Annotated in this window: 55 protein-coding genes and 1 pseudogene (2 of these 56 cut by a window edge); 42 read left to right on the forward strand and 14 right to left on the reverse strand. The window is 68.7% G+C overall.

Going from position 1 to position 57671, the window contains the following annotated elements; translation table 11 throughout:
* The 3 genes in view from IG98_RS0122480 to IG98_RS0122490 are tightly spaced (each overlapping or abutting the next) and all read left to right on the forward strand, a layout consistent with a single transcriptional unit that may run on beyond the window.
* Positions 1–658, forward strand: the 3' portion of a protein-coding gene (locus IG98_RS0122480; protein ID WP_030915388.1) for a branched-chain amino acid ABC transporter permease. 200 nt of this gene lie to the left of the window's left edge; the window shows 658 of its 858 coding nt (coding positions 201–858); its start codon lies off the left edge, out of view; it ends in the stop codon at positions 656–658.
* Entirely contained in the window at positions 655–2508 is a 1854-nt protein-coding gene (locus IG98_RS0122485) for a branched-chain amino acid ABC transporter ATP-binding protein/permease (protein ID WP_211264054.1), read from the forward strand. The genes IG98_RS0122480 and IG98_RS0122485 overlap by 4 nt, the downstream gene beginning before the upstream one ends.
* Positions 2505–3224, forward strand: a complete 720-nt coding sequence (locus IG98_RS0122490) for an ABC transporter ATP-binding protein (RefSeq protein WP_030915396.1) — start codon at positions 2505–2507, stop codon at positions 3222–3224. The genes IG98_RS0122485 and IG98_RS0122490 overlap by 4 nt, the downstream gene beginning before the upstream one ends.
* Positions 3225–3310: 86 nt before the next feature.
* Here IG98_RS0122490 and IG98_RS0122495 read toward each other — a convergent pair whose 3' ends face one another.
* The 3 genes from IG98_RS0122495 to IG98_RS0122505 form a co-directional block, all read right to left on the reverse strand.
* Positions 3311–3868: a flavin reductase family protein gene (locus IG98_RS0122495; RefSeq protein WP_063766261.1), complete on the reverse strand. Its 558-nt coding sequence runs from the start codon at positions 3866–3868 to the stop codon at positions 3311–3313.
* A gap of 2 nt (positions 3869–3870) precedes the next feature.
* The gene (locus IG98_RS0122500) at positions 3871–5121 is read right to left on the reverse strand and encodes an acyl-CoA dehydrogenase family protein (RefSeq protein ID WP_051752636.1); all 1251 of its coding nucleotides are present in this window, start codon (positions 5119–5121) and stop codon (positions 3871–3873) included.
* 102 nt (positions 5122–5223) lie between these two features.
* On the reverse strand, positions 5224–6168 hold the full coding sequence (locus IG98_RS0122505) for an alpha/beta hydrolase (RefSeq protein WP_030915409.1): 945 nt from the start codon (positions 6166–6168) through the stop codon (positions 5224–5226).
* Positions 6169–6276: 108 nt separating this feature from the next.
* Here IG98_RS0122505 and IG98_RS0122510 point away from each other — a divergent pair, with 108 nt between their 5' ends.
* The 5 genes from IG98_RS0122510 (at position 6277) to IG98_RS0122530 (ending at position 11265) form a co-directional block, all read left to right on the forward strand.
* Positions 6277–7422, forward strand: a complete 1146-nt coding sequence (locus IG98_RS0122510) for an acyl-CoA dehydrogenase family protein (RefSeq protein WP_030915413.1) — start codon at positions 6277–6279, stop codon at positions 7420–7422.
* Positions 7419–8162: a 3-oxoacyl-ACP reductase FabG gene (gene fabG, locus IG98_RS0122515; RefSeq protein ID WP_211264055.1), complete on the forward strand. Its 744-nt coding sequence runs from the start codon at positions 7419–7421 to the stop codon at positions 8160–8162. The genes IG98_RS0122510 and fabG overlap by 4 nt, the downstream gene beginning before the upstream one ends.
* A 54-nt stretch (positions 8163–8216) precedes the next feature.
* Positions 8217–9428 (forward strand): acetyl-CoA C-acetyltransferase, encoded by a 1212-nt coding sequence (locus IG98_RS0122520; RefSeq protein ID WP_030915419.1) that lies wholly within the window; start codon positions 8217–8219, stop codon positions 9426–9428.
* A gap of 8 nt (positions 9429–9436) precedes the next feature.
* Positions 9437–10471, forward strand: coding sequence for an LLM class F420-dependent oxidoreductase (locus tag IG98_RS0122525; RefSeq protein ID WP_030915422.1), 1035 nt, complete (start codon positions 9437–9439; stop codon positions 10469–10471).
* 128 nt (positions 10472–10599) lie between these two features.
* A complete protein-coding gene (locus tag IG98_RS0122530; protein ID WP_211264056.1) occupies positions 10600–11265 on the forward strand; it encodes an NIPSNAP family protein in 666 nt (221 codons plus the stop codon).
* A gap of 183 nt (positions 11266–11448) precedes the next feature.
* On the opposite strand, the gene IG98_RS0122535 is transcribed toward IG98_RS0122530, so the two are convergent.
* A complete protein-coding gene (locus IG98_RS0122535; RefSeq protein WP_030915428.1) occupies positions 11449–13581 on the reverse strand; it encodes an acetate--CoA ligase family protein in 2133 nt (710 codons plus the stop codon).
* Between the two features lie 70 nt (positions 13582–13651).
* Between IG98_RS0122535 and IG98_RS0122540 the strand changes: the two genes are divergently transcribed.
* From IG98_RS0122540 to IG98_RS47160, 3 genes are read left to right on the forward strand one after another with little or no spacing between them, the layout of a single operon-like run.
* Positions 13652–14494, forward strand: a complete 843-nt coding sequence (locus IG98_RS0122540) for an SDR family NAD(P)-dependent oxidoreductase (RefSeq protein ID WP_030915431.1) — start codon at positions 13652–13654, stop codon at positions 14492–14494.
* Complete coding sequence (locus IG98_RS0122545; protein ID WP_030915434.1) at positions 14491–16578, forward strand: hydantoinase/oxoprolinase family protein; 2088 nt, start codon at positions 14491–14493, stop codon at positions 16576–16578. Before IG98_RS0122540 ends, IG98_RS0122545 begins: the two co-directional genes overlap by 4 nt.
* A 15-nt stretch (positions 16579–16593) precedes the next feature.
* Positions 16594–18774: a hydantoinase B/oxoprolinase family protein gene (locus tag IG98_RS47160; protein WP_030915439.1), complete on the forward strand. Its 2181-nt coding sequence runs from the start codon at positions 16594–16596 to the stop codon at positions 18772–18774.
* Between the two features lie 158 nt (positions 18775–18932).
* Here IG98_RS47160 and IG98_RS0122555 read toward each other — a convergent pair whose 3' ends face one another.
* Positions 18933–20159 (reverse strand): CaiB/BaiF CoA transferase family protein, encoded by a 1227-nt coding sequence (locus IG98_RS0122555; RefSeq protein ID WP_030915443.1) that lies wholly within the window; start codon positions 20157–20159, stop codon positions 18933–18935.
* A gap of 191 nt (positions 20160–20350) precedes the next feature.
* Here IG98_RS0122555 and IG98_RS0122560 point away from each other — a divergent pair, with 191 nt between their 5' ends.
* From IG98_RS0122560 to IG98_RS0122620, 10 genes and pseudogenes are all read left to right on the forward strand, one after another.
* Complete coding sequence (locus IG98_RS0122560; RefSeq protein WP_245651668.1) at positions 20351–21115, forward strand: ABC transporter ATP-binding protein; 765 nt, start codon at positions 20351–20353, stop codon at positions 21113–21115.
* A complete protein-coding gene (locus IG98_RS0122565) occupies positions 21112–21951 on the forward strand; it encodes an ABC transporter permease (protein WP_063766262.1) in 840 nt (279 codons plus the stop codon). Before IG98_RS0122560 ends, IG98_RS0122565 begins: the two co-directional genes overlap by 4 nt.
* A 52-nt stretch (positions 21952–22003) precedes the next feature.
* Entirely contained in the window at positions 22004–23167 is a 1164-nt protein-coding gene (locus tag IG98_RS0122570; protein WP_030915452.1) for an ABC transporter substrate-binding protein, read from the forward strand.
* Positions 23168–23309: 142 nt separating this feature from the next.
* Entirely contained in the window at positions 23310–24254 is a 945-nt protein-coding gene (locus IG98_RS0122575) for an ABC transporter permease (RefSeq protein WP_030915456.1), read from the forward strand.
* An 86-nt stretch (positions 24255–24340) separates the two neighbouring features.
* Positions 24341–24451, forward strand: a pseudogene (locus IG98_RS54885) (hypothetical protein); the annotation flags it as partial.
* A 132-nt stretch (positions 24452–24583) separates the two neighbouring features.
* Positions 24584–26251 (forward strand): dipeptide/oligopeptide/nickel ABC transporter permease/ATP-binding protein, encoded by a 1668-nt coding sequence (locus IG98_RS52605; protein WP_245651669.1) that lies wholly within the window; start codon positions 24584–24586, stop codon positions 26249–26251.
* A gap of 38 nt (positions 26252–26289) precedes the next feature.
* Positions 26290–27126, forward strand: coding sequence for an ATP-binding cassette domain-containing protein (locus tag IG98_RS48935; RefSeq protein ID WP_211264058.1), 837 nt, complete (start codon positions 26290–26292; stop codon positions 27124–27126).
* Positions 27065–28693: an ABC transporter substrate-binding protein gene (locus IG98_RS0122590; protein WP_169750164.1), complete on the forward strand. Its 1629-nt coding sequence runs from the start codon at positions 27065–27067 to the stop codon at positions 28691–28693. The genes IG98_RS48935 and IG98_RS0122590 overlap by 62 nt, the downstream gene beginning before the upstream one ends.
* Positions 28690–30897: an acetate--CoA ligase family protein gene (locus IG98_RS47170; RefSeq protein WP_051752646.1), complete on the forward strand. Its 2208-nt coding sequence runs from the start codon at positions 28690–28692 to the stop codon at positions 30895–30897. The genes IG98_RS0122590 and IG98_RS47170 overlap by 4 nt, the downstream gene beginning before the upstream one ends.
* A complete protein-coding gene (locus tag IG98_RS0122620) occupies positions 30884–31642 on the forward strand; it encodes an enoyl-CoA hydratase-related protein (protein ID WP_051752648.1) in 759 nt (252 codons plus the stop codon). The genes IG98_RS47170 and IG98_RS0122620 overlap by 14 nt, the downstream gene beginning before the upstream one ends.
* 136 nt (positions 31643–31778) lie before the next feature.
* On the opposite strand, the gene IG98_RS0122625 is transcribed toward IG98_RS0122620, so the two are convergent.
* Genes IG98_RS0122625 through IG98_RS0122635 form a run of 3 tightly spaced genes read right to left on the reverse strand, consistent with a single transcriptional unit; the run spans position 31779 to position 35256 of the window.
* The gene (locus IG98_RS0122625; RefSeq protein ID WP_051752651.1) at positions 31779–33335 is read right to left on the reverse strand and encodes a class I adenylate-forming enzyme family protein; all 1557 of its coding nucleotides are present in this window, start codon (positions 33333–33335) and stop codon (positions 31779–31781) included.
* A 36-nt stretch (positions 33336–33371) separates the two neighbouring features.
* Positions 33372–34280 (reverse strand): alpha/beta fold hydrolase, encoded by a 909-nt coding sequence (locus tag IG98_RS0122630; protein WP_051752654.1) that lies wholly within the window; start codon positions 34278–34280, stop codon positions 33372–33374.
* A gap of 19 nt (positions 34281–34299) precedes the next feature.
* Positions 34300–35256, reverse strand: coding sequence for a D-2-hydroxyacid dehydrogenase (locus IG98_RS0122635; protein WP_157594460.1), 957 nt, complete (start codon positions 35254–35256; stop codon positions 34300–34302).
* 483 nt (positions 35257–35739) lie between these two features.
* Between IG98_RS0122635 and IG98_RS0122645 the strand changes: the two genes are divergently transcribed.
* The 6 genes from IG98_RS0122645 (at position 35740) to efeB (ending at position 41195) form a co-directional block, all read left to right on the forward strand.
* On the forward strand, positions 35740–36045 hold the full coding sequence (locus IG98_RS0122645) for a hypothetical protein (protein ID WP_051752657.1): 306 nt from the start codon (positions 35740–35742) through the stop codon (positions 36043–36045).
* Positions 36046–36283: 238 nt separating this feature from the next.
* Positions 36284–37069 (forward strand): SDR family NAD(P)-dependent oxidoreductase, encoded by a 786-nt coding sequence (locus IG98_RS0122650; RefSeq protein ID WP_030915505.1) that lies wholly within the window; start codon positions 36284–36286, stop codon positions 37067–37069.
* Positions 37059–37712, forward strand: a complete 654-nt coding sequence (locus tag IG98_RS0122655) for a TetR/AcrR family transcriptional regulator (RefSeq protein ID WP_030915508.1) — start codon at positions 37059–37061, stop codon at positions 37710–37712. The genes IG98_RS0122650 and IG98_RS0122655 overlap by 11 nt, the downstream gene beginning before the upstream one ends.
* 182 nt (positions 37713–37894) lie before the next feature.
* Positions 37895–38746: an iron uptake transporter permease EfeU gene (gene efeU, locus IG98_RS0122660; protein ID WP_037970981.1), complete on the forward strand. Its 852-nt coding sequence runs from the start codon at positions 37895–37897 to the stop codon at positions 38744–38746.
* Between the two features lie 21 nt (positions 38747–38767).
* A complete protein-coding gene (gene efeO, locus IG98_RS0122665; RefSeq protein WP_030915515.1) occupies positions 38768–39913 on the forward strand; it encodes an iron uptake system protein EfeO in 1146 nt (381 codons plus the stop codon).
* 28 nt (positions 39914–39941) lie between these two features.
* Positions 39942–41195: an iron uptake transporter deferrochelatase/peroxidase subunit gene (gene efeB / locus IG98_RS0122670; protein ID WP_030915518.1), complete on the forward strand. Its 1254-nt coding sequence runs from the start codon at positions 39942–39944 to the stop codon at positions 41193–41195.
* A gap of 12 nt (positions 41196–41207) precedes the next feature.
* Here efeB and IG98_RS0122675 read toward each other — a convergent pair whose 3' ends face one another.
* Positions 41208–41819, reverse strand: a complete 612-nt coding sequence (locus IG98_RS0122675) for a TetR/AcrR family transcriptional regulator (RefSeq protein WP_030915521.1) — start codon at positions 41817–41819, stop codon at positions 41208–41210.
* On the reverse strand, positions 41820–43472 hold the full coding sequence (locus IG98_RS0122680; RefSeq protein WP_030915524.1) for an MFS transporter: 1653 nt from the start codon (positions 43470–43472) through the stop codon (positions 41820–41822).
* A gap of 394 nt (positions 43473–43866) precedes the next feature.
* Here IG98_RS0122680 and aspS point away from each other — a divergent pair, with 394 nt between their 5' ends.
* Positions 43867–45171, forward strand: coding sequence for an aspartate--tRNA(Asn) ligase (gene aspS / locus IG98_RS0122685; protein WP_030915527.1), 1305 nt, complete (start codon positions 43867–43869; stop codon positions 45169–45171).
* Positions 45172–45365: 194 nt separating this feature from the next.
* Here the strand turns inward: aspS and IG98_RS0122690 are convergent, their stop codons facing one another.
* Both IG98_RS0122690 and IG98_RS0122695 read right to left on the reverse strand, forming a co-directional pair.
* On the reverse strand, positions 45366–45776 hold the full coding sequence (locus IG98_RS0122690) for an ATP-binding protein (protein ID WP_051752661.1): 411 nt from the start codon (positions 45774–45776) through the stop codon (positions 45366–45368).
* Positions 45773–46024, reverse strand: coding sequence for a hypothetical protein (locus IG98_RS0122695; RefSeq protein WP_030915533.1), 252 nt, complete (start codon positions 46022–46024; stop codon positions 45773–45775). Before IG98_RS0122695 ends, IG98_RS0122690 begins: the two co-directional genes overlap by 4 nt.
* Positions 46025–46318: 294 nt before the next feature.
* Here IG98_RS0122695 and IG98_RS48940 point away from each other — a divergent pair, with 294 nt between their 5' ends.
* The 14 genes from IG98_RS48940 (at position 46319) to IG98_RS50720 (ending at position 57064) form a co-directional block, all read left to right on the forward strand.
* On the forward strand, positions 46319–47155 hold the full coding sequence (locus IG98_RS48940; RefSeq protein WP_084195564.1) for a helix-turn-helix domain-containing protein: 837 nt from the start codon (positions 46319–46321) through the stop codon (positions 47153–47155).
* Complete coding sequence (locus IG98_RS0122705; protein WP_030915540.1) at positions 47137–47361, forward strand: DUF397 domain-containing protein; 225 nt, start codon at positions 47137–47139, stop codon at positions 47359–47361. Before IG98_RS48940 ends, IG98_RS0122705 begins: the two co-directional genes overlap by 19 nt.
* Positions 47362–47488: 127 nt before the next feature.
* Positions 47489–47794, forward strand: a complete 306-nt coding sequence (locus tag IG98_RS0122710; protein ID WP_157594461.1) for a hypothetical protein — start codon at positions 47489–47491, stop codon at positions 47792–47794.
* A 177-nt stretch (positions 47795–47971) separates the two neighbouring features.
* Positions 47972–48103 carry a hypothetical protein gene (locus tag IG98_RS54330; protein ID WP_281178506.1) on the forward strand — a complete coding sequence of 44 codons (132 nt, stop codon included), beginning with the start codon at positions 47972–47974 and terminating at the stop codon, positions 48101–48103.
* A 5-nt stretch (positions 48104–48108) separates the two neighbouring features.
* Positions 48109–49959 (forward strand): ATP-binding protein, encoded by a 1851-nt coding sequence (locus IG98_RS0122720; protein WP_030915545.1) that lies wholly within the window; start codon positions 48109–48111, stop codon positions 49957–49959.
* Entirely contained in the window at positions 49956–50624 is a 669-nt protein-coding gene (locus IG98_RS0122725; protein ID WP_030915548.1) for a response regulator, read from the forward strand. The genes IG98_RS0122720 and IG98_RS0122725 overlap by 4 nt, the downstream gene beginning before the upstream one ends.
* Positions 50625–50666: 42 nt before the next feature.
* Positions 50667–51812 (forward strand): alpha/beta fold hydrolase, encoded by a 1146-nt coding sequence (locus tag IG98_RS0122730; RefSeq protein WP_030915551.1) that lies wholly within the window; start codon positions 50667–50669, stop codon positions 51810–51812.
* Positions 51813–52204: 392 nt separating this feature from the next.
* The gene (locus IG98_RS0122735) at positions 52205–53401 is read left to right on the forward strand and encodes a cytochrome P450 (RefSeq protein WP_030915554.1); all 1197 of its coding nucleotides are present in this window, start codon (positions 52205–52207) and stop codon (positions 53399–53401) included.
* A 2-nt stretch (positions 53402–53403) separates the two neighbouring features.
* On the forward strand, positions 53404–54054 hold the full coding sequence (locus IG98_RS0122740) for a TetR/AcrR family transcriptional regulator (RefSeq protein WP_037971032.1): 651 nt from the start codon (positions 53404–53406) through the stop codon (positions 54052–54054).
* A gap of 49 nt (positions 54055–54103) precedes the next feature.
* On the forward strand, positions 54104–54304 hold the full coding sequence (locus IG98_RS0122745; RefSeq protein ID WP_030915560.1) for a ferredoxin: 201 nt from the start codon (positions 54104–54106) through the stop codon (positions 54302–54304).
* Entirely contained in the window at positions 54301–54432 is a 132-nt protein-coding gene (locus IG98_RS54335; protein WP_281178508.1) for a hypothetical protein, read from the forward strand. Before IG98_RS0122745 ends, IG98_RS54335 begins: the two co-directional genes overlap by 4 nt.
* Positions 54433–54590: 158 nt before the next feature.
* A complete protein-coding gene (locus IG98_RS0122755; protein ID WP_030915563.1) occupies positions 54591–55817 on the forward strand; it encodes a cytochrome P450 in 1227 nt (408 codons plus the stop codon).
* A 31-nt stretch (positions 55818–55848) separates the two neighbouring features.
* A complete protein-coding gene (locus IG98_RS0122760) occupies positions 55849–56043 on the forward strand; it encodes a ferredoxin (RefSeq protein WP_030915565.1) in 195 nt (64 codons plus the stop codon).
* Positions 56044–56629: 586 nt separating this feature from the next.
* Positions 56630–57064 carry a hypothetical protein gene (locus IG98_RS50720; protein ID WP_157594462.1) on the forward strand — a complete coding sequence of 145 codons (435 nt, stop codon included), beginning with the start codon at positions 56630–56632 and terminating at the stop codon, positions 57062–57064.
* 100 nt (positions 57065–57164) lie between these two features.
* On the opposite strand, the gene IG98_RS52610 is transcribed toward IG98_RS50720, so the two are convergent.
* Both IG98_RS52610 and IG98_RS50730 read right to left on the reverse strand, forming a co-directional pair.
* A complete protein-coding gene (locus IG98_RS52610) occupies positions 57165–57431 on the reverse strand; it encodes an MFS transporter (RefSeq protein ID WP_051752664.1) in 267 nt (88 codons plus the stop codon).
* 233 nt (positions 57432–57664) lie between these two features.
* Positions 57665–57671: the 3' end of an MFS transporter gene (locus tag IG98_RS50730; protein WP_051752666.1), read on the reverse strand. Its footprint extends 368 nt past the window's final position; only the last 7 of its 375 coding nucleotides appear in the window; its start codon lies off the right edge, out of view — the gene reads right to left on this strand; the stop codon is at positions 57665–57667.

Below are 57671 nucleotides of genomic sequence, written 5' to 3' on the forward strand. Positions count from 1 at the left end.
GGTCATGCTCATCGCCTCGATCGAGGAGAGGATCGCGGTCCGCCCGGTCGCGGACCACCAGACGCAGCTGATCACGACGCTGGGCTTCGGCACCATGCTCACGGGCATCGCCCAGCTCGTCTGGGGGTCGCAGCCCCTGGACGTCCCGTTCGTCGGCGCCAAGGGAGCGATAACGCTCCTTGGCGGCCGCCTGTACACCTTCGAGCTCGGTTTGATCGTGCTCGCCATCGTGCTCGTCGTCGTCATCCACCTGTACAACCGCAGGATGATGAGCGGTCTGGCCCTCGTCGCCATGTCGCAGGACGACGAGGCGGCACTGCTGCGGGGGATCAATGTGCGCAAGCTCGCGTTCGCGGCCTTCGCGGTCACCGGCCTGCTCGCGGGGCTGATGGGCTTTTTCATCGGCCCCAAGACATTCGCCGTGGCGACACTCGGATCGGCGCTCGCGCTCAAGGGGTTTGTGGCCCTCGCCATAGGCGGGTTCGGCAGCTTCTACGGCGGCCTGGCCGGCGGCTTCGCGGTCGGCCTCGTCGAAGCGCACGCCGCGCGTTACCTCGGCTCTGAGTTCAGCAACCTGAGTGTCTTCCTGATCCTCATCCTGGTGCTGATGATTCGCCCGACGGGCTTGTTCGGCCAGCTCCAGGAACGGACGGTGTGACAACTGTGAAATGGTGGAAGACGCTCAGGGCGGTGCCGTCGTGGGCGTACGCCGCGATGCTGGGAGTGTTCCTCCTGGTGCTTCCCGCCCTGCAACCGGGCTATTCGGTGACCAGGCAGGTGCAGCTGACGCTCATCCTCGCGCTCGTCGTCAGCGGGCTCAACCTCTCGCTCGGATACGCCGGGCAGCTCGCGATCGGCCAGGTGGCCATGTACGCGGCGGGCGCCTACACCGCGGGCATCATCTCGGTCGCGGGCGTGACGGACCTCCTCGTCCAGCTGCTCGCCGCGGGGACGGCCGCGCTGGTTGTCGGGATCATCACCGGGATACCCGGCCTGCGGCTCGGTTCCTGGTCACTGGCCATGACATCGTTCTTTCTCGTGCTGCTCGTGCCGGACGTCGTGTCGATCTTCGAAGAGCACACGGGCGGCCAGCTGGGGCTTACGGGTATCCAAGGCGCGACCCTGTTCGGGTACCAGCTCACGCCGACCGACTTCTACCTGAGCGTCGTGGTCGTGGCGATCCTGTGGTTCGCCGCGTTCCGCAACATCATCGTGTCCCGCCACGGGATCGCGTTCCAGATGCTCAAGCACAGCCCGGTGCTGGCGTCCTCGGTCGGCATGTCCGTCTTTCGCGTCAAGCTCACCGGCTACGCGACCGGCGCCATCCCCGCCGGGCTCGCCGGCGCCCTCTTCGCCAACCTGGACCTGTTCGTGTCGCTCGACGCGTTCGGCTTCACTGTCGCCACCGGCGCGCTGGCGGCCTCCATCCTCGGGGGCTCGGTCAGCGTCTACGGCGCACTTCTCGGTGCGGCGGTCGTGGAGTTCGCCAGCTCCCGGTCGGACAGCTTCCAGGAGTACTCGCTGGTTTTCTTCGGGCTGTTCCTCCTCGTTGGAGGCGTACTGCTCAGCGGTGGAGTCGCGGGCGCGGTGCGCCCGCTCGTCGCCCGCCTCGACAGGGCCGCCGGCCTCATCGGTGCCGATCGCAGGTCATCGGGCGCGGGGGAGGGCGAGGCGGTCCACCGCATCGACGGCGGCCTGCTCGAGGTCACCGGAGTGTCCAAGGCATTCGGCGGGAACCGGGTGCTCACCGGCGTGTCGCTGCGTGCGGAACCCGGCCGCGTCACCGCGCTGATCGGCCCCAACGGGTCCGGCAAGACGACAATGCTTAACCTCATCTGTGGTTACTACCGCCGGGACGTGGGCGAGATCACCATGGACGGGAAGCCGATCAAGACGGCCGCGACCCATCTCATCGCGAGGCTGGGGGTGGCACGGACGTTCCAGACGCCGCTGATCCCGCGGTCCGTCACGGTCCGGGACGTCGTGGCCTCGGGACGCTACACAGTGGAGCGCGCGTCGTTCGCAGGGGCGATCCTGAGGACCCCCCGGTTCCGGGCGGTCCGACGGCGGGACCGGCAGCGAGCCGACGAGATACTCGGGCTCGTCGGCCTCGGCCACCTGGCCGGCACCGAGGCGGCCACGCTGCCGCTCGGCATGCGGAGGATGCTGGAGGTCGCGCGGGGACTGGCGGCCGAGCCCAAGGTCCTGCTCCTCGACGAGGCGGCGTCCGGCCTGGACGAGGCCGAGGTGGAGACCCTGGCCGAGGTGATCCGCCGGATCCGCGACGCGGGGTGCACCATCATCCTGGTCGAGCACAACTTCGGTCTGGTGCTGTCGCTCGCGGACGAGATAGTCGTCCTGGCGCGCGGGTCCGTGCTGGCGGTCGGCCCCCCGTCCAAGATCGCAAATGATCCACGGGTGCGCGACGAATACCTGGGCACGAGTGACGAGGGTGCTCGGCCGGACGAACCGGTCATCACGGCGGCCGGACAGGAGAGCACATCGTGACCGACCCCCTGCTCACAGTGGAGCACCTGGCGACCGGTTACGGCGATCTCCGTGCCGTATGGGACGTCTCGTTCCGGGTGTGGTCCGGTCGCATCACCGCTCTTCTCGGCCGTAACGGCTCGGGTAAGACCACCTCACTGCGGGCCGTCGCGGGGCTCAACCCGGTGCACGGCGGCACGATGACCTACGACGGCCGGCCGCTGGAGAGCGTCGCCGCCCACCGCCGGGTGGCTCTGGGCGTCAGCTACGTCCAGGAGGGCAAGCGGGTCTTCCGCGCACAGTCCGTACGGGAGAACCTGCTCCTCGGCGGCTACAGCCTGAAGCTGCGCCGCAAAGCGCTGGAAAGCGAGCTCGCGAGGATCTACGACCTCTTCCCGATCCTGCACGCCAAGCGCGACGATCCGGCAGGGTCGCTGTCCGGCGGCCAACAGCAGATGGTGGCCATCGGCCAGGCCCTGATGGCGAAGCCGCGCTTGCTCATGCTCGACGAGCCGTCGGGCGGCCTCGCGCCGTCGGTCGTCGCCGAGGTCATGGCGCGCGTTTCGGAGCTCAAGGAGTCGGGCCTGGCCATCCTGCTGGTCGAGCAGGCCGTCGAGGCGGCGATGGACGTCGCCGACCATGTGACGGTGATCGACATCGGCAAGGTCGTGGTGAACTCACCGGTCCACGAGATCGACGACCTCGAAAAGATCAAGGACGCCTGCATAGGCAGGTGATCCCTGGGCCTGTCTTTCCGCATGTCGGCTGGTTGTGACCCGCTCGCCCGTCCGCCGGCCACACGACCGGCGGACGGGCGAGCGGGTCACTGCCACTCGGTGAGAGGCCACCATTCGGCGTGCGCGAGCGGTTCACGCGAGAGGCTGCGGAACCTTGAGCCGTGGAATACGACAGGCTCGGCCTCGGCGCACGCTTGCGCCCGCTCGATCAGGAGGAACACGATCTCGTGGTCACCGGCGGGTGCGGTCCCGGCGATGGAGCAGGTCATCGTCACGGCCGCACCCACCACGAACACCTCGCCCGAGGCCTCGGCCGACAGGTCGATTCCGGTGAACTTGTCCGGCGCGTGCGACGCCAGCCGCCGCGCGATGTGGCTCTGGGCGCGTTCGAGGACGCTGATCCCGAGCCGTCCGCAGCCGCGCAGTCGCGCCCACGTCGTCGACCCGGTCCGAACGCACACACTCACCAGCGGCGGATCGAGCGAGACGGGAACGAACGAGCTGGCGACGAAGGACACGTTCTCGCCGTCGACGGTCGCGCAGAGGGCGGCCACCGGCGCGGGCACGCCGGCGAAGATCCTCTTCAGCTCAGCGGCGGATCCGAGTGGTCGCGTCCAGGTCAGGTGGTCGCTGTCGTCGGCCACGGTCAGTCCATCAGGGGCGGCGCGAAGGTGTACGTCATGACCTCGCTGTGCAGCGGCGTCAGCCCCGGCGTGCCAAGGTAGATCCGCCCGGCGTCGACGTAGGTGTGCTCGGCGGTGAACAGGTGCTGGCTCGCCGCGTGGGCGTCGCGGAAGCAGCGCTGGATGATGTGACCGTTACGCAGCCCCTCGCTGCCGGAGGCGAGGTAGACGTCGCGGGTCACCTCGGCGGCCATGTAGACGGCGTGGGTGGCGGCCACGCGGCAGTCCGCCTGCATCTCGGGCGTGCGCCGTCCGCCGTCCCGCGTGGCCCGGTAGAGCCGGGTGAACGCGTCGTGGGCGAACGCGCGGGCCGCCTTGTACCGCGCGGTCCACTGGGCGACGTCGCGCTGCACGGCGACGTTCTTGTTCAGCACGCCCGACGGTGGCCGTTTTTTCTGCGCGGCCAGCGCGGCGAACTCCTCCAGCGCGCGCTGGGCCACGCCGAGCGCGAAGGCGGCGTGGCCCACACCCGGAAGGGACTTCAGGCCCATGGTGTAGAGAGGACCGCCCCGCAGCGCGTCCATCCCGTCGACCCGCAGGAACTTCTCCTCGACGAACTGCGGCTTGACCTCGTAGTCGTAGCTGCCGGTGGCGACGAGCCCCATGACGTCCCAGCAACCGAGCAACTCGACGCCGCCGCGTGGGACGACGCCGATCGCGGTCGAGGGCCGACCGGTGGCGTCGAGCACCGGTTCGCCCGACTCGTCGAGGATCCGGTAGCCCCCGAGGAACCAGCCGGCGTGCGCCGATCCGCTCGCGAACGAGAACAGGCCCCGCACCTCGAACCCGCCCGGGACGCGGCGTGCGGTCCCCGTCGGGGGAGCCTGGCCGGCACATGTCGGGTCCGGGCTTTCGGCGATCGCGCGGGCGCCGCCTTCGGGCAGGAGGGTGAGCATCGTGCCGGTGCCGCTCATGCAGGCCATGATCGCCCAGCCGGTGGAGCCGTCGGCTCTGGAGAGCTCCTGGATGACGTCGATGAGGACGGACGGCTCGGCCTCGGCGCCGCCGTACTTCCGCGGTGCCATGAGCATCATCGTGCCCGCGGCGACGAGCCGGTTCATGACCTCGTCGTCGACACGGATGTCCCGCTCGGCCTGGTCGGCGCGCTCGATCACGAGCGGCACGATCTTCCGTACCGCATCGAGCGGGCCGCCGGGATGTTCGGCGGCCGGCACTGTGCCGGCTAGGGTGGCGGTCGGTTGTGACGCGGTCATCGCTGCTCCTTCTGAACGTCGACTTCTGAACGTCGACTTCTGAACGTCGACTTCTGAACGTCGACTTCTGAACGTCGGCCGGAATGGTCGGCCCGGTTCGTGTCACGCTGCGCCCAGCAGCCGATGCGCCGCCGCCAGGAAGTCCGCGCGAGCGCGCCTGGTGACGGCCGTGTCCGGGAACGTGCTGACCGCGCCGTGGAAGGTGCCCGGGTAGAGCCGCAGCTCGGTGGGGACTCCGGCGTCCGTGAGACTCTGCGCGTAGGCGATGCCCTCGTCGCGCAGCGGGTCCCGCGCGCACACCGAGATGTACGCCGGTGGAAGCCCGGAGAGGTCCACGGCCCGAGCGGGCGCGGCGTAGGACGGAACCGCCTCGGCCTCCGGGAGGTCGCGAAGGTAGTGGCGCCAACTGTCGAGCACGTTCGCGCGATTCCACAGCGGGCTGTCCTCCAGCCGGGATGACGGCGTGATCGCCCGATCGTCCAGCACGGGGATGTCGAGCAGTTGTGCGGCGATCCGCGGACCTCCCGCATCGCGAGCTCGCAGGGCGAGGGCGGCGGCGACACAGGCGCCCGCACTCGCCCCCGCCACGGCGACGCGTGCCGGGTCCACGCCGAGGGGCGCCGCGTGATCGAACACCCATCGCAGTACGGCCCAGCCGTCGTCCACCGCCGCCGGGTACGGGTGTTCGGGGGCGAGCCGGTAGTCGACCGACAGTACGAAGGCACCGGCGGCCCCGGCTAGCTGCGCCGGCAGTACCGGGTCGCCGTCGGCGTCACCCATGACGAATCCGCCGCCATGCAGGTAGACGATCACCGGCTTCGCCGCGATCTCGACTGCCGGCCGGAACGTCAGGCAGCGGACCGGGAGGCACCGCCCGCTCGCCGGCACCGTCAGGTCATCCCGGACCAGTCCGGGGGGTGTCACGAACTCCGGGCGCGTGGCACGGGTCCGGGCGAGTCGTTCGCGTGCCGCGACCGGATCGCCGACATCGGCCGGGACCAGTGACCGGACGAGTTCCGTGAGTTCGGGATCGAGGTAGCGATACATGCTCTGTCCCACCTGCAGGTTCCGGCGGCCACTTCGAGGCCCGAAATCTTGTTTATGCTATGATTACTATTATTACCTATAAGGGACGTCGCAGGGAAGGGTGTCTGGATGGACAGCGGGGACTTCGCCTCCGTTCTCAACACAGTCCGGAGCTTCGTGCGTGAGGTCGTCGTGCCCGCGGAGGATCTCATCGAGGAGACCGATGAGATTCCCGAGGCGATCCGGCGGAGCGCCGCGGAGATGGGGCTGTTCGGCTACGCGCTACCGCAGGAGTACGGCGGTCTGGGGTTCAGCGCGCTGGAGGACGCGAGGCTGGCGCTGGAGGTCGGCTACACGACCCCGGCCTTCCGGTCGATGTTCGGCACGAACAACGGCATCGCGGGACAGGTCCTGGTCAACTTCGGCACCGAACGCCAGAAGCGGGAGTTCCTGCCGCGCATGGCGGAAGGCGAGTGTGTCGCGGCCTTCGCGCTCACCGAGTCCGAGGCCGGGTCCGACCCCAGCGGCCTGCGCACCCGTGCCGTCGCCGAGGGCGGCGACTACGTCATCAACGGCCAGAAGCGCTTCATCACCAACGCGAACTGGTCGGACATCCTCCTGGTCTTCGCCCGTACCGGCGGACCCGGCGCCGAGGGCATCTCCGTCTTCGTGGTGGACACCGACACGCCAGGTGTGACCGTGGGACCGCGGGACAAGAAGATGGGTCAGCGCGGCTCGACCACGGCCGAGATCTTCTTCGAGGATGTCCGGGTGCCGGCCTCCCGCCTCGTCGGCGAGATCGAGAACGAGGGCTTCGCCGCCGCGATGCGCTCACTCGCCAAGGGGCGGCTGCACATCGCGGCCTGCTGTGTCGGCATGGCGCAGCGGCTCGTCGACGAGAGTGTGTCCTATGCCGCCACGGCGAAGCAAGGCGGTACCACCATCGGTGACTTCCAGCAGGTCCAGGCCATGCTCGCGGAGTCGCAGACCGATCTGCTGGCAGGTCGGGCCCTCGTCCTCGCGGCGGCCAGGGCCTACGACGACGAGACCGACCGTCGGATCGCGCCGTCCAGCGCGAAGCTCTTCTGTAGCGAGATGGTGGGGCGCGTCGCCGACCGGGCGGTGCAGATCCACGGTGGCAGCGGCTACGTCCACGGAGTACCGGCTGAGCGCTTCTACCGCGACGCCCGCCTGTACCGCATCTACGAGGGCACCAGCGAGGTTCAGAAGGCGATCATCGCCAGGCAGCTCCTCCGCGCCGCGGCGCAGCGGTGACGGGCCTGCTCGGCGGGCGCACCGCCGTCGTCACGGGCGGGGCCCAGGGGATCGGGCTGGCCATCGCGAGGATGTTCGTGTCGCACGGGGCCAGGGTCGTCGTCGGTGACCTCGACGAGGCACGCCTCGACGCCGCGGTCGAGGAGCTGGGCGGGTCGTCCGTCGCCCGCGCGGCGGTCTGCGACGTCCGCAGGGGCGAGCAGGTCGAGCGACTCCTGAGGTGCGCCCTCGACGCCTTCGGCGCCGTGGATGTGCTGGTGAACAACGCGGGGATCACCCGCGACGCCACCCTGCGGACGATGACCGAACAGCAGTTCGACGACGTCATCGACGTTCACCTCAAAGGCTGCTGGAACGGGCTGCGCGCGGCGGTCCCGATCATGCGGGAACAGGGGCGCGGGTCGATCGTCAACATGTCGTCCCTGTCGGCGAAGGTCGGCAACATCGGCCAGACCAACTATTCGGCGGCCAAGGCGGGCATCGTCGGCATGACCAAGGCGGCCGCCAAGGAGCTCGCGCCGCGCGGTGTGCGCGTCAACGCCGTACAGCCGGGGCTCATCCGCACGGCGATGACCGAGGCCATGCCGCAACGTGTCTGGGACGCCAAGATGAGCGAGATCCCGCTGGGCCGTGCGGGCGAGCCGGAGGAGGTCGCCGCGGTTGTGCTTTTCCTCGCCTCCGACCTGGCGAGCTACCTCACCGGCACGGTGATCGAGGTGACCGGCGGGCGATCGATGTGATCGCCATGTCTCCGTCGTCCACGCCGCGTGGACCACATCAAGCAGGAGTACATCGTGCGTGACGCTGTGATCTGTGAGCCCGTACGGACGCCGATCGGACGCTACGGGGGATCGCTCAGGGGGCTGTCCGTGGCGGAGCTCGGCGCCCAGGCGATGCGCGGGCTGCTCGACCGCACGGGCATCGAACCGGACGCGATCGACGACGTGGTTCTCGGGCACTGTTATCCGACGAGTGAGGCACCGGCCATCGGACGCGTGGTGGCGCTGGACGCCGGTCTGCCGGTCACGGTGCCCGGCCTCACCATAGATCGGCGCTGCGGATCCGGTCTCCAGTCCATCCTGTACGCCGCACAGCAGGTCATGGCCGGTGACGCCCGGCTGGTGATCGCCGGCGGCGTGGAGAGCATGAGCAACGCCGCACATTTCTCCGGCGACATGCGGTGGGGCGCCCGCCAGGGCGGGGTCGTGTTCCACGACAGCCTGGAGCGCGGCCGGGTCACCGCCGGCGGCCACCGCCACCCCGTTCCCGGTGGCATGCTGGAGACTGCGGAGAACCTCCGCCGCGAGTATGCGATCCCGCGCTCGGAGCAGGACGCTCTCGCGGTCCTGTCCCATGCGCGGGCCGTCGAGGCGCAGCGCAGTGGCGCGTCCGCGGAGGAGATCGTTCCTGTGACCGTTCCCGCCAAGGGCGGCGACGTGATCGTCGGCCACGACGAGCATCCTCGCGCCGACACCACGATGGAAGCGCTCGCCCGCCTCCGTCCGATGCGGGCGGCGATCGATCCCGAGTCGACGGTGACCGCCGGCAACGCGAGTGGCCAGAACGACGCCGCGGCCCTGTGCGTCGTCACGACGACGCGGCGGGCCGAGGAACTCGGGCTGCGGCCGCTGGTACGGCTGGTTTCGACGGGCCTCGCGGCCGTCGAGCCGCACCGCATGGGCATCGGCCCCGTCCCGGCCACCGAGATCGCCCTCGCACGCGCCGGAATCACGTTGTCGGACGTCGACGTCATCGAACTGAACGAGGCCTTCGCGGCACAGGCCATCGCGGTGATGCGCGAGTGGGGCTTCGGCCAGAAGGATCTCGAACGCACCAATCCGCGCGGGTCCGGGATCTCGCTCGGCCATCCGGTCGGCGCCACCGGGACGCGCATGGTCGGCGCCCTCGCCCGCGAACTGCAACGCCGTGAACAGCGGTACGGCCTGGCCACGTTGTGCATCGGCGGTGGCCAGGGCATCGCGGCGGTCTTCGAGCGGGTCGGCTGAGCGCCGCCATGAGCGATCTCAAGCTTGGACTCGCGCTGGGCTACTGGGGAGCAGGGCCGCCGCCCGGACTCGCCGAGCTGGTCACGGCCGCCGAGCGACTCGGGTACGACTCGATGTGGGCCGCCGAGGCGTACGGTTCGGACGCGCTCACACCGCTCGCCTGGCTGGGCGGCCGGACCGGGCGGATGAGGCTCGGCACGTCCATCATGCAGATGTCCGCGCGGACGCCGGTGGCCACGGCGATGGCGGCGATGACGCTTGATCACCTGTCGGGAGGCAGGTTCGTACTCGGGCTCGGTGCCTCCGGTCCGCAGGTCGTCGAGGGCTGGTACGGCCAGCCGTACTCCAAGCCGCTCGCGCGCGCGCGGGAGTACGTCGCGATCCTGCGCCAGGTGATGGCGCGCGAGAAGATGGCCTTCGACGGTGAGCACTATCGCCTGCCGTATCCGGGCGGCAGCGGGCTCGGAAAGCCGCTGCGCTCGACCGTCCATCCGCTCCGCGCCGACCTGCCGATCCTCCTCGCCGCAGAGGGGCCGAAGAACGTGGCTCTCGCGGCCGAGATCGCCGATGGTTGGCTGGCGATGTTCTATTCCCCCTACGACGACGCGCACTACCGGGCGTCCCTTGATGAGGGGTTCGCCCGACGGGAGGCGCGCAGTATCCGGGAGACGTTCGAGGTGACGTGCCGGGTGAACGTCGAGATCGACGACGACGTCGAAGCCGCGGCCGATCGCGTCCGGCCGATGCTCGCACTCTACGTCGGAGGCATGGGCGCCAGGGGCGCCAACTTCCACTTCGAGGCCTTCGCGCGCATGGGCTTCGAGGCGGAGTGCGCCCGGGTCCAGGAGCTCTACCTGGAGGGACACAAGGAAGCGGCCGCGGCCGCGATACCGCTGGCGATGGTGGAGAAGGTCGCGCTGGTCGGGCCGCGATCGAAGATCGCCGAGGAACTCGACGTCTGGCGGTCGTCGCTGGTCACGACGATGTTGGTCTCCGGTGACCCCACGCGGCTGGCCGCGATCGCCGAGCTCGTCCACGGCTGAGCCGCCGGCCGCCCGGCTGCGGTGCGCCGGCCCCTACGAGATCTGGAGGCACGTCCATCAACGACAAGATCTACATCCACGAGTTCATCACCATCACCAAGCAGAGCCGGGCGCGGTACATGCAGCACATGACCGCGAACTTCAGCCCGATCGCGCAGGAGGAGCGCGACCAGCTCTGCTACGGCGTCTGGGGGATCGTGGGGTCCACGGCGTGGTGGCCCGGCGTGGTGAACATCTGGGAGGAGAACGGGTTCACCGGGCTCGCGTCCTCGTTCCGCCACGAACTCGGCCATCCCACTCTGCAGGACCCCAAGCTGGCGGATTGGTGGGCGGCGGCCGCGGACCTGCGCTCCGGCGGCGTCGACCGGCTGATGCTGCCGGCGCCGTGGACGCGCACGATCGAGGAACTGTGCGCGGACGGTGTCAGCGGCGAGGTGTACGCGCACGAGCAGGTCACGGTGCCGCCGGGGCAAGCGGCCGACTTCCTGGAACGGGTCCGCGAGCAGGCGGTCCCGTACTACGAGCGGTTCGGCTGGGTGCTGGTCGGCGCCTGGCGGACCGCGCTCGGCGGCGACTCGGAGTGCGTCCTGCTCTGGGCGATGCCCAGCTACGAACGGTGGGCCGAGTTCGAGATGGCCTGGGACGCGGACCGGACCGCCGGCGGGTGGCGGTCCCGGCTGCGGGAGTCTGCCCGGTCGTTCCAGCGGATCCTGCTGGTCGACGCCCCGTTGTCCCCGATGCGGATCGGCCGCCAGCCCAGCCGGACGGACCGCACCGAGGACTGGCAGGACTGACGCGCTCCCCGGCCGACGGCCGGAGGGCGTCACCCATGAGGCACGCCGAAGCCGGCATGTCGAAGCCGGCATGTCGAAGCCGGTTCGCCGTCACGGCGAACCGGCTTCGACATGCCGCGAGGGGAGGGGCCGCTTCCACCCCGGGCCTACGGGCCGCGACACCACGGGACTTCGGTGGTGCGGTCAGGCGGTGACCACCAGGGCGTCGACCGCCACCACGCCGCTTCCGCGCGGGCGTACCAGCAGCGGGTTGACGTCCAGCTCCAGCACCGCGTCACCAAGCTCCAAGGCCAGCGTCTGCAGCCGCATCACCGTGTCGACGAGCGCGTCGAGGTCACCCGCCGGTCGGCCGCGGACGCCGCCGAGCACGGTCATCGCCCGGGTCTCCCCGATCATGCACAGCGCCTCGGACCGGGAGAACGGCGGCACCCGAAACGATACGTCCCGCATCACCTCGGTGAACACCCCGCCCAGCCCGAAGGTGATGGTCGGGCCGAAGGGCGGCTGGTGGCTGACGCCGAGGATGACCTCGGCCACCGCGTCGGTGATCTGCGGCTGGACCACGACGCCGGTCAACCGCAGCCCGGGGGCGCCGGCCGTGATCCGCCGGTAGGCCTCGCGGACCTGGGCCGGATCGCCGAGCCCGACATGCACCAGCCCGAGGTCCGACTTGTGGACGAGGTCGTCGGCGAGCGCCTTGAGCACCACCGGGTAGCCGAACCGATCCGCCGCCGCGACCGCCTCGTCCGCGGAGCCGGCAACGACCTCCGGCACCACCGGGATGCCGTACTCGCCCAGGAACCGCTTGGCGGCCACCTCGTCCAGAGTGGACCCGGCGGTGAGATGTCCGCGCGCGGCCGCGGCGGCAGGGGACGGCACCCGCGGCACGTCGGCGAACGGGCTGCGGTAGGCGCGGTGCAGCGCCCAGAAGTCCGCCATCGCCCGGATGCCGCGCACCGCGGTGCGGAAGGAGTGGAAGACCGGGATACCGGCCTCGCAGAGCGCCCGGTGGTCCGCGTCGCGGATCGGCGACGTCCAGGCGACCACGATCGGCTTGCCGCCCTGGGCGTGCAGCGCGATGAGGTCCCTGGTGATGGCGTCGCTCATCCCGGGGAAAACCCCGGTGATCGGGCAGAGCAGGATGTCGGTGTTGGCGTCCTCCATCAGCGCCTCGAGCACCTTACGGCCCTCGGGGCGGGCCGTCGCGACGCCGCCGGTGTCGACGGGGTTGTCGACGTGCAGGTACCCCGGCAGCAGTTCTCGCAGCCGGGCGAGGGTGTGCTCCTCCAGTCGAGGCAGTGGCACGCCGGCCATCCCGCACAGGTCCGCGACGTGCGAGCCCGTCCCGCCGGACATGACGCACAGTGCCACCCGGTCGCCCGCGACCGGCGGGGTGTGGCAGAACGCCCCGGAGATCTCGATGGCCTCGTCGATGTCGTCCACGCGGATAACGCCGGACTGGCGGAACACTGCGTCCTGCACGGCGTCCGAGCCGGTGAGGTGTCCGGTGTGCGCCTTGGCCATCGCCTGGCCCTGGTCGGAACGTCCGACCTTGATGCACACGATCGGCACGCCGGCCCGCACGGCCTCGCCGGCCGCCAGGCGCATGGTTCGGCCGTCGACGAAACCCTCGACGTACGACGCGATCGCGCCGACGCCCGGTGTGTTGGCGAAGTGCGCGACGAAGTCGGCGAACTCCAGGTCCACCTCGTTGCCGAGCGTCGCCCAGGCGTGGATGCCGATGCCGAGTTCCTCGCCTTGCACGATCGGGCGGCCCTGGTTTCCGGATTGGGTGACCACGGCCAGCTTGCGCCCGGGCTGTCCCTCCCGCCAGGGTTCGAGGAGGTTGAGGTTGGTGTTCGGCCCGATGATGCGCATCTCGCCCTTCGCGAGCTCCTCAAGTCGCTGTTGCGCGAGCCGACCCTCGGCCGTGCCCAGCTCGGCGAAGCCTGCCGCGAAGACGATCGCGAAGCGCACACCCTTGGCGGCGCACTCCTCGAGCACCGGCAACGGATCGCGGACGAGCACGATGGCCACGTCGATGTCCTCGGGGATGTCCAGCACAGTGCGGTATGTGGGGACCCCGTCGATGGCCGGCTTGCCGGGATGCACGGGATGAACGGCCCGTACCCCCCGGGACAGCAGGCGTTCACGGGCCTGGCGCCACTGTGCCCGCTGGGGACTGCCCTCGGTATCGGTGGCCCCGATGACCGCGACGGCGTTCGGGGTGAACAGAGTTTGCCAGTCGATGCTCCGCAGGGCTAGTGGGCGCCCGCTGACGTCGACTTCCGCCTCGCTGCGATCGGGTGAGCTCATGACCGGAGCCTAGCTCAAAGAATATAATCATGACTAAGATTGCTAAGAAAAGATTAAGCCTGGAGGTGTGATGGACCTGAGCTCCAAGGCGGTGCTGGTGGTCGGAGCGGCCCGCCCGCCCGGAATCGGCCGAGCCACCGCGGTACGGCTGGCCAGAGCCGGCGCGCGGCTGGTTCTGGCCGACGCGGTCGCGCCCGCCGACGGCGGCGGGGCCGACGGCGGGACGGGCCGGGCCGACGGCGCCGCGCTGCGCGCGGTCGCCGACGAGGTCGCGGCGGCCGGTGGACGCCCCGTCCCGGTGTACGACGTCGACCCGACTGATCCGGCGTCGGTGGCCGAGCTGGTGGCCTCGGCCGAGCGGGAACTGGGCCGCCTGGACGCCTGCTGCAACCTCGTCGGCGCCACCGGGGCCGCGCTGGGCGACGGGCTGCTGGCCGAGGTGGACCCGAGCGCCTGGCAGCGCGGCCTGGACTGGAACCTGACCACCGCGTGGCTGATCGCCCGCGCCTGCGTGCCCGCGCTCACCTCGGCCGGCGGGGGCTCCATCGTGACGCTCTCCTCCTACGCGGGCATGACCCCGGTCATCGGCTCCGGGGTGGTCGGCGTGGCACGGGCCGCGGTCAACCACCTCACCACGGTGCTCGCCCGCGAACTGGGCCCGCTCGGCATCCGCTGCAATACCGTCTGCCCACTGGGCGTGCACCCCGGCGACCCGAGGTTTCCGAATCCGGGCCTGGTGAAGATCGCCGAACGCGAGGGCACCCCGCTGAGCGACTGGCTGGCCAGGACCATCCCGCTGGGGCGCGGCCAGTCCGCGGACGAGGTCGCCGCCGTTGTGCAGTTCCTCGTCTCCGACGCGGCCTCCTTCGTCAGCGGAGTGAACGTGCCGGTGGCCGGCGGAGCGCCGGTGTGACCGCCGGCGGCCCACGGGCCCTCATCGGCGTGGACACCGGTGGCACCTTCACCGACACCGTCGTCACCCTCGCCGACGGCCGGCTCGGCCTTGGTAAGGCGCTGAGCACGCCCGGCCGGGTCGAGCAGGGCGTGCTCGACTCCATCGGCCGCGCCGCCGCGGGGCTCGGCCTCACGCTGCCGGAGCTGCTCCGCCACACCGTGATCCTCACCCACGGCACCACGGTCGGGCTGAACGCGTTGCTGACCGGCACCGGCGCCCGGGTCGGCCTGCTCACCACGGCTGGCTTCGAGTCGACGCTGCCGATCGCCAAGGCCAACAAGACCCACGGCCTGGACGAGTTGGACCTGACGATGCCGACCCGCTGGCGTAAGCCGGACCCGCTGGTCGCCCGGTCCGACATCGCCGGGGTCAGCGAACGCGTCGACGTGACCGGCACGGTGGTCCGGCCGCTCGATGAGGCCCAGGCCCGCACGGCGATCCGCCGCCTCGCCGCCCGCGGCGTCGACGCCGTGGCCGTCTCCCTGCTGTGGTCACCGGTGAACCCCGAGCACGAGCGGAGACTGGCCGCCCTGGTGGCGGAGGAGATGCCAGGCGTGCACGTGTCCTCCTCGGCCGCCATCGCCCCGGTGGTGGGCGAGTACGAGCGCACCTCCACCGTGGTGCTCGACGCCTACGTGGCGCCGAAAGTCACCGCATACCTGCACGCGCTGCAGGAGCGGCTGCGCGAGCACGGCTTCGGTGGCGTGCTGATGATCCTGCGCACCGGCGGCGGCGCGGAGCCCGTGGTACAGACGCTGCGCGCGCCGGTGAACACGCTGCGCTCCGGGCCGGTGGCCGGACTCGCCGCGACGGCGGCCCTGGCCGCGAAGCTCGGGCACGCCAACGTCATAGCCACGGACGTGGGCGGCACGAGCTTCGACGTCGGGCTGGTCATCGGCGGCGCCATGCAGCGCGCGGGCACGCCGATGGTGCACCGCCACGCCCTGGCGATCCCGGTTGTGGAGGTGGAGTCGATCGGCACAGGAGGCGGCAGCCTGGCCTGGCTGGACCACGGCCTGGGCGCGCTGCGGGTCGGCCCGCGCAGCGCCGGCGCCGAGCCGGGGCCGGCCTGCTACGGCAGGGGCGGCACCCGGCCGACGCTCACCGACGCGTCCGCGGTGCTGGGCTACCTGAACCGGCTGGGGGACGTGGTGGAACTGGACGTGGAGGCCGCCCGGGCGGCCATCCGCACGCACATCGCCGAACCGCTCGGGATCAGCGTGGTGGCGGCCGCCGAGGGCATCGTCCGGATCGCCACCGACCAGATGCGCGATCTGATCCGCCGCACGACGATCCAGCGTGGCCACGATCCGTCGGCGTTCGCGCTGGTCGCCTTCGGCGGGGCCGGTCCGCAGTACGCGAGCTGGTACTCCCAGGGACTCGGCGCGGTGGATGTGGTGATCCCGGATCTGGCCGCCGAACTCTCCGCCTACGGTGCGGTGGCCAGCGACCTGAACATCGGCGCGGAGCGCGGGCTCGTCCCCACACCCGTGCCCGAGGCGGGTACCGCCGTCACCGCCGCGCTGGCGGAGCTGACCGAGCGGATCGAGGCCGGGCTGCCCGGCGCGGTGGACGACGTCGTGGCGGCGTCCGGCAGGAGCCGGGTCCTGCACCGCAGCGTGGCACTGCGCTTCTACCGCCAGCAGCGCCGCATCGAGCTGCCGGTGTCCCTCCCGGTCGGCGCCGTGGAACTCGCCAGGCTGGAGGCGGAATTCCGCGAGCGGTATGAGCGAATCGTCGGAGTGGGCGCCGCCTCGAAGGAGACACCGGTTGAGGTGGTGAGCGTTCGGGTCGACCTCATGGTCGCGGTGCCGGTGCCGTCCCCGGTCGTCCGGGCGCCTGGCGTCGCCGAACCGGCCGGCACGCGGATGGCGTGGTTCGACGGCGTCGGGCACCGCTGCGCCGTCTACGACTGGGGGCGACTGCCCGCCGATCTTGATATCAACGGACCGGCGTTCGTCGAGTCCGAGCAGACGACCGTGGTGCTGCCGCCGCTGCGCACGGCGCGCATGGACACCAGTGGCCATCTCCACCTGGGCTGACAGGAAAGGATCGCGATGATCGACGAGATCACCTTCGAAGTGCTCCGGCACCGGCTCGACGCCATCAACGACGACGCCGCCCTGGTGCTGGCCCGGCTCTCCGGCTCCCAGCTGGCGGCCGAGGCCCGGGACCTGAACACCGTGATCATGGCGCCGGACGGGCGGGTCGTCTGCTGTGGCCGGTACGTGCTCGCCCAGGTTGTCTCGATGCACCTGGTCGTGCGCGACATCCTGGAGAACTACTCCGACAACCCGGGCTTCGGGCCCGGGGACCAGTTCATCACCAACGACCCGTACATCGGGACGCTACATCAGCCCGACGTCGTCGTGGTGGCGCCGATCTTCGTGGACGGTCGGCTCATGGGCTGGTGCGGCTCCACCGCGCACCAGCCCGACGTGGGCGGCCCCAACCCGGGTGGCATCACCTACGACGCCAGGTCCATCTTCGACGAGGCGGTGCCGATGCCGCCGGTGCGGATCGTCGAGGGCGGCCGGCTGCGCCGGGACATCGAACGGGAGTACCTGATCCGGTCCCGGACCGCGGAGTTGAACCGGCTGGACCTGCTCGGCCAGGTGGTGGCGAACCGCAGCGTCGTCGAGCAGGTGACCGGGCTGTGCGCCCAGTACGGGGCCGGCACCGTCGGCGCGGTGCTGGACCGCCTGCTGGAGCGGACCGAGGCGCTGTTGCGCGAGCGGCTGCGCGTACTGCCGGACGGGCGCTGGCGGCACGTGAGCTACGTGGAGTACCGGCCCTACGGCAGTACTGCGGAAGAGCCCGAGACCGTCTACGCCGTCCGGCTGACCATGACCAAGCGGGACGACGACCTGGAACTGGACTTCACCGACAGCGACCCGCAGGCGCCCGGTGCCATCAACGCGGCCTACCCGGCGCTGGCCAACTTCGCCATCGGCAGTGTGCTGATCTACCTGTGCGGCGGGCTGCCCTGGGTGCCCGGTGGCGTGTGGCCGGTGGTGCGGATCCTCAGCCGGGAGGGCACGGTGGTGCACGCCCGGTGGCCCGCCGGCGTGGCGATGAGCACGGCCGCCACCTGCCAGGCGATCCGGGTGTCGGTCAACGCCTGCGTCGTCCGGATGCTGGAGGTGGCCGAGGAGTTGGCGCCGCTGGTGATGGCCAGCTGCCAGGCCGCCGGCGGCGGTGGCGGGACGGTGCACGGCCTGCGCGCCGACGGCTCCGCCTACGCCACCATGACCCTGGACGAGATAAGTGGCGGCGGCGGGGCGACCTGGGCAGGCGATGGCGCCGACTCCTCGGGGTACACCACGTCACCCGGGGCGTCCTGCGTCAACGTGGAGGTCAACGAGGCGTACCTGCCGCTGCTGTACGAGCGGCGCGCGGAGCTGGCGGACACCGGCGGACCCGGGCGACACCGCGGCGGGGTCGGCACGCTGCACGCGCTGACCACACACGGTACCGAAACCCCGATGACCATGATGTCGTTCGGGCAGGGGCTGCAGCATCCGCTCGCCACAGGTGTCTGCGGTGGGGGGTTCGGCGGGCAGAGCGTGATAGCGGTGCTGCCCCGAGCCGATCTGCCCGTGATGGAAGGCCCGCCGCCGGAGGAGGGCCGGCTCCTGCCGATGCCGGCGGCCAGGTTCCCGATCGGAGCGGGTGACGTGCTGGTCTCGGTGTCCCAGGGAGGCGGGGGACTCGGCGACCCGATCGAGCGCGAGCCGTCGGCGGTGCTGGACGACGTGCGGAACGGGCTGGTCTCGCCGGACGGAGCCCGCCGGGACTACGGCGTTGTCATCGTCGGCGACCTGGGAGAGCCGGCGGAGCCGCGGGTCGACGAGGCGGCCACCGCACGGCTGCGGGACGAGCGGCGGCGGGACAGGATCGGCCGGTCCCCGGTGCCCCCGGCGGCCGGCGGCCGCCGGGGGCGGCGGTTGTCGGCGGCGCTGGACCTGGTCCCCGCGGCGGAGGGAAGCCAGGAGCGGGACGGTGCCGTGGCCTGCGCACGGTGCGCCACCGCGCTGTGCGCCGCCCGCGAGAACGTGTACGAGCACCTGGTCGTTCGCGACGAGTCTCCCGCGGGCCGCAGCCCGCTCGGAGCCCTCTACCCCGGCGGTGAGCGCTTCGTGCTGCGGCACTTCCACTGCCCCGGGTGCGCCGCGCAGATCGACGTTCAGGTCTGCCGGGCCGGCGACCCGGTGCTCGCCGCGGTCGAGGTGCTCTGAGCCGTGGCCCGGCCGGCCAGGCGAGGCCGACCGGGCTACGGCCCGTCGCTAGCCCCGTTTTCCGCACACGCCACATCGTCGCAGGTCAGCAGCTATGTCTGATCCAGTGCCGTGGGTAATCACCCCAGGTCAACCGGGGTCACGTGCGAAATACAGGACTAGCCGAGCACGCCGGCCTCGCGGAGGGCGGTCAGTTCGCCGGCGCTCACGCCCAGTCCGCGGAGCACCTCGTCGGTGTGCTGTCCCGGCGTGGCGGCCGGCGCGGGCCTCGTCAGCTCCTCGTCCACCAGGTGCACCGGCAGCGGCAGCAGGTCGGCGCCGTACTCCTCGGCGGGCAGCCACGACGTCCGGGCGGCGAAGTGCGGGTCTTCGGGCAGTGTCGCGGGCGAGTTGACCGGGGCGATGGGCACGTCGGCGCGGAGGCCGATCTCAACCCAGGCCGCGGTGGAGCGGGTCAGGAAGACCTTGGTGAGTTCGCCACGCAGCTCGCGGTCACCGAGGGCATGGTCGGCGACCTCCCCGCCCTCCTGGTCACCGAGCAGGTCGGACCGGTCGATCGCCAGGCAGAACCGCTCCCAGAACTTACGCTCGGTCGCCATGAACAGCACGTGACCGTCCGTGCTGCGGTAGACCTGGTACCGCACACTGTCGCCCATCCCGGCCGTGCCGGGTCCCCGGCGCACGCCGCCGTCGGACGGGTTGCCGGTCACCTCGGTCTCGGGACGCAGGTGCGCCCGGTGTCCCTCGATGGTGAGCCAGTCCACCGCGGCGGCGCCCTCGCACTGCGCGATGTCGATCGCGCAGCCCTGCCCGGTTCGCCGGGCGCGCAGTGTCGCCGCCAGGATCGTCGCGGCGGCCAGCAGCGGTGTCACCCGGGTGCCGAGTGGCACGCTCAGCTCGGCCGAGGAGAAGCCCTCGTCGGTGGTGCCGAGCCGCAGCCCGCCGGCCCATGCGTCGAACGCCAAGCCGTGTGCGGCGAGTTCGGTGTACGGCCCGGTCCTGCCGTAGCCGGACACCGTGCACCAGACCAGTGCGGGGTGCCGCTCGCGCATCGTGGCGCTGCCGAGCCCGCGCCGGGTGAGGACTCCAGGGCGCATCCCCTCGATCACGATGTCGCTCGCCCCGATGACGCGCTCGGCCAGCCGTGCGCCTTCCGGCTTCTGGATGTCGATGGCGACGCTGCGCTTCCCCCGGCCGAGGTGGTGGTGCATGAGGGACACGCCATGCACGAAAGGCCAGCCGACCCGGCGGATGTAGTCGCCCTCGCCGGGACGCTCCACCTTCACCACGTCGGCGCCCAGGTCGGCGAGGACGGTGCCGACACCACCCGCTTCCAGCAGGGCGAACTCCACCACGCGAACACCCTCGAGCAACCGCACCGTCACGTTGACTCCTGATCGTTGACTTGTGCATCCAAGATTACTATCTTGTAAATAATAGCAATGTATCGGTATTAAGTCGCCTTTCGTCGCTGCCATACCTGTCAGGGAGAGACATGGATCACGCTGGCCATCCGGCTTCTCCGGGCGCCACCGACGGGGGACCGCCGGCGGCTCCGCGTATCACCGTTCGGGAGGTGACTCGATCCTTCGTGACGAACGGCCGCTCGGCCGTCCACGCTCTGGGGCCGCTCGACCTGTCCATCGGGGACGCCGAGTTCCTCTGCGTGGTGGGGCCGTCCGGGTGCGGGAAGTCGACCCTGCTGAAAATCATCGCCGGCCTGCTCGCGCCCTCCTCGGGAGAGGTGGCGATCGACGTGTCCGGCGATCATCGGATCCCGATCGCCATGGTCTTCCAGGACTACGGCATCTATCCCTGGAAGACGGTGCGGGCGAACGTGGAGCTCGGGCTCCGGCTCAGCGGCCGCCCACCCACTGAGCGGCGCGAGATCGCGGACGACTGGCTGTCCCGCCTTGGCCTGGCCGACTTCGCGGACGTCTATCCCGGAGCGCTCTCCGGCGGCATGCGCCAGCGGGTCTCCATCGCCCGCGCGCTCGCCATCGATCCCGAGGTCCTGCTCATGGACGAACCGTTCGCGGCACTCGACGCCCAGTTGCGTGAGGTGTTGCAGGAGGAACTGCTGACCATCTGGCAGGCCCGCCGGCGCACGGTGGTGTTCGTGACGCACAGCCTGGAGGAGGCGCTGCTGCTCGGCGACCGCGTCGTCGTGATGAGCGCGCGCCCCGGCAGGATCATCGCCGATATCACCGTGCCGTTCGAACGCCCTCGCTCCAGCGAGGTGCGTACCGACCCCCTCTTCGCCAAGCTGCGCGGCGAGCTGTGGACGGGCCTGCATTCCGAGGTCGTCGCCCAGTTCGACGCGGGAAAGGACCGGCGATGACCACTATGCTGATCCGCCGTCCCGGGGTGGCCGAGTTGCACCCGGTGCGCACCCGGCGCCGGTGGACCGTGACCAAGGTCGCGCTCGGCGTCTCCGTCCCGGTGCTGTTCGTACTGGCATGGCAGCTCAGTGCCGTGTTCGAGTGGGTCGACCCGTACCTCTATCCGCCGCCGAGCCGGCTCGGGCCGGCCCTCGTCACCCTGTGGGAGGAGGGCAAGCTGGTCGACGCGACCGTCACCAGCGTGCGCCGCATCATCCTCGGATACCTGCTGGGCGCCGGTGCCGGAGTGGTGGTCGGTTTCCTGATGGGCATGTCCCGGGCGCTGCGCGCGGCGCTCGAACCGTTCTCCTGGGCCTGGTACACGGTGCCCAAGTTGGCGCTGCTCCCGATCTTCCTGACCATCTTCGGCTTCGGCGACACCTCCGTGGTCGTCCTCATCGCGGTGACGGTGTACTTCTTCGTGTGGATCTCCGTCATGTCGGCGGTCATGGCGGTGCCGGCCGGCTACCGTGAGGCGGCCCTGATGCTGCGCGCCAACAGCTGGGAGATGTTCCGCCAAGTGCTGCTCCCGGCGGCGCTGCCGGAGATCTTCGTCGGCCTGCGGATCGCCGCGGGCGTCTCCGTCCTCATACTCGTCGGCATCGAGTTCGTGATCAGCGACCAGGGCCTCGGCTACCTCATCGAGCAGGGGCGGACCCTGCTGCTGCTGGAGCAGAGCTACGTCGGCATCCTGCTCGTCGCCCTTGTCGGTTACCTCTTCGCGCTCCTGGTGAAATTCATCGGGCGCCTGTTCATCCGGTGGACGGACGAGGACAACGCGATCATTCCTTCCTGACCGGTGACATCCCCTGCTCCCGACCTTCACCTGCCCTCTCACTGGAGGAACCATGTCCAGATTCCGTGTCCTGGCCGCAGCGGTGGCAGCCGGAATACTGCTGATGTCGACGGCATGCGCCGGTGACGATGAACCGGCCCGGACCGGCGGCGACCTGGGGGCGGTGACGCCCGTCGCCGGCTGCGGGGCGGGCTCGTACATCGACCCGGCCGACCTGAGCCCGGGCCGCAAGATCGCGCGGTGCGAGCCGAACGCGCCCGCCGCGCAGCCGTTGAAGGAGCGCACCACCATCCGGATGACGGCGGCGTCGAGGTCGAGCAGCCTCGCGCCGCTCTTCGTCGGGATGGATCTCGGCGAGTTCGACAAGGAGAACTTGAAGATCGAGTTCTCGGTGCTGCCGTTCGCCGACGCGATGCCGCAACTGGCCGCGGGCCGGGTCGACATCTCCTACGGAGGCACCGAGGCCGGCCTGTTCAACGCGGTGAATCAGGGCATGGACATCAAGTGGGTGCTGGGCAACTTCGTGGAGCCGAAGGCATCCGACCTGTCGCAGCCGCAGACCGGGATGTGGGCCCGCAGGGACATCTTCGCCGATCCGCAGAACCCGCAGCTCAAGGAGCTCAAGGGGAAGACCCTCGGCTCCACCGTGGGCGCCGCTTCCGCCATCGCCTACCCGATGAACAAAGCGCTCACCCCGTCGGGCATCGCGTTGCACGACATGCAGATCAAGCAGCTTCCATCGGCGGACCTGATGACCGCGCTGGCCAACAAGGCCATCGACACCGCGTGGCTGCTCGATCCCTACTGGCTGACCGCCGCGGAGAGCCCGGACAAGTACGTGCTGGTGGGCGGCCAGTCGCCCGGTGAGCCGCTCGGCGGCTTCTACGCCGGCAAGTCGATGCTCAAGGAACGGCCGGAGGTGCTCCAGGCCTTCGTCCGCGCGTACATCCGCACCGTCAGCACCCACCTCGACGGCGACTACACCAAGGACGAGAAGGTCCTCGCCGCGCTCGTGGCCGGTACCCAGCAGCCCCGCGAGTCGCTGACCCGTACCCCCGCGATCACCTTCGATTGGGAGGTCCGCAAGGGTACGGGCGAGGAGGAGCAGAAGGTGTTCATCGCCTTCAAGACGGTGAGGTACGCCGAGGTCCTGCCCGAGGACCGCTACGTGGACCGTTCGTTCTACGCCCGAGCCGTGGGACATGCCGACTCCTGACCGACTCTGGGCCGAGCGGGGTGACGTTCACCTTCTGCCTCACCCCGCCTGCCCGGTCACCCACCTGTCTCCATCATGTTGACGATCAGGCCAGGCGCGGGACGGCCTGTCCCGTGCGCCGCTGGAACGAAAAGGACGGGCGATGTGGCGGTTGATGGTGACCAGGCTGTGCATAGCCGTACCGATGCTGGTGCTCGTCTCGACGGCCACCTTCTTCCTCGGCATCCTGTCGCCGATCGATCCCGCCGAGTTTGTGCTCGGACCGGATCCGAGCCAGGAGCAGGTCGACCTGGTGCGAAAAGAGATGGGGCTGGACCGGCCTGTGCTGACCCAGTTCCAGGACTGGGCGTCCGGTGCCTTACACGGCGACCTGGGGCGCTCGCTGTTCACAGACGAACCGGTGGCACGGCTGCTCGTACAGGCGCTGCCGGTGACCTTGAGCCTGACCTTGGGAGGGTTGGTGGTCTCGCTTCTCGTCGGAATCCCCGCGGGTGTCTGGTCGGGGATCCGGGCGGGACGCGCCGGTGACAGGGTGGTGACCGGTCTGGTGACGATTGGCCAGGCCGTTCCGCACTTCTGGCTGGCGCTGCTGCTGATCCTCGCGTTCGCAGTGCACATCAAGATCTTTCCGGCGGTGGGTTATGTGTCGATTTCTCGCGGAACAGGACAGTGGCTGAACAGCATCGCGCTGCCCTCCATCGCGCTGGGAACGGCCGGTGGAGCGGTTCTCGCCCGGCAGACCCGTTCGGCCGTCATCGGTGTCCTCCAGCAGGAGTACATCAGGACCGCGCTGGCGCAGGGACTGCCGCGGCGACGTGTGGTGTTCAAGTTCGCCCTGAAGAACGCGGCCATCCCCATCGTGACCGTGATCGCCTTCGAGGTCGCGGGTTTGTTCAGCGGCTCCATAGTCATCGAGCGGATGTTCTCGATGCAGGGCATCGGGTCGCTCACTGTCGACGCCGTCCTCAGACGTGACCCCGACGTGATCCAGGGAGTCATCGTCGTCGCCGCCACCATCATGATCCTCATCCAGTTGGCGCTCGACCTGTCGTATGCATGGCTGAATCCGAAGGTGCGTCCGATATGACGGTTTCACCGGATGCGACGGTGCCGGCCACGAGCCGTCCGGATGCCGGCCCCGATCGTGACTTCCCGGGCAAACGCTCCCGAAAGATGCTGGCCAGGTTTCTGGAGCAGAAATCGGCACCGACCGCCGGGCTCTTCCTGCTGGCGATCGTCGCAGTCGCCGTCTTCGCCCCCTACCTCGCTCCCCATCCACAGGACGCGGGGGATCTGCTCCGGCCTTCCGAGATGCCGTCGGTCGATCATTGGCTCGGTACCGACTCCCTCGGACGAGATGTCCTCAGCAGGCTGATGTTCGGAGCGAGGGCGGCGCTCCTGGCCGCACTCGTCGCCGTGAGCATCGCCGTCGCAGTGGGGCTTCCTCTCGGCCTGGTACTCGGCTACCGCGGGGGCTGGGCGGATCGCCTCGTCATGCGGCTGGCCGAAGGCGTCAACGCCATGCCGTTCCTCTTGGTGGCGATCACGTTGATCGCGGTGCTCGGGCCCGGTCTGACCAAGTCCATGGTGATCGTCGGTGTCATCTACGCCGTCATGGTGCTGCGTCTGGTGCGCGGTGAGGTACTGGCCGCACGTGAGGAACTCTACGTGACCGGCGCCCTCGTGGTCGGAGTCGGAACCACGCGGCTGCTCTGGCGGCATGTGCTCCCGAATATCGCGCCGTCCTTGATCGTGCAGGTCACGACGATGTTCGCGACGAGCATCATCGTCGAGGCGACGCTGTCCTTTCTCGGGTTGGGCACCCAGCCGCCACAGGCGAGCTGGGGAAACATGTTGGCGGACGCACAGGCGTCGGCCTTCGACCATTGGTTCCTCGCTCTTCCCGCAGGCTTCGCCATCATGATCACGGTGCTCGCCTTCAACCTCTTCGGAGACGGGCTGCGGGACCTGTTCTCGCGTGAGTCGGCTGGAAGCGTGCTCAACGCCAATGCGGCGCGGCCGCTCGTCGAGGGGGTCGTCGAGCGCGAGCACAGCGCCGGCAGTGTGGGTGGCGACGGGGATCCGCTGATGTCCGTGCGCCGGCTGAGCGTCTCATTCCCCGCAAGGCCAAGCTCCGACGAGCGAATCGACGTGGTGACCGAGGTGTCCTTCGACATCGGGCGGCGACGAGTGATCGCGCTGGTCGGTGAATCCGGGAGTGGCAAGAGCGTCACGGCGATGGCTCTGCTGGGGCTCGTCCCCGATCCCGGGCGGGTAACCGCCGAGACCATCGGCTTCGACGGGAGGGAACTCACAGGGGCGAATGAACGTGAGCTTCGGGCGATTCGTGCCCGTGAGATCGGCGTCATCTTTCAGGACCCGCTGAAAGCGCTCAATCCCGCGTTCACCATCGGCACTCAGATGACCGAGTCCATGAGGGTCGTCGAAGGTATGTCGAAGCGGGACGCGCGCATCCGGGCGGCCGAACTGCTGGACATGGTTCGCATCGACCGGGCGGCGGACCGGCTTGACGACTATCCGCACCAGTTCTCCGGCGGAATGGCACAGCGTGTCATGATCGCGATGGCTCTGTCGTCCTCGCCGAAACTGCTCGTCGCCGACGAGCCGACCACCGCGCTGGACGTCACGGTTCAGAGCGACATCCTGGACCTGCTGCGGGATCTGCAGGCAGAGACCGGAATGTCGATGCTCATCATCACCCACGATCAGGGTGTGGTCGCCGACATCGCCGACGATCTCATGGTGATGTACGCCGGCGAACTCGTCGAGGTCGGCACGGTCGAGAAGGTGTTCGAGGAGCCACGTCATCCGTACACGGCAGGGCTGTTGGCATCCGTCCCGCGGAATCGCCGACGCGAGGGAACGTTGCCGTCCATCCCCGGAACCGTGCCCGCGCTCGACGAACTGGGCCCTGGTTGCCGTTTCGGCGCCCGATGTCCCTTCGTCGTCGATCGGTGCCGAGAACCGGTGGACCTGGTCGGTCTCGGCGATGGCGCGGTGCGATGCGTGCGCGCCCCGGAACGGCTCGCACTCGGCGATGCCGACATCTGGAGTGGAAGATGACCCGACGGCCACCCCTGCTCGAGGTACAAGATCTCAGTGTGCGATATCCGGCCGCCAGGCGCTTTCCTTGGTGGAAGAGCCGAAGCAATGCCGCGGTCGACCATGTGTCGTTCGATATAGCACCGGGTGAGACACTTGGTCTCGTCGGTGAATCCGGATCGGGGAAATCGACGGTCGGGAGAGCGATCCTCGGTCTCCAGCGAATCAGCGCCGGAACGATCCGATGCGACGACGTGCACATCACCGATGCCGGTCGCAAGGTTCCCCGGTCATATCGGCGTCGCGTTCAGGCGGTCTTCCAGGATCCGTACGGATCGCTGAATCCCACGATGATCGTCGCTGATCTCGTCGGCGAACCGTTGGCGCTCCATACAGACCTTCCGCGTAGCACCCGTACGGAACGGGTGGTCGAACTCCTGGAAATGGTCGGGCTGCGGTCACGGCATCTGAGCCGCCACCCCTACCAGTTCTCGGGTGGACAGCAGCAGCGCATCGCCATCGCCCGAGCTCTGGCGCTGGAGCCGGCGCTCATCATCCTGGACGAACCGGTCAGTTCGCTTGATGTGTCCATCCAGAGCCAGGTCATCAACGTGCTTGAGCAGGTGCAGGCGAAGACCGGTGTCTCGTACCTGTTCATCGCACATGATCTCGCCGTCGTGCGCCATATAAGTGCCCGTATCGCCGTGATGTATCGCGGCCGGATCGTGGAGGAGGGAGAAGCCGACCGAGTCTGCGAGAAGCCCGAGCATCCGTATTCGCAGTTGCTCCTTTCCTCCATTCTGAACGTCGATCTGCGGGATCAGGCGCAGAGGCGTGCGTATCGGCACGAGCTGGCGGCTTCCTTCCGTAGGCAAGAGCCGACCGTTGACCAATGAAGGGCGTTGTTCTGGAATGCGCAAGACATCACGGCCGAAGTCCAGCGTCTTGCTGGGGATACTGGTGGCATTCGCGACGTTCGTAGCAGGATGTGGCCAGTCCGGCTCGGATGAGGAGAACAAGGCGGTCCTGCGCTTCGGAGTCTTCTCAGGCACCGATTCGCTCGATCCGTACCTGACGATACAGGCGGTCGCAGCGATCCTGTATCCCGAGTACGACACCCTGACGCTGATGGACGACAGGTTCGAACTCAAGCCGTCACTGGCGACGTCGTGGACACGGCCGGATCCGAGAACATGGCGCCTGGAGCTCCGCGACGACGTGGTCTTCCATGACGGGTCGAAGTTCGACGCGGAGACGGTCAAGCTGAACTTCGAACGAGGCCGGTCCCTTCAGGCCTCCCCGTATATCGCCTTGTACTCGGCGATGAGTGAGATCAAGGTCGTCGACGCCGATACGGTCGACATCACTTTCGCCGAACCGTATCCCGCGTTCCCTGCGGAGGCGGCGACGATCGCCGGTGCCATGGTCAGTCCGAAGGCGATCAAGGAAAAGGGCGACCTGACCAGTACGATGGCGGGCAGTGGGGGCTGGATTTTCGACGCGCGGACCTTCGACCGCAAATCCGCGCTCGCGTTCGACGCGAACCCGAACTACTGGAACGCCGGCCAGGTCAAGGTCGACCGGCTGGAATACAACATCATCACCGATGACAACGCGCGCTTCAACGCCCTGCAAGGCGGCCAGATCGACATCATGGGTCACCTGCAGCCGGGGCAGGTCGCGACGGCGAAATCCGGCAACAAAGCGATCTTCGAGATACCGGTGGAATGCGGTGCGATCATCGTCGTCGATCGGGTAGGCAAGATCGTTCCGGCGCTGAAGGACCAGCGGGTCCGGCAGGCGATAGGCCTTTTGATCGACCGCACGGCCATGAACAGATCCGCTTACGCCGACGGCGGCAGTCCCGAGTTCGGCGGTTTCATGCCGCCTGGCTCGTACTGGCACAACGCGGAACTGGACCGGGTCCATGAAACCCCCGATGTGAACAGGGCCAGGCGGCTTCTCGCCGACGCGGGATATCCCAACGGGTTCTCATTCGAGATCGCCAGCGTGGACCTGGTCAAGCAGCGCCTGACCGCCCTATCCCAGATGCTTCGTGCCGGCGGTATCGACATGAAGCTCAAGGCGGTCCCCCCGAACAGCCTGGCCAAGGGGAATCGGGCGGGCAACTTCCCGGTGATCACGGTCACATCCCGGCATGTCGTGCCGGGCAGTTGGTACAGTGCATACGTTTCCGAGTCCGGCCCGTACAACGCCGCGTTCAAAGCCACGGACATGACGGATCTCGACGCGAAGGCCGTCGCCGCCGACAGCGCGGCGGACGAGTCCAAGAGCAAGGCGATCTGGGATGAGATCCAGGGGGAAGTCCTCAATCGGGGGTTCATGTTCCCGATCATGTGGACGTCGCAGCGAGCCGCGGTGTCAGCCGGAGTGGCCGGTGAGGCCGTCCTGAGGCCAGCCGAGGCGACCCCGCGTCCGTACGGCCTCTCGGTGAAGTCATGACCGCTTTCGCGGAGGGCCGGAGCGAGGCCGGGAACGGCCACGAAGGGACCGTGAGCCAGGGGCAGGGTTCACCCGCGACTGCCGGACTGCACGCGCTGCTCGAACCGCGATCCGTAGCGGTCGTCGGGGCCTCCGACGCGGTGGAGCGCATCGGAGGCCGCGTCCTTGACCACCTGCGGAGAGAGTTCACCGGGGCGATCTTTCCGATCAACCCCCGCCGCGACACGGTGCAGGGCCTGCGGGCTTACGGCGACATCGGTCAGGTCGACGGTGAGATCGACCTCGCGGTCCTCGCGGTCGCCAGTGAACTGGTGCCCGATGCCGTGCGGAGGTGCGCGGACCACGGGGTGAAGGCGGCGATCGTCATCTCATCCGGCTTCGCCGAGGTCGGCGATGACACGGGGAGGGCACTGCAGGAGGAACTGCACTCGATCCGGCAGCGCACCGGGATAAGGATTCTCGGACCCAACTCGATGGGGAGCATCAACCTTTCGGCGGGGCTGTACGCGACCTTCGCGGGGCTGAGGGGTTTCCCGATCGCGCCCGGTAACGTGGCGGTCGTCAGTCAGAGCGGAGCCTTCGGTATCCGGATCTTCGAAGGAGCTCAGAGCGAAGGTCTCGGCATCTCGCAGATGTGCCTCACCGGCAACGAGGTCGATGTCACGATAGGCGAGCTGGCGGGACACCTTCTCGAACGCGACGACGTCGCGGTCCTCACACTGTTCGCCGAAGGGATCCGAAACCCTGAGCTCCTGCTCGACGCGGGCCGGCGTGGCGCCGAACTCGGCAAGCCGATCATCTTCCTCAAGGCCGGTGTGTCGCACACCGGGGGCCGTGCCGCGCTCAGCCACACAGGCTCGATGATGGTGGGATCCCGCGCGTTCGAGGCGGCGATGGAATCGGTAGGCATCATGGTCGTCCCGACGCTGCGGCACCTGCTCAGCCAGACGAAAGCGTTCTCGCCCGGTCGGATCCCGCGCGGACGGCGGACATGCATCCTGACGGGCAGCGGCGGCTCCGGAATCCTGCTGGCCGATCACCTGGAGTCCGCGGGTCTGGAGGTGCCGCCGACCGGCCCGCGGCTGAGGGCCGAGATAGAGTCCCTCATCCCGAGCTTCGGATCGGCCGTGAACCCGATCGACTACACAGGCCAGATTTTGAACGACGCGTCCGCCCTGCCCGCGCTCCTGGAGCATGTGTGCACCTCGTCCGAGTACGACATCGTCTGCCTGACCGGTGTCAATCGCTCGCAACCGCCGGAGGTGCTGACCGCGATCATCGAGGCATGCCGTCGTTCGGGCAAGCCCTTCTTCACATGGGCGCCGCAGGTCGATGTCGCCTACGAGATGACACGCCAGGGAGCACCGGGCTTCCTGGATCCGCAGGCGATGGCCGAAGCGGCCGCGGGTGTCATCCGGTACGGCGGCCTGCGCGAACGGGCGTTGTCACGGACGAGGCCGACCACGACGAAGCAGGGGCTGGTCGCTCCGGGCGGCGGGTCCCTGACCGAGAGCGACGCGAAGCGGATCCTGCGGGCATACGGCATACCGGTGACGCGAGAAGGGATCGCGGCTTCGGCGCACGACGCTGTCGCGCTGGCCTCGGACATCGGCTTTCCAGTCGTGATGAAGCTGTCATCGCGGTGGCTGGTCCACAAGTCGGACGAGAACGCCGTATGCCTGAACCTGCGGAATGCCGCCGAGGTCGGCGAGGCCTTCCACGACCTCGTGGCGGTAGGGAAGCGGCTCCTGCCCGCCGGCGAAACGCACGCCGACGTCCTGGTCCAAGAGCAGGTGCCTGCGGGGATCGAAATTCTCTGCGGGATGGTCAGGGACCCGCTGTTCGGCCCGATCATCACCGTGGGTGCCGGTGGCGTACTGGCGGAGGTCATGAACGAGCGGCATGACACGCTGCCTCCGGTCACGCGGCAGCAGGCCAGAGAGCTGGTGGGCCGAATATGGGACGGCCGCTTGGTGAGCCATCGTCGTGGCCTGGGGGCGGCGGCGATCGAGGAACTGGCCGGAGCGATCGAACGCTTCAGCTGGCTCGCGTTGTCCGAAACGGCCATCCAGGAGATCGACATCAATCCGTTCATCGCCACCGGGGATGCTGTCATCGCCGTCGACGCGTTGATCGTCACAGCGGCCGCGGCCGATGGCGATGCGGTCGCGTCCCTCCGGGAGGTGGGGCGTGACGTCCACTGAGCCCAAGTTCGTCCGGTATGAGATCGACGAGGGTGTGGCGGTCATCACCCTCGATCGCCCGGACAGGCTGAACGCCCTCATCCCGCCGATGACCCGCGAGCTGATCGGTCTGCTGGACCGAGCCGATCTCGACGATGCGGTGCGGGCTGTGGTGCTCACCGGAGCCGGACGAGGATTCTGCGGTGGTGCGGACTTCGAACGCCTGCGCACCGTCGAGGCGTCAGGTGTCGTGGAAACGCATCGAGCACTGCGACGGGACCGGGCCATGCGGCTCAGGAAGCCTCTGATCGCCGCTGTCAACGGTGCTGTCGGTGGAGCCGGTCTCGCGCACGCGCTGATGGCCGATATCCGGTTCGCGGCCGCCGGCGCGAAATGGACGACCGCCTTCGCTCGCTACGGCCTGGTGGCGGAGATGGGCACCTCCTGGTTGCTGACCAGGCTCGTCGGCATGGCGCGGGCCAAGGACCTGCTCTTCTCCGGCCGAGTCTTCTCCAGCGAGGAAGCCTACGAGTATGGGCTCGTGCAGTTCGTGCACCCCGCGGACGAGGTGCTGGAACGCTCGGTGCGGTACGCACGGGAGTTGGCAGCGGTCTCGCCGTACTCCATCTCGCAGATGCGCGAACAGATCCACGCCGATCTCGAACGAGATTGGGACACGGCGTACTGGGATTCAGTCGAACGGACGCAGAACAGCATCGGCTGGGACACCTTCCGCCGCTCGGTGCCTGGCTCTCAGCCGAGTTGATCGCCCCGGGAGCGGCTCGATGACGAGTCGCTCCCGTTCCTTCCGGCGATCCACCGGCACGCCGGAAGGAACGGGCCCTTCCACTTCGCGGTTCGTCCCTTTCAGGGAGCCGTAGGTTCGCAGACGGTGACCGGGCTCAGCCGGCCGGAACGCCCGCCGTACCGAATTCGGCGATGAGCAGGGCTTTCACCTGTTCCTGGCTCACCTTGAGCGAGGGTGTTCGAGGAAGGGCCGCCACGGCGACGAACGCGGTCGGCACCTGGTATGGGAGCAGCCTGCCGCGGACCCAGTCGGTCAAGACCCGAGCGTCGAAGGCAGTTCCCCGCGCGGTTTCGATCAGCGCGACGGGAACCTCGCCCAGCCGCTGATCCGGCATGCCGACGACCGCGGCGTCGCGCACCGACGGGTGCTCCTTGATGACCTCGGCGACCGCTCCGGCCGACACCTTGAACCCTCCGCGGATGATGACATCGTCCGTCCGGCCGACGATCCAGATGAATCCGTCCCCGTCGACGCGCGCGAGGTCGGTTGTCTCCTGCCACACGTCCGGATCGGACGCGGACTGTGGAGAGCGGACGTCCAGCTGTCCGACCTCGCCGGCCGGAACGATCTCATTGGTTCCCGGGACCCGGACGCGTACCTCGACGCCGGGGTGCACCCGTCCCACGCTGCCACGCTTGCTGCGGCGGAACGTCCGCCGGTCCGCCAACGTCCACCCGGCGATCCCGCCGGCGAACTCGGTCGCCCCGTACATCACCAGTACGGAGAGGTCGTACGTCTCCTCGAACCGTTCGGCGACCTCGGGCTTTAGCGGCGCGGTTCCGCAGACAACGGCGCGGACGTGTGTGAAGACCTCGGGGCTGACGTCCGCGTCGAGAATCATCTGCAGTGATGTCGGGGTGAGGGCGAGCACTTGGGAGTCATACGCGGATACCAACCGGACCAGTCCGTCGACCGTGAATTTCTCCAGCATCGCCACCCTGCGGCCGTCGATGAGATTGAGTAGCAGCCGGAACAGTCCGCTGGTGTGCAGGATAGGGGCGACGAGGATCGCCACGCCGGAACGGAGCCGTGCCTGCCAGGGCCGTCCCGACTCGTAGTGCGCGGCACCCGTGAAGCTGGCTTCGAGATTCTTGAAGCTCACCGGGACACGTTTGGGAGGACCTGTCGTTCCGCTGGTCAACATGCTCACGGCGATTCCGGGCAACGATCGCGTGGCGATCACGTCAGGAGACAACGCACACGCGGTGACCGGCGCGACCTGACGTGGATCACGTGTCGCCACCGAGAGCCCCAGGATGCCGGCTGATCGTGCCGAGGCGGCGAAACCCTCGACCCGCCAGTCGTCTTCGTCGGCGATCACGGCCACCAGGTCGAGAGCACCGACGTCATGGGCAAGAGCGTTCTCGGGCTGCATGTGGCTGAGCGAGACGATGCTGTACCGCGACGTCAACGCGCCCATCATCGCTCCGACGACGCCGGGTCGATTGCGCATCACAATGCCCACCTTGGCGCCGTCGGGGGCCCCGATGGCCCTTAGGTGGGATTCGATCGCGGCAGCCCCCGCAGCGAGATCACCCCACGTGCACCACCGGCCGTCCAGCTCAAGCGCCGGAGCAGTGGGATCGACCTCCAGAACGGCCCTCAGGCGTGCCGGTAAGTCGAAGCCCGTCACGTTGTCTCCAGTGGACATGCGTCCTCCTTTCGGCTAGGTGGTTGAGGTGTGTTGTCATCGGGATCGTTCACGATCGTGCGGATCGGTCCGGGGTTTTTCCCAGCCCCAGCTCGCGAATACCGAGCGCAACACGGCGACGAGGGGAAGCGGCTGGTCGAGCATGACGTGATGTCCGGAATCGGCGATCTCAATGATCGGTAGCGAGCTGCCCAGCAGTCTGTGCATCAGGTCGAACGTTTCCACAGTCGGCAAGCCGTACTGAGCGCGGATGAGAGCGATCTGGCAGGGCGGAGTGAACAGTTGATCGGGTGTGAGAGAGCTTTGGCCGAAAAGGCGGGGATCGAACTTCCAGGTCCACCCTCCTTCGGCCGCCCGGATGGACGTCTCGGCGAGGTGGTCGACGATGTATCGATGGGCTCGCCCGACCTCGGGAATGGGGTGGAACCGCGCTATCGCCGCCTCGCGCGTCGGGTAGAGACGGGGTCGCCGTAAGGCATGTTGGCGTCGCGCGATCATTTCTTCAACCGCGACGTCGCGCACCGCGCCGTCGACGCAAACGGCGCCGATGAGCTGCTCACCGAAGGAGAGCGCCGTACGCAACGAGACCAGAGCACCCATGCTGTGCCCGACGAGAACCAGGCCGCCGGCGATCCCCGCGTCGCGCGCGACGTCCAGCACCTGATTCGCCCAATCCTCATGGCTGTAGTACTCGGCGTGGCCGCTGTCGCCGTGTCCGGACAGATCCAGCGCGACGACGCGGCGTTCGTCGGCGAATTGAGGAGCGATGTGGTCCCACCACCTGGAATGGGCGGCCCCACCGTGCACGAACACGATGCCTGGCCGGCCCTCCCGCCCCCAAGCCCGGTAGTGGATCGGTATCCCGGAGACGATCACCTGGCGTTCGTCGACCGGATGCGCGAGCGCGTTGCGGAACCAGGTAGGGGCGGCATGCACGATGCTCATGGTGATGGCTCCTCGGTGCCTAGTATCCGAGGGCATGGTCCACCGGATTGATCACGGGTTGGCCGGACTCGACGCGTTCGATGTTCGTGAAGAACAGATCGACCACTCGTGACCGATAGTCCGGGGTGCTCCATGAGACGTGCGGTGTGATGATCGTATTGGGTGCGTCCCACAGCGGGCTGGTGGCCGGCAGCGGTTCACGTTGGAACACATCGAGTGCGGCGCCTCCGAGGACGCCGGCGTGAAGGCGGGCGGAGAGCGCCTCCTCATCGATGACATCGCCACGCGAGACGTTGATGATCAGACAGTTCGGCGTACATCGATCGAGAATGTCGGCGTTCAGCATCTGGTGCGTCTGTGCTGTCGCGGGAACCGCCATGACGATGGCGTCAGCCCTCGCTGCCAGTTCCGCGAAGCGTGCGGTTTCGTGCATCTCGTCAAACTCCGGACATGGGGCTCCACTCTTACGGATACCGATCACGTGCATGCCCAGTGCCCTGGCGTGTCGTGCCAACTCTCGCCCCACCGGGCCGGCTCCTACGACCAGAAGGGTCGCGCCCGAGATCAGGCGCGGGTGATGGCGCTTCCACTCCCGGGCGTGCTGGCTGGCCAGCGCGCCGGGAAGCCTTTTCGCCAGGCTGAGGAGCATCGAGAGGGCGAATTCGGCCATCGCCGGTGCGGATATGCCTCGGGCGTTCGCCACCTGCACGTGCGTCGGCAACCCCCTCGCCGGGAGAAGACTATCGGCGCCCGAACCGATGAGATGAATGAGTCGGAGGCGCCCGGCGCGTGACCAGTCCTCCACCGGCATGCCTATGCCGAGGACGGCTTCTATCCGGTCGAGTTCGGCGATGAACTCCGATTCCGTACGACAGGCGACCAGTTGTCGATCTCCGAGTGAGGATGTGGAGGCTTCCAGCGCGTCGATGGCGAACCTGCCATAGCAATGCACTTTGGTGATCTCGCCGACGCGCACCGTTTCGTCCCTGCCCTCAGCCGCCAATTGGATGCCTAAGATGCAATCAATGCTATTATATATATCTTAGATGCGGCAAGTTTGCGATCATATGCTGTGGCTCGCCAACGGGTTGCCGCGAACGAACTGGCCTTGCCGGCGGAGTGGGACGACGCCGCATGTCCCATCCAGGAGACGACGGCGACCTCCCTGTTCGAGGAGCAGGTCGCGTGCACCCCGGACGCGGTCGCCGTCGAAGGCGAGGCCGGCGGTGGGGTCGGCGGTGGGGTCGACGGTGAGTCGGGCACGCTCACCTACGCGGAGCTGGACCGGCGGGCCTCGCCCGGTTGCTGCGCGAGCGCGGTGCCGGACCTGGCCGGGTTGAACCGGTGTTCCAGAAGGTGGCGCCGAACGTCCCGACACGGAACGATCAACTACGTGACTCCACGTGTTCATTTGATTACCTTTGGTGTTGCCATGTTCCGTAGGTAACCGAGGAGGATCATGAACACCTTCATCCGCAGTGCCCGCATCGGTCTGGCAGGGGCGGTTCTAGCCGGCGCCGGCCTGCTCGGCGTACTTCCCGTGACCGGTGCCCACGCCGCGTCGTCCCAGGTCGCACCGGCGGTCGCCTGCTCGCCCACGGCTGCGGACGGCTGGATCTGCTACCTGCGGTACTGCGACGCCTACTACTGCTACTACGACTGCTATCCGACCCTGGCCGCGCGCAACAAGGGGGAGAAGCCCTCCGACACCATCCGTGTTCCCAAGCCCGAGGGGACACCTCCCGCCCAGATCACCCGGCCCTGACCGGCGGAGCCGGGACGCTGTGGACCGGGTATGCGCGGTCGTGCCGTCCATGGTGGGGAAGGCTCGCCGCGGGGTTCCCTTGGCGGGTCGGGCGGCTCCGGCCGGCCTCCACCTTCGACGGAGCCGGGCTGAGATCTTCTGAGGGACGGCCGGGCCGTGCGGTGCTGATCGCACGGCCCGGCCGTACGGTGGTTCTCCGATTCTAGAGAGACTCTCTAGAATCGGCTATGATTTTGCCATGGGACCTACTGTCGTCATCACCGGCGGCAACCGCGGGATCGGCCTGGCCACGGCCGAGGAGTTCGCCCGCCGCGATCACCGGGTGGTGATCGTGGCCAGGAATCCCGCCGCGGCGGGCGAGGCCGCCCGGCTCGGCGTCGAGCTGATCGCCGGAGATCTCTCAACGTTGAAAGGGGTCCGGGCTGTCGCCGAGGCGCTGGCCGGAACCTGCCCGCGGCTCGACGTGCTGGTGCACAACGCCGGGATCTGGCCATCGGCGCGGCGGCTCACCGAGGACGGGTTCGAGGAGTCCTTCGCCGTCAACCACCTGGCGCCCTTCCTGCTCAACCGTCTGCTGGAGGATCGTCTGACCAGGGTCGTGCAGGTCACCGCCGGCCTGTATGTCAAGGGCCGTGCCGACCTCGTGCGCACCCCGGCCGGTACGGACTTCTCCTCCCTGCGCACCTACGCCGACACCAAGCTCTGCAACCTGGCGCTGATGCCGTTGTGGGCCGAGCGCTGGAAGCCGCGGGGCATCACGATCGACGCCGTCCACCCCGGAGTGATCAGGACCGGGCTCGGCGACCGGGGCGGCCCGGTGGGGGTGCTGCTGAAGACCGCGAAGCTGCTGTGGAAGGCCCCGGCCGACGGCGCGGCTCCGGTCGTACGGCTGGCGTTCGACCAGGCCGGCACCGGACGGTACTTCGACATCGACCGCGAGCTGCCCCTCGCCTCCGTGGCCGCCGACCCCGCGTGGGCGGGGAAACTGTGGACACAGGCCGTAGAGCTGACCGGTGTCGCCTAGACAGCGGCGCGGCGAGGAGACCCGGGAGCGGCTGCTGGCGGCGGCACTGGACCTCTACGCGGAGAAGGGAGCCGACGGCTTCACCATGACGGCGGTGACCGCTACCAGCGGCGTCAGCGTCGGAAGCCTCTACCACCACTTCGGCAGCTTCGACGGGCTGGCGGCCGCCCTCTACGCGCGCTGCCTGTCCGACCTGCTCGACGCCGTCATCGCCGCACTCGACGCGGTGCCGCAGGAGCGGGAAGGAGGCCCCCGCGAGGGCACGGAGGCGCGGGCCGCCGCCGGCGTCCGGGCCGTGGTCACCGGATATCTCGGCTTCACCCGCGAGCACAGGGCCGCCGCGCGCTTCGTCCACGCCTCCGCCTACGCCGACTTCCTGGCCGCGCACGTGGATCTGATCGCGGAGGAGAAGGAGCCCAGGCTGGCCGGGATCCTGGGCTGGCTGCGACCGTACATCAAGGCGGGGCTGGTCGTGGAGCTGCCCGACGGGCTGATCGAGATGCTGGTCGTCGGCCCGGTCGCGGAGACGGCCCGCCGCTGGCTGGCCGGGGCCCCCGGCATCGACCTGGACGAGGCGTCCCGACTGCTTCCCGAGCGGATCTGGCGGTCCCTGCGGGCCGCCGAGGCGTCGGTGACGAGGTAGGAGAGGGTACGAGGTACCAAGCGTGGAACGCCCAAAGACGGTGTGAACCGCTTGATCGTACGCATACGGCATTATCACCGCGCTCTCCATGTCTTTCGTACCCCTGTGGGAATTACCTCCTTGCGAAGAGTAAGGTTGCCCTGCCCTAATTTAGGTAAGGCTTTCCATCTCATGGAGTGACGGTGTTCGCCAGCTATCTCATCGGATTACGCGAGGGCCTGGAGGCCGCGCTCGTCGTCTCCGTGCTCGTTGCCCTCCTCGTCAAAAGTGATCGACGTGACCGGCTTCCCCTCGTCTGGGCCGGGGTCGGTGCCGCTCTCGTGCTGTCGATCGCGTTCGGCGCGCTGCTCACCTTCACCGTCGCCCATCTGGAATACCGGCAGCAGGAGTTGTTCGAGGCGGTCACCTCGCTGCTGGCCACCGTGTTCGTCACCTGGATGATCTTCTGGATGCGGGGTGCCGCCCGTACGATCTCCGGCGACCTGCGCGCCAGGCTGAGCGAGGCCCTGGAGGTCGGCGCGATCTCGGTGGTCGTGATGGCCTTCCTCGCCGTGGCGCGCGAGGGCCTGGAGACCGCGCTGCTGTTCTTCGCGTCGGTGCAGGGCGCCACCACCACCGCGGTCCCGTTGATCGGGATCAGCCTTGGCTTGATCACCGCGGTCCTGCTGGGCTGGGCCATCTACCGCAGCGCGATGCGGATCAACCTGACCAGGTTCTTCACCTGGACCGGCCTCCTGCTGATCCTGGTCGCCGCCGGAATCTTCAAGTACGGCGTGCACGACCTACAGGAGGCCGCCGTCCTGCCGGGCCTGTCCAGCTACGCCTTCGACATCAGCGGCGTGCTGCCCGCCGACTCCTGGTACGGCGCCCTGCTGGCCGGGATGTTCAACATCACCCCGCAGCCGAGCGTGCTGGAGACGGTGGCCTGGGTCGTCTACGCGGTGCCCACGCTCATCCTCTTCCTGCGGCCGTGGCGCAGCCGCCCGACCCCCTCACCCGCCACCCCGTCGACCGACCCACAGCCCGCGGGCTGAAACCGCCTGAACAGGACGATCATGCGTACTTCCCTTGCCATCGCCGTGGGCGCACTCGCCCTCACCGGCCTCGCGGCCTGCTCCTCCGAACCCACCCCGGCCACGGTCGCCGGTGCCTCCGCCGCCCCGGCCAAGGGTGGCCCCGTCACGGTGGCCGCCACCGACACCGAGTGCAAGGTCGCCGTCACCGAGCTGGCCGCGGGCACCTCGACATTCGCGATCACCAACGGTGGCACCAAGGTGACCGAGTTCTACGTCTACGCCCCCGGCGACCGGGTCATGGGGGAGGTGGAGAACATCGTGCCGGGCCTGACCCGCGAGGTGATCGTCGAGCTGCCGGCCGGCAGCTACGAGACCGCCTGCAAGCCCGGCATGGTCGGCAAGGGCGTCCGCGGCCCGCTCAAGGTCACCGGCGAGCACAAGCCGCTCAGCGACGACGCCCAGCTCGCCGAGGCGACCGCCAGCTACAAGCGCTACATCAAGTCGCAGAGCGACACACTGCTGATCAAGGCGCAGGAGTTCGTCGACGCGGTCAAGGCCGAGGACATCGACAAGGCCAAGGCGCTCTTCCCGGTCTCCCGCACCTACTGGGAGCGGATCGAGCCGGTCGCGGAGATCTTCGGCGACCTCGACCCGGCCATCGACGCCCGGGAGAACGACGTGGCCGAGGGGGAGGAGTGGACCGGCTTCCACCGGATCGAGAAGGACCTCTGGGTCGGTAAGGACGTCAGCAAGGACGGCCCGATCGCCGACAAGCTGATGGCCGACATCAAGACCATCGTGGAGCAGTCCAACTCCGCCGAGCTGTCGCCGGTGCTGCTGGCCAACGGCGCCAAGGGCCTGCTCGACGAGGTGGCCTCCGGGAAGATCACCGGTGAGGAGGACCGCTACTCGCACACCGACCTGTGGGACTTCGACGCCAACCTGCAGGGTTCCAAGGCCGCGGTCCAGTCGCTCCGCCCCGTTCTGGAGGAGCGCGCCCCCGAACTGGTGAAGACGCTGGACGAGAAGTTCGCCGGGGCCGAGGCCGCGCTCGGCGCGCACCAGAAGGGCGACGGCTGGAAGCTGCACACCGAGCTGTCCAAGGGCGACCTCAAGAAGCTGTCAGACGCGATCAACGCGCTCGCCGAGCCGATCAGTAAGATCGCTGCGGTGGTGGCAAAGTAATGGCCGTTCCACGTAGGGGAGGGGTGCGATGAGCCAGCGGATCAGCCGTAGGAAGCTGTTCGGCATGGGCGCGGCCGGTGTGGCGGTCGCCGGCGCGGGTGTGATCGCGGTGCGTGGGATCGGTGACGAGCCCGCGCCCACCACGGTCGCCTCCGTCTCCGATGCGGTCCCCTTCTACGGCGAGCACCAGGCGGGCATCGTCACCCCGGCACAGGACCGGCTGCACTTCGTCTCCTTTGACGTCATCACCGAGAAGAAGGCGGAGCTGGCCGAGCTGCTCCAGGAGTGGAGCGCCGCCGCGGCCCGGATGACCCAGGGCCAGGAGGCGGGCACGTTCGGCGCGGTCGGCGGCCAGCCGGAGGCACCGCCGGACGACACCGGCGAGGCACTCGGCCTGCCCGCCTCCGGGCTGACGCTGACCGTCGGCTTCGGTGGATCGCTCTTCGACGACCGGTTCGGGCTGGCCTCGCGCAGGCCGGCCGCGCTGGCCGATCTGCCGCACCTGCCCGGAGACGCGTTGCTGCCGGAGATCTCCGGCGGTGACCTGTGCGTGCAGGCGTGCGCGCACGACCCGCAGGTGGCGGTGCACGCCATCCGTAACCTGGCGCGCATCGGCTTCGGCCGGGTCTCGGTGCGCTGGTCCCAGCTCGGCTTCGGCCGCACCTCGTCGACCTCGCGCGCGCAGGCGACGCCGCGCAACCTGATGGGGTTCAAGGACGGCACGGCCAACCTCAAGCTGGAGGACGTGGCGCTGCTGAAGGAGCAGCTCTGGGTGGGGTCCGGTGACGGCCCCGACTGGATGACCGGTGGCAGTTACCTGGTCACCCGCAAGATCCGGATGCTGGTCGAGACCTGGGACCGGGCACCGCTGGCCGAGCAGGAGCAGATCTTCGGCCGGGACAAGGGGGAGGGGGCACCGCTGGGCAGGAAGAATGAGTTCGACCCGATCGACTTCGAGGCCAAGGGATCCGACGGAAAGCCCCTGATCTTCGACGACGCGCACGTACGGCTCGCCCACCCGTCCCGCAACGGCGGTGCGCACCTGTTGCGCCGCGGCTACAACTACGTGGACGGCTCCGACGGCCTGGGCCGGCTGGACGCCGGCCTGTTCTTCATGGCCTACCAGCGCGACCCCCACCGCCAGTTCGTCACCGTGCAGCGCTCCCTGGCGGGCAGGGACTCCCTCAACGAGTACATCAAGCACGTCTCCAGCGCCCTGTTCGCCTGCCCGCCCGGCGTGCGCGACGCGGGCGACTACTGGGGCCGAGCCCTGTTCTCCTGACCACCGACTGGATCAGCGCAGGGTTCGGCAGAACATGTCGAGGGTGATCTCGATGATCTCGGTCGTGTCCTCCGCGCCGGGGCCGCCGGGGGACTCCGAGGCGAGGCGCCGGGTGCCCGCGCGGAGTACGCCCCAGGCGAGCTCGGCCCGCAGCGCGGGATGGTCGTGTCCCGCCTCGCGGAGCACGTCGCCGAGGGGCTCGAGGAGCGACCCGTGCAACTCCTCCAGCCGTGCCAGGCACTCGGTCGGCAGGCCGAGCGTCTGCGCCGCCGGGACCAGCGCGTAGTCGGTACTGCCGACGAACTCGAGCGCGACCCTGCCGTACGCCCGGAGCCGTTCGTCGAGTGAGGCGGCCGGCCCGTTGGGCGGGGTCTCGGCCATGGTGGCGCGCAGCCGGCCGGCCCAGCGGGGAAAGCCTTCCTCGGTGAGCTGGGCGAGGATGTCGGCGGTGGAGGAGAAGTAGCGGTAGACGCTCGATCGGGCCAGGCCGATCCGGGCGCCCACCGCCGCCGGGGTGAGCGCGTGCACTCCCTGCGCGGCCAGGATCTCGCGCGCCGCCTCCAGCAGGGCGGCGTGCTGGTTGGCCCGGTGGTCGGCGACGGTCGCCGCGCTGATCCTTGGCATCTACACCTCCTGGTGGCGTCCTCCGCTGTCCGGTTCGGGCATCCCCGCTCCGTCACCGTCATTCTCCCCGTCTTCGTCACCGTCCGCGTCCTCACTGTCCCGGGTGGGGGCGGCGGTACGCGGGAGCAGGAACGTGAAGCCGAGTCCGGCCAGCAGGACCAGCCCGGTGATGACCGGCACCCTGCGGGTCGCCTCGGTGGCGCCCGCGACAGCCGCCGCGTGGACGGCCGGATCGCTCAGCCCCGGGATGGCCGCACCACCGCTCTCCTGCACGGCGTTCGCCACGCTCGTGCGGACCTGCTCCGGGTAGGACGCCATGTTCTTCTCGACCGACGAGCCGAGCCCGGTGACCAGCACCCCGCCCAGGATGGCGACCCCCAGCCCCGCACCGACCTGGCGGATCGCGCTCTGCAACCCGGAGGCCTGACCCGCCTGCCGGGCGGGTACGTCGGCCATCAGCACACTGGTGAGCTGGGCCGTGGCGAAGCCGATGCCGAAGCCGTAGACGAGCATCCAGGGCACGATCCGCCACATGCTCATGCCGGCCTCCAGGGAGAGACCGATGCCGACGGCGCCCACGACCTCCAGGGCGAGGCCGATCTGCACGACCGTCCGCGAGCTCACCTTCCTGGTCAGGGCGGGGACCACGCCGCCGGCCAGGAAGGTGCCCACGGCGAGGGTGGCGATGATGAGGCCGGCCGTGAACGCGCTGTGGCCGAGCGCCGACTGCAGGAACAGCGGCAGCACCAGGATCACGCCGAACTCGCCCAGCGCCACGATCATCGCGGTTATCGCGCCGTAACGGAAGCCGGGCAGCGTGAACAGCGTCAGGTCGATCAGCACGGGGCGCCCGGCCCGCTCGCGTCGCCGCTCCAGCAGGATGAAGGCGGCCACGGCCAGGATGCCGATGCCGAACGCGAAGGGCACCGGGGAGACCTCCTCGAACCGCAGTCCGAAGAGTTCGGCGGCCCGCAGGGGAGTGAGCCAGCCGTATTTCTGACCCTCGATGAGGCCGAAGACGATGGAGAACATGCCCAGCACGATCAGCGCGATGCCCAGCGGGTCGTGACCGGTGGCGCGATCCTCACGGGAGGCGGGAATGCGAAGCGCGCCGAGCAGGACCAGCGCGCCGATGGGCAGGTTGATCCAGAAAGCCGCGCGCCAGCCGTAGTCGGTGACCAGCCAGCCGCCGACCAGCGGCCCGATGGCGGCCATGCCGCCGACGATCGAGCCCCAGATGGCGAATCCGATCACCCGTTGCCTGCCGAAATAGGTGGAGTTGATGATCGCGAGTGTCATGGGCATGGCCATCGCGGCGCCCACTCCCTGGATGCCCCTGGCCCCGATCAGCATCGCGCCGCTCCCCGCGATCGCCGCCAGCAGGCTCGCGACCAGGAAGACCACGATGCCGGTGGCGAACAGCTGCGGCCTGCCGCGCTGGTCGCCGATCCGGCCCAGCGGGATGAGCAGGGAGGCGAACACCAGCAGGTACAGGGAGTTGACCCACTCCACATCGGTGACCGTGAGCCCCAGATCGTCGATCATCGCCGGAACGGCGACGTTCACGATCGTCGCGTCGATGACGACCATCGACACACCGACCGCGAGCACGAAGAGAGGCAGCCAGCTTTGACGAGAACTTGGCGACGACATGTCGCGAACTATAGCAACATCATGTCGCTATCTATCCGGGCGCGTGCCGATGTTCCGGGTAGGACGGTCAATGGGGTGGGCGTGACCTGGGCGGGCCGGGTAGGGTGGCGATCAACAGCGATGACGGAGACGAGTAGCGCCTCGATCACCGGAGTCGGAGAGAGCCGCCGGTAGCTGCGAAGGCGGACTCCGGCCGGGGTGCGAAGACCCTCCCGAGCTGCGGGGAAGAACGGCCCTCGGGCCCAGTAGAGTCCCGCCGAATCGCCCACGTCAAGGGTTTGCAGAGGCCACGCCGCACAAGCCGGCGGTGTGGCGAAGGTGTGGTGGTACCGCGAGGATCCCGCTCGCCCACGCCTCTCAGGGGACGCGTTGCGAACTCAAGGAGGTCACCACCATGCAACGCATCCTGTCCACCCAGCTGTCCGTGCACGTCGGCGAGACCGTACGCGTCGCGGGCTGGATTCACCGTCGCCGACTGCTGAAGTCGGTCGCCTTCCTGATCCTGCGCGACGCCGCCGGCCTGACCCAGGTCGTGGTGTCCGAGGAGGCCGTCCGCGCTCAACTGGAGGCCCTGCCGGAGGAGACGACGGTCTCCGTCGTCGGCACGGTCACCGCCGAGCCGTCCGCGCCGGGCGGCGTCGAGATCACCTCGCCGGTGATCGAGGCACTGACCGACCCGGCCGACCCGGCCCCGTTCGACCTCTACCGGCCTGACCTGCGCGCGAGCCTGCCGACGATGCTCGACCACGCGCCGGTCGCGCTGCGCCACCCGAAGCTCGCCGCCACCCACCGCATCGGCGCGGCCGCGGTCGGCGGCTTCCGTACGGCGCTCGAAGCGATGTCGTTCGTCGAGATCCACACCCCGAAGATCGTGGGTGCGGCGACCGAGAGCGGCGCCAACGTCTTCAGGCTCGACTACTTCGGCCGTCCGGCCTACCTGGCGCAGTCTCCTCAGCTCTACAAGCAGATGATGGTCGGCGTCTTCGAGCGGGTCTACGAGGTCGGACCGGTCTTCCGCGCCGAGCCGAGCGACACCGCCCGCCACCTGGCGTCGTACACGTCCCTCGACGCCGAGATGGGCTTCATCGAGGACCACCGCGACGTCATCGCCGCGTGCCACGCGACGGTCGGGGGCATGCTGGCAGGCATCCAGACGTCGGCCGGTCCCTCACTTGAGCTTCTCGACGTCACCATGCCCGCGCTGACGGAGAGACCAGTGGTGGTGCACTTCACCGACGTCCTTGAGATGATCAGCAAGGCGACCGGCCAGGACATCACCGCCGAGCCCGACCTCGCCCCGGCGCACGAGCGCTGGATCGGGGAGTGGGCCCTGCGCGAGCACGGTTCGGACTTCGTGTTCGTCGAGGGCTACCCGACCGCGCACCGCGCCTTCTACACACATCCGGACCCGGCGCGGCCCGGCCACTCGCGCGCGTTCGACCTGATATTTCGTGGCCTGGAACTGGTCAGCGGCGGCCAGCGGATGCACCGGCACGCCGACTACGTGCGAACGCTGACCGCGCGCGGCGAGAGCGACCTGTCGGCGTACTCGGGATACCTCGACGCGATGCGCTCCGGCATGCCGCCGCACGGCGGCTTCGCCTTCGGGCTGGAAAGGTTCATGGCACGCCTGCTCGACGTGCCGAACATACGCCAGGTCACCCTCTTCCCCCGCGACCTGCACCGGCTCGCTCCGTAAACGACTCGCTTTCCACTGTGGCCGAGGTGGGGGAGGCCGGCGTCCCGGACGATGGTGGGATCAGGTCCGTGGACGCCGGCCTTTTCATCCGGTCCACGCCCGGCGCGGGGGAGCCGTCGGCGTGGACCGGCTCCGGGGTCAGTGGGATCGGGGGACGGTCCCGTCTGCCCGGAGATCTGGGAAGGTTGTGGCTGCTAGGGGCGGGTGGGCAGGTCAAACCAGACGACTCGACCGGTTTCGCTCTCCTTCCAGCCCCAGGCCGATGACAGCCCCTGAACAAGCCACAGACCACGGCCGTTCTCACTGAGCGAGTCCACCTGTGCGGGAACCTGTGGAATGGCGCCTGAGGAGCCCTCGTCGATCACTTCCACATGCAGCGTGTGGTCATGGTCGGCAACCACCAGCCGCAGCATTCCATGCGGCCTGTGCCCAGAGTCGGAGTGTTGTACGGCATTCGCCACCAGTTCGCTGACCAGTAGCTCAACCTCATCTGCCCTCGGATGCCCTGCCACTCCCGGCAACTCCCGTACATACGCCCGCGCCACCGCGATCGAACTCGGCGAGCCGGGGAGATCAACGGCGCCCAGAAGCCTAACGGTGCTCATTGCGCCATCTCCCAGACACGGTTTGACGCCTCACTCGACAGTGCCCGCACTCGCTGGCCATCGCCCCGGCCCCAGGTGAAGAACCACGTTCCCTTGAACCTCAGCGCCATGATCCGCAACGGCCCAGCCGCCCGGGAAACCAGCAGAGCCGGTTCCTTTCCGGTCGGCAGCTCAACCATCGCGCTCAAGCCAAGCTTGTGCAGGTCCCATGCCAATCGGACCAGGTGAAGGTACTGATCTTCTTTCACGTGCCGAGGAATCCGCTGAGTGCTTACAGATGCGCTGCTATTTGTCCGGATAGTGCGACTTTCGGAATCTTGATTTGTCATCTTGGGCTCCAGCTGTGTGAGGTAATTGTCGGTTTATCGTTGCGATCTTCCCTGGTGGCTCGTTTGATGTACGCCCAGAATGCAGGTAGACATAGCTGTCTCGCATAGGAAGTCGAAGGACAATCCGATTGCAGAAAACCTCAGCTGATGTAAGAGATTTCGCTACCGTGTCAGCAAAGGTCGGCGGTACGCCAAGGAACCTCGGAGGCGGTCATGGTCAAAAACCTCGATTCCCACCTGTCTCCTCTCGCGCGCTTTGGCCGTGAGCTGGCCAGATGTCGTAAGGAAGCAGGGTGGTCACAAAGACGGCTGGCCGATCGCCTTGGATGCTCACCGTCTCTTGTGGGGCACATCGAAGCCGGTACCCGCAACCCGCAACTTGACTTCGCGGAGGCATGTGATCGCGTCTTCAATCTTCCCGAGAGTGACTACTTCGTCCGGTTATATCGACGGATCCACCAATCACCTTCCGGGCCGGGATGGTTCCTCCGCTGGATTGAGGAGATCGAGCCTGGGGCAACCATGCTGCGGATCTGGGCACCCTTCTTGATCCCCGGCCTACTCCAGACGAAGGACTACGCGCGAGCCGTCTTCCTCGGTCACTTCTCGACTCCCGAAGCGGAGATAGAAGATCAGGTAGCGGCTCGTATGCGGCGACAGGAAATTCTCAACCGGGATAATCCTCCCGAACTTCGGGTGCTTCTGGATGAGTGGGTGGTCAAACGTCCGATTGGTGGCAGGGAAGTCATGTATCAGCAGCTCGACCACCTGGCAGCTATCGCGCAGCATCGCCGCGTGACGGTACAGCTCGTTCCGTATGACACTTCTTGCACAGACGGCCTGTTGTCGGCATTCGTCATCGCGGAATTGCCCGATGCCCCACCCGCCGTCTCCGTTGATTCGGCAGGTAAAGGCGAAGTGTCAGCAGAGCATGATCTCGTCACGCGGATCCTGGACCGTTATGACAGACTGAGCACAGAGGCATATCGTCCAGGCGAATCACTCGAAAAGATCAAGGAAGCAGTGGAGCGATGGAACCTGAAGATCTGACCATCACGGATCTCTCCGGGGCTGTGTGGAAGAAGAGTTCCCGTAGCGGCAACAACGGCGGTGAGTGCGTCGAGGTCGCAACCAACCTTCCTCGCGTCGTAGCCGTCCGTGACAGCAAGAACCCGACCGGCCCAGCGCTCGTCTTCGCCCCCGCCGCTTGGTCGGCGTTTCTGAGTGGCATCAAGGGTGGCGAGTTCGGCATCTGAGGCTGGATCCACCGAGTCGAATCTGCAGTGAAGATCCTGAAATGAGAGGAGGTGCCCTCTGACCTAGGATGATGGGAGTTCTTCAGGCTTCCGTCACCTTGATCGGGAGGACACCTCTCGCGTGTAATTGCTCCACGAATCTGCCAAGACCCATGCGACCTTCGATGAGGAACGCGTGGTCGCGTACGGCGGACCGGGGCCGGTAATGCGGTTGGCCTGGGAGAATCGGCGGCCGAGCACGTCGCCCCCGCACACCAAGATCGACGCCGCCCGCGCTCTGGCCTGGGGCGGCCTGGACGCTCCCGCCGACTGGACGCGCGTGCGGCGTCGTTTCCGTGACGGCCATACCGAGACCTGGTGGGCGGCTGATGCCCGGCTCCGGTCGTGGCAGAACGATCCCACCGGCCGAGCCGGGACCCGCCGGCACGGGTGACCGCTCAACGCCGAGAGCTCCCGGCCATGGCCAGGGGCTCTCGGCGTCTCAAGGGCCTGCCCCGGGACACCCGGTGCTGTGACCGGTGAACCTTTCCGGTCACAGCACCGATGTTCCTCAGACCCCGAGAATGGTGCTGAATGAGGATCGGGCGGTCAGATGTGCTACTGATGCACAATGGGGGGCGTAAGTATCGGTAGAAGCCGGCGGATCCTGGTCGCGGCCGTCGTGGTGATCATGCTGGTCGTCCTGATGACCGGGGCCCTGGACATCCGGATTCTGCCCTACCGCCGCCTCGAACCCTCCTGACCTCCATGCAGTGGGTTGCGCTGGTCCTCGCCATGCTGATCGTGTACGGCGCGGCTGTACGGCGCACCGCGGAGGTGGCCGGGGTGGTGGCGCTTGCCTTTGTCGTCATTACGGGTGGGGTCTCCGGCTTTCTGGGGTGGCGGGTCCGTGATGTCGTCGGGAGCCTGTTGCTGGCCGCCGGATTGGCTGCGGTGGCGTGGGCGCTGGGGCGGTGGCGGCGGCGGGTCCTTGCCAAGCGGGATGCGCTCGCCGCCTTTCTGGCGGGGGTTGAGGCAGTGCCCGCGACGGCTGCCGCGGTGGAGCGGCTTCGGCTGGCCGGCGAGTTGCACGACACCGCGGCTCATCGGCTCACCGGCATCGTGGTCGGCGCGGCCTCAGCGCTGCGGCTGGGGGATGCGCGGCTGGTGGCGTCTGCGCTGGAGCATGCGGCGGCTGAGGGTCGGCTGGTGGTGAGGGAACTGGCCGCGCTCATGGATGGCGTTCCCGGGGTGCCACGGCTGGCCGACGTCGACGCGCTGGCCGGACCCGGGGTGGTGTACCGCAGGACGGTGGACGAGGTGCGGGAGGAGGTGGCGGCGGTCGCGTACCGGGTGGTGCGGGAGGCGCTGACCAACGCCGCCCGATACGCGCCGGGCGCGCAGGTGCGGGTGGAGCTCGCCGCCGCCGACGGAGACCTGGTGGTGACGGTGATCAACCAGGGCGGGGAAAGCGGCAGGGCGGAGGACGGCCTCGGGGCGGGAAAGGGGCTGGCCGGGCTCAGGGCGGCCGCGGCCGAGTGCGGAGGAACGCTGACCGCCGGCCCCCAGGGTGATGGGTGGGCTGTGGCGGCGTCCTTCCGGATGACGACACGGGGGCGGGGGAGGAAGGACGGGTGGCGGGGGAGACGGGGGGCGGATTGGGCGTTGGTGGCGTTGGCCGTCGGGCTGTCGGTCGGGACCAGCCTGCTCGACAGCGACCCCGCCGACCTGTTGCTTCTCCTTCCCCTCTGCGCCCTCCACGCACTACCGCTCGGCTGGCGCAGACGGGCACCCGGCTTCGCGCTGGCGGTGGCGCTGTCGATCTACTCGGTGCTGGTGGCGACGCGAGCCGTACCGCCCGCGGGAGATGTGTTCCTGTGGTGCTCGTGGGTGGAACTGGCGCTGCTCTACGCCATCGGACTAAGCGGGAAGGGTCTTTCTGCTTGCCTGGGCATGGCGGCGGTAGGTGGGCTGGCGCTGGCGGCCGGCCCGGGGATCACGGGCAACCGGCTGGGCGCGTGGGTGGTGCTGGGCCTGGGCGTCACCGTGCCCGCCGTCACCGCCTGGGTACTCGGCGCGGCCGTCGCGACGATTCGGGCGCGGCGGTCGGTCGGGGAGGCGCAGGCGCGCACGGCGACGGGTGAGCTGACGGCGGCAGCCGTACGAACGGAGCGGGACAGGATCGCGGGCGGCCTGCGGCGTACGGCGATGCGCCACGCGGAGGCGGTCGTGGCGGCGGCGGATGCGGGCAGGCTCGCCGACGCGCTGGCCGAGGCCAGGGATGGACTCACCACACTCAGAGACCTGCTCGAAGAGCTGGGCGAGACGGGAGATCCGGCCCCTACGCTGGCCGGAGTAGCGGCGCTGGCCTCCCGCAAGGGCGCCATCGTCAAGTTCACGGGCGAGCGCCGCGAGGTGGACCCGGCGGTTCAGGTGGCCGCGTTCAGAGCGGCAGAGCAATTCTTCGAGCACGGCGACGAGGTGACCGTGGCCTACCTGAACGGTGGCGTGAGCATTGAGGGCAAGGCCACGGCCGGGCTCCGGGACCTCGCCGACGCGGTCGGGGGGGAACTGATCACCATGGCTGATGGCACGATACGGGTATGGCTACCCGAATGATCACCATTCTTGTCGCCGACGATCAGGCGGTCGTGCGGGCGGGCATAGCAGCCGTCCTGGACGCCGAGCGCGATATGACCGTAGTGGGTCAGGCGGCCGACGGGCAGGCGGCGGTCGAGCTGGCTCTCCAATCGCGCCCCGACGTGGTGCTGATGGACGTCAGGATGCCCGGCCTCGACGGCCTGCGGGCCACGGCGCGCATCACCGCCGAGGTGCCCGGGACGCGGGTGGTGGTGCTGACCACGTTCGGGCTGGACGACTACGTCTTCGGCGCGTTGCGGGCCGGCGCCGCCGGGTTCCTGCTGAAGGACGCGGAGCCCGAGCGGGTGATCGACGCGGTCCGGGTGGTCGCAGCCGGAGACGCCATGCTCGACCCAGGCATCACGAGGCGGCTCATCGACCGATTCGCGCAAGAGCCGCCGCCGTACAACGGCAGCACGGGCGTGCTCACGCCGCGCGAGACCGAAGTGCTCAAGCAGGTCGCCACCGGCCTGAGTAACGCCGAGATCGGCGCGGTGCTCGGCATCAGCCCGGCCACCGTCAAGGACCACATCGCGGTGATCCTCGGCAAGCTCGGCGTACGCAACCGCCTTCAGGCCACCATCGCCGCGTACGAGACGGGCCTGGTCCGCCCCGCCGCGCGGCGGGGGGAGCAGCCATCCTGACGGAGGAAGAACCGGCCTCCTCACCTTCCTAGCGTTGATCCCATGAAGCTTGTCCTGGGGGCCGTCCTGGCCCTGATCCTCTCGCCGCTGATCTTCTTCGGCGTCGCCATGGTCGTGCCCGTATACCCGGTCTTCGCCGGAGCGGCCGCCGCCTCGATCGTGTCGATCGCATGGCTGGTCGCGCGAAAAGCACTGTATGCCGCAGGTATCACCGTTGTGCTGTGCGGTATCGCCGCCGTCACCGTCCTGCTCCCGTTTCCCGCGCCGGTGCCGGTGATTCCGGCGGGTGTGCGGTTCTGGGACCTGCCCACCGGCTCCCGCCTGGCCTATGTCAGCGAACCGGCCAGGGGTACGGCCAGGCCGTATCCGGTGATCTTCCTGCACGGCGGCCCCGGCACACCGGGTGAGGGGGTCCCGGAGGGCGGGCGGGAACTGGCTGGTGAGGGGTTCGACGTCTATGCCTACGACCAACTCGGCGCTGGACGCTCCACGCGCCTCGACGATGTCAGCGGTTACACGGTGGCCAGGCACGTCGCCGATCTCGACGCCGTCCGCAGTGCGATCGGCGCCGAGCGGGTGATCCTGGTCGGCAGGTCCTGGGGCGGCACCCTGGCGGCCGCGTACATGGCGGCCCATCCCGACCGCGTCGCCAGGGCCGTGCTGACCTCACCGGGAGCGATCTGGGAGCCTGCCTATCCCGACGGCGTGGGCTCGCCCTGGGGCAACGGGGACGGGCCCGACGGTTCGCTGCGCTTCCTCGTCCAGAACGTCCTGCTCGGGCTCAACCCGGCGGCCGCGCACAGCATGGTGCCCGACCGCGAGGCGGACGCCTACTTCCACCAGCTGCTCGTCTCCGCCAAGGACGCCACGGGCTGCCCGGGGGCGGCACCCGCGCCCACGCACACCAACCAGCCCGGCTTCTACGTCAACCAGGTCACCTCCGCGGACGCGGAGACCGTACCTGATCCCAGGCCCAAGCTGCGCCGGGTCCACGTGCCGACGCTGATCGTGCGCGGCCAGTGCGACTACCTCAAGTGGCAGGTCACCGACGAATACCGGCGCACTCTGCCGAACTCGACATTCCTCTACGTGCCCGGCGCGGGGCACTCCATCGCCAACGGCCGTCCTGACCTCTACCGCGAGCTTCTGACGGCCTTCCTCCTGGGGAGAAAGCTACCTACGCCCTAGTGGGACCTGGTTACCTCGGGTAAGAGACGGTGTGTCACCTGTTTCGGGGGCGAGGAAACATGACCCCTCAAGGACTCGAGGCCATGCGGGCGCGACTGGAGACGTTTGCCGCTGAGGTGTTCTCCTGTTTCGCCCGTGCATCAGCGAGACCACGATCCCGGCGAAGGCCGGCACCACCACGACGGTATTCGTCCGGGGGGGTGGATGCCACGGCAGGTTCGGCATGGGGCATGGCGAAATCTCCGGCTTGACAGTACGGGTGCGGATGGTCTGACAGATTTTAGACAGGTTTTAAGTCAGTTGCTTGACTTAAGTTAACAGCATCGGTTGACTGATCGTGACTCGAAGGTCGGTTCGGAGGGGGCACGGTGGGTCAGGGTGACGGTGGGCCGATGCTGAGCTATCCGATTCCCGGCGAGGCGGCTTTGGAGCCGCCGGCCGAATGGGCGCGGCTGCGGCAGGGGTGTCCGGTCGCGCGGGTGACGCTGCCCAGCGGGGACGAGGCGTCACTGGTCACGCGCTATGAGGACGTCAGGCGGGTGCTGTCCGATCCGCGGTTCACCCGGCCGACGCACGCGGACGACGCGGCCCGGATCTCGGCCAACGAGTCGGGTGGGCCGTTCAACAGCGAGATGTCGATGTCGATACCGCAAGCCGGTGAGGGGCACCAGCGGTGGCGGCGGATGGTCAGCAAATGGTTCACCGTCAAGCGCATGGCCGCGCTGCGGCCGGGGATGGAGGCGATGGCCGAGCGGCTCATCGACGACATGCTGGAGCGGGGGCAGCCGGCGGACCTCAAGGCGAGCCTCGGCTTCCCGCTGCCGGTGTGGGTGATCTGCGACCTGCTCGGGGTCCCGGACGCGGACCGGGACAGGTTCGCGTACTGGTCCGACACGTTGCTCAACCTGACCCGGTACACGCAGGCGGAGATCGACGCGGCACAGGCCGAGTTCGTCACGTACATGGCCGCCCACATCACCGCCAAGCGCGCGGAACCGGACGATGACCTGCTCAGTGAGCTCATCGTCGGCACCGACGCCGACGGCGAGCTGCTGTCCGACGCGACGCTGGTGGCCACCGGCATGGGCCTGCTGGTCGCCGGGCACGAGACCACCGCGAACATGATCGGCAAGATGGTGGCGATGCTGCTGGCCGACCGGCGGCGCTGGGAGCGACTCCTGGCGGATCGCTCGCTGGTGCGCTCCGCGGTGGAGGAGGCGCTGCGGTTTGACGCCAACCCGGGGTTCGGCATGCCGCGCTATCTCGGCGAGGAGCTCGAGGTGGCCGGGACCCTGCTGCCGAGCGGGACGACCGTGGTGTGCAGCATGGCCGCGGCCAACCGCGACGAGAGCGCCTTCGACGGCGCCGACGAGATGGACCTCGGCCGCAGCCCGAACCCCCATCTGGCCTTCGGCGCAGGGGCGCACTCGTGCCTGGGACAGGCGCTGGCCCGCACCGAGTTGCAGGTCGTGCTCGAGGTGCTGCTGCGCCGGCTTCCCTCCCTGGAACTCGCCGTCCCGGCGGAAGACCTGCACAAGGTCGAGGGACTCATCGTCGGCGGGTTGCGCGAAGTCCCGGTGCGATGGTGACCATGGCCGGCAGGGTCGCCAGGGCCGAGCGGGCCGGTGCGACGCGGGAGTCGATCCTCGCGACGGCGGAGCGGCTGTTCGCCGAGCACGGGGTGTTCGCCGTGTCCAACCGCCAGGTCAGCGAGGCCGCGGGGCAGGGGAACAACGCCGCGGTCGGCTATCACTTCGGCACCAAGGCCGACCTGGTCCGTGCCATCGTGCGCAGAAACTCCGAACAGGTCGAGGGGGTGCGCGTGCGAATGCTGGCCGAGCTCGGCGACAGCCCGGACCTGCGGGACTGGTTGGCCTGCCTGGTGCGCCCGAGCGCCGAGCATCTGGCCGCCCTGGGCGATCTCACGTGGTACGCCCGGTTCGGTGCCCAGGTGATGACCGACCCCGTGTTCCGCGAAATCATGGTCGAGGAGTCGCTCACCTCGCCGTCGCTGCAACAGGTCCTGGACGGCCTGAACCGATGCCTTCCCGACCTGCCGGCCGAGGTGCGGGCCGAGCGTGGTGACATGGCCCGTCAGCTGATGACGCACATGTACGCCGAGCGCGAGCGCGCTCTCGCCGAGGGCACCCCCACCCCCCGGTCGAGCTGGCACGACGCCGCGACCGGGTTGATCGACGCGCTTGTCGGGCTGTGGCTGGCACCGGTCACGTCCTGTCCATGACGGGGAGCAGTCGCGCCCCGGTGAGTCGCAGGCAGAGGAGGAGCTGACGATGAAGGTCACTGTGGACGAGGTCAAATGCTGCGGTGCGGGCCAGTGCGTGCTGATCGCACCGGAGGTGTTCGATCAGCGGGAGGATGACGGGATCGTCCTGCTGCTCGACGCGGAACCCGCCGAGGGCCTGCACGCCGCGGTCCGCGAAGCCGCCGCGGTGTGCCCGGCCGCCGCGATCGAGCTGAGCGAGACCGGGTGAATGCTCCCTGCAGCGGGCCGGTGGTCGGCGCCGCCGCCGGGCTCGCCACCGCCGAAGCGCTGCGGCGCAAGGGCTACCGGGGCGGCCTGACCGTACTCGGCGCCCGAGGTGACCGTGGTGGACGGTGACCTGGTTGGCCGCCGCTTCGTCACAGACTCGCCTACGCCGACAGGAGGTCGTCGACGCACTCTCCGACCGTGCGGCAGCCCCGAGTGACAGCCGCTGATCTTGATGAATCGACACCTGCCGCGAACAGGTCGCGCCGCAGGACCCATTGGAGGAATCAGTGACCAGTACGTTGAATCCGGCGAGTGAGCACCCCGCGGAGATTCCGGAGTACCCGATGACCAGGGCGGCGGGCTGCCCGTTCGATCCGCCCCCGACCCTGCGGGCCAAGCAGCAGGAGGGGCCGCTCACCAAGGTCCGCCTGTGGGACGGCAGCACCCCGTGGCTGGTCACCCGTTACGCCGAGCAGCGGGCGCTGCTGGCCGACCCGAGGGTCAGTTCCGACATCACCCGGCCCGGTTACCCGAGCTCGGCCCCCGTCACCGGCTCGTCGAAGGTCAGCTTCATCCTGATGGACGATCCCGAGCATGCCCGGCTGCGGCGGATGGTGACGGCGCCGTTTGCCGTCAAGCGGGTGGCGGCGATGCGGCCGGCCATTCAGAAGATCGTCGACGAGCTGATCGACGACATGCTCGCCGGCCCGAAACCGGTCGACCTGGTCGAGGCGTTCGCCCTGCCGGTGCCCTCACTGGTGATCTGCGAGTTGCTCGGTGTGCCCTACGCCGACCACGACTTCTTCCAGGACAACAGCAAGACCGTCATCAAGCGGGACACGACACCCGAGCAGCGGTCGGCCGCTCTCGGCCAGCTGGCCGGCTACCTGAACGACCTGATGGGTGAGAAGCTCGCCGACCCCGGCGACGACATGCTGTCCCAGCTGGCCGAGCGGATCAAGAGCGGGGAACTGTCCCGGCAGGACGCGGCCCAGATGGGGGTGCTGCTGCTGATCGCCGGGCACGAGACCACCGCGAACATGATCGCGCTCGGTACGCTCGCCCTGCTGGAAAACCCCGACCAGCTGGCCCTCCTCCGCGACACCGACGATGAGAGGCTGGTCGCCTCGGCGGTGGAGGAACTGCTGCGCTACCTGAACATCACGCACAACGGGCGGCGCCGGGCGGCGCTGGAGGACATCGAGATCGCCGGGCAGCTCATCCGCGCCGGCGACGGGCTGATCATGGCCAACGACATCGGCAACCGTGACCCCGAGGCGTTCCCCGACCCCGACCGGCTGGACATCCAGCGTGACGCCCGCCGCCACGTGGCCTTCGGCTTCGGGGTGCACCAGTGCCTGGGCCAGACGCTGGCCCGGCTGGAGCTGCAGATCGTCTACAGCACCCTCTATCGGCGCATTCCCACCCTGCGGCCGGCCGCGGATCTGGAACAGATCCCGTTCAAGCACGACGGGTCCGTCTACGGGGTCTACGAACTCCCCGTGACCTGGTGACTCTCCCCGGTACGGCAATCAGGAGGCTCTCATGAAGGTGACCATCGACCAGGACAGGTGTGTCGCTTCCGGACAGTGCGTGGTCGCCGCCGCGGAGGTGTTCGACCAGCGCGACGAGGACGGCATCGTCGTGCTGCTCAACCCCGATCCGCCGGCGGAACAGGCCGCCGACGTCCGGCACGCCGCGGTGGTCTGCCCGGCGCTGGCCATCCAGATCGAGGATTGACCTCCGAGTCAACTGTTAATGCTGTGACCGGGAAGGTTCACCGGGTTGCTGCTCGCGGTGACCAGGTCACCGTGTGATCACCCAACCCGGTGAACGTATGTGGTCACAGCACTACAGTCATGACGTGGCCGCGGCTGCTCTTGGCCAGACCGCGCGAGCGCGTGCGGCACAGGCCCAGAGCACGAACCGCGCGCGCCAAGACGGGCGAGGACCTGCTTGGCCAGCCCACGCACCGCCTGCCTTGACGTCGATGGCGACCTTGCCGGGGGCTTGGTCCGCGACGGCGGACGGCTCCGGTTCAGCATCGCCGCCCGCAGGCCCCGGGCAACGCAGATCATCACCGCTGTCACCTGCCTGCAAGGCTTGCCGGCGCCCCCCTGAGCAGTGCCAAGCCGCTCCACCGACCAGGGAAGTACACCCCAGGGAGCGGCCCACCCGGCGCGACAGCCGGGCCACCATGCTGACCAAGAAGCGAAATCAGCTCTCAGCCGGGATGCTTCAGCCGACCACACGAAGATCGTGAAAGATCGAGGACAATGATCATGGGTATATACAGAAAGGCCAGCTTTATGGCACATTGATTCCCATGAGTCCCATCGATCGCAGACCTTGGTGGGGTGACCTGCCTGTCGGGCAAAAGGTTGTTGCGTTTATTCTTCCTCCACTTTCTGTTGTAATCGGAGTAACGGGCTTGGTGGTTTCTCGTCCTTCGGGAATCAAGCTCGTCGGAATCGTGGCCTTGATGGTTTTTAGTCTCTGGCTCTCCATTGATATAGTGCGTGATGTATTACGAAAGAGGGGCCCGAAAACCGGCGGACCTCCTCTCTTTGAGAGGACAATGCGCGGTTACCGTCGCAAGGATGTGGACGACTACATAGCATCGGTGCGTCAGCTAAATGACACCTCTAAGGTGGATGGAGCCCTTCCCGCACCTGATTTCGCCATCACCTTCGTCGGCTACAGTCCACGCCAGGTACACGCGTATCTTGAATCGATGAAAGTTCACCGCCCAGAAGCGTAGGGCGGGAAGAGTCGAACAAGGTGGTCTTGGGTTCTCTGTTTGATGTCGAACCGCACGGTGTGGGTGATGTTCCCAGCTGAGTTCGCGCTGTCGGCCATGGTCAGTGCGGGGGTTCCGCGTTTCGGTGGGCTTGTTTTGGCAGGAGGAATCCAGCCAGGAAGGTCAACGCGATCATCCCGGCGACGATCCGGAAGGTGTTGCGGGCGGCGGCGGTGGGGTCGGTGTCCAGCGTGCTGAAGAACACGGTGCCGAGTACGGCTGTTCCAAGCGCGCCACCGACCTGCTGGAGGGCGGTGAGGGTGCCGGAGGCTGAGCCTGTCTCGTGCGGGTCGACGCCGGCGAGCACGATGTCGAAGTAGGGCCCCATGATGAGTCCGGACCCCAGGCGGGTGACGAGCAGGGCGGGGGCGAGCTGTCAGAAGCCGGCCTCCGGGCCCAGTAGTGGCAGGAGGGCCAGGACGCCGGCCGTCATGGTACGGCTCCGGCGTGCAGGACCCTGCGGCCGTGACGCATGAGCCCATGTCGACGATCATTCCGATGGACAGCGAGATGCCCGCCACCGCGGCCTGCAACGGGGGGACGCCGAGGCGGAGCCGGCCATCATCGC

Source organism: Streptosporangium amethystogenes, assembly GCF_000721075.1.
In the GTDB taxonomy this organism is placed as follows: Bacteria; Actinomycetota; Actinomycetes; order Streptosporangiales; family Streptosporangiaceae; genus Streptosporangium; species Streptosporangium amethystogenes.

Coding starts and splice junctions, on each gene's coding strand:
- IG98_RS48940 (WP_084195564.1), top strand. CDS start 46,319: ATGGTCAAAAACCTCGATTCCCACCTGTCTCCTCTCGCGCGCTTTGGC.
- IG98_RS47170 (WP_051752646.1), top strand. CDS start 28,690: ATGACCGCTTTCGCGGAGGGCCGGAGCGAGGCCGGGAACGGCCACGAA.
- IG98_RS0122675 (WP_030915521.1), bottom strand. CDS start 41,819: ATGCCAAGGATCAGCGCGGCGACCGTCGCCGACCACCGGGCCAACCAG.
- IG98_RS0122680 (WP_030915524.1), bottom strand. CDS start 43,472: ATGTCGTCGCCAAGTTCTCGTCAAAGCTGGCTGCCTCTCTTCGTGCTC.
- IG98_RS0122745 (WP_030915560.1), top strand. CDS start 54,104: ATGAAGGTCACTGTGGACGAGGTCAAATGCTGCGGTGCGGGCCAGTGC.
- IG98_RS0122645 (WP_051752657.1), top strand. CDS start 35,740: ATGAACACCTTCATCCGCAGTGCCCGCATCGGTCTGGCAGGGGCGGTT.
- efeB (WP_030915518.1), top strand. CDS start 39,942: ATGAGCCAGCGGATCAGCCGTAGGAAGCTGTTCGGCATGGGCGCGGCC.
- IG98_RS0122720 (WP_030915545.1), top strand. CDS start 48,109: ATGCAGTGGGTTGCGCTGGTCCTCGCCATGCTGATCGTGTACGGCGCG.
- efeO (WP_030915515.1), top strand. CDS start 38,768: ATGCGTACTTCCCTTGCCATCGCCGTGGGCGCACTCGCCCTCACCGGC.
- IG98_RS0122730 (WP_030915551.1), top strand. CDS start 50,667: ATGAAGCTTGTCCTGGGGGCCGTCCTGGCCCTGATCCTCTCGCCGCTG.
- IG98_RS0122535 (WP_030915428.1), bottom strand. CDS start 13,581: ATGAGCTCACCCGATCGCAGCGAGGCGGAAGTCGACGTCAGCGGGCGC.
- IG98_RS0122510 (WP_030915413.1), top strand. CDS start 6,277: ATGGACAGCGGGGACTTCGCCTCCGTTCTCAACACAGTCCGGAGCTTC.
- IG98_RS0122530 (WP_211264056.1), top strand. CDS start 10,600: ATGACCGCGAACTTCAGCCCGATCGCGCAGGAGGAGCGCGACCAGCTC.
- IG98_RS0122505 (WP_030915409.1), bottom strand. CDS start 6,168: ATGTATCGCTACCTCGATCCCGAACTCACGGAACTCGTCCGGTCACTG.
- IG98_RS0122630 (WP_051752654.1), bottom strand. CDS start 34,280: ATGAGCATCGTGCATGCCGCCCCTACCTGGTTCCGCAACGCGCTCGCG.
- IG98_RS0122540 (WP_030915431.1), top strand. CDS start 13,652: ATGGACCTGAGCTCCAAGGCGGTGCTGGTGGTCGGAGCGGCCCGCCCG.
- IG98_RS0122760 (WP_030915565.1), top strand. CDS start 55,849: ATGAAGGTGACCATCGACCAGGACAGGTGTGTCGCTTCCGGACAGTGC.
- IG98_RS0122735 (WP_030915554.1), top strand. CDS start 52,205: ATGCTGAGCTATCCGATTCCCGGCGAGGCGGCTTTGGAGCCGCCGGCC.
- IG98_RS50720 (WP_157594462.1), top strand. CDS start 56,630: ATGAGTCCCATCGATCGCAGACCTTGGTGGGGTGACCTGCCTGTCGGG.
- IG98_RS0122725 (WP_030915548.1), top strand. CDS start 49,956: ATGATCACCATTCTTGTCGCCGACGATCAGGCGGTCGTGCGGGCGGGC.
- IG98_RS47160 (WP_030915439.1), top strand. CDS start 16,594: ATGATCGACGAGATCACCTTCGAAGTGCTCCGGCACCGGCTCGACGCC.
- IG98_RS0122625 (WP_051752651.1), bottom strand. CDS start 33,335: ATGTCCACTGGAGACAACGTGACGGGCTTCGACTTACCGGCACGCCTG.
- IG98_RS54330 (WP_281178506.1), top strand. CDS start 47,972: ATGGGGGGCGTAAGTATCGGTAGAAGCCGGCGGATCCTGGTCGCGGCC.
- IG98_RS0122575 (WP_030915456.1), top strand. CDS start 23,310: ATGTGGCGGTTGATGGTGACCAGGCTGTGCATAGCCGTACCGATGCTG.
- IG98_RS0122740 (WP_037971032.1), top strand. CDS start 53,404: ATGGCCGGCAGGGTCGCCAGGGCCGAGCGGGCCGGTGCGACGCGGGAG.
- IG98_RS52610 (WP_051752664.1), bottom strand. CDS start 57,431: ATGGGGCCCTACTTCGACATCGTGCTCGCCGGCGTCGACCCGCACGAG.
- IG98_RS0122525 (WP_030915422.1), top strand. CDS start 9,437: ATGAGCGATCTCAAGCTTGGACTCGCGCTGGGCTACTGGGGAGCAGGG.
- IG98_RS0122500 (WP_051752636.1), bottom strand. CDS start 5,121: ATGACCGCGTCACAACCGACCGCCACCCTAGCCGGCACAGTGCCGGCC.
- IG98_RS0122705 (WP_030915540.1), top strand. CDS start 47,137: ATGGAACCTGAAGATCTGACCATCACGGATCTCTCCGGGGCTGTGTGG.
- IG98_RS0122650 (WP_030915505.1), top strand. CDS start 36,284: ATGGGACCTACTGTCGTCATCACCGGCGGCAACCGCGGGATCGGCCTG.
- IG98_RS0122690 (WP_051752661.1), bottom strand. CDS start 45,776: ATGAGCACCGTTAGGCTTCTGGGCGCCGTTGATCTCCCCGGCTCGCCG.
- IG98_RS0122570 (WP_030915452.1), top strand. CDS start 22,004: ATGTCCAGATTCCGTGTCCTGGCCGCAGCGGTGGCAGCCGGAATACTG.
- IG98_RS0122565 (WP_063766262.1), top strand. CDS start 21,112: ATGACCACTATGCTGATCCGCCGTCCCGGGGTGGCCGAGTTGCACCCG.
- aspS (WP_030915527.1), top strand. CDS start 43,867: ATGCAACGCATCCTGTCCACCCAGCTGTCCGTGCACGTCGGCGAGACC.